This window comes from Polaromonas sp. YR568 (genome assembly GCF_943371715.1).
Classification (GTDB): domain Bacteria; phylum Pseudomonadota; class Gammaproteobacteria; order Burkholderiales; family Burkholderiaceae_C; genus Polaromonas.
The window spans coordinates 56,571-113,323 of record NZ_CALRVW010000011.1 but is presented as its reverse complement, the minus strand read 5'-3'; the positions used below and the strand labels follow the sequence as shown (position 1 = coordinate 113,323).

At 63.6% G+C, this 56,753-nt stretch carries 53 protein-coding genes and 1 tRNA gene (2 of these 54 cut by a window edge); 21 read left to right on the top strand and 33 right to left on the bottom strand.

Annotated elements, in window-relative coordinates:
- Positions 1–1,427 carry the 3' portion of a PhoH family protein gene (locus AAG813_RS10380; RefSeq protein WP_341914587.1) on the top strand. It extends 262 nt beyond the left edge of the window, so the window shows 1,427 of its 1,689 coding nt (coding positions 263–1,689); the start codon falls outside the window, past its left edge; the stop codon is at positions 1,425–1,427.
- A gap of 38 nt (positions 1,428–1,465) precedes the next feature.
- Here AAG813_RS10380 and AAG813_RS10375 read toward each other — a convergent pair whose 3' ends face one another.
- From AAG813_RS10375 to phaC, 5 genes are all read right to left on the bottom strand, one after another.
- Positions 1,466–1,909, bottom strand: a complete 444-nt coding sequence (locus tag AAG813_RS10375; protein ID WP_341914585.1) for a ribonuclease HI family protein — start codon at positions 1,907–1,909, stop codon at positions 1,466–1,468.
- On the bottom strand, positions 1,906–3,606 hold the full coding sequence (ybaL, locus tag AAG813_RS10370) for a YbaL family putative K(+) efflux transporter (RefSeq protein WP_341914583.1): 1,701 nt from the start codon (positions 3,604–3,606) through the stop codon (positions 1,906–1,908). Before ybaL ends, AAG813_RS10375 begins: the two co-directional genes overlap by 4 nt.
- Positions 3,607–3,781: 175 nt before the next feature.
- On the bottom strand, positions 3,782–4,519 hold the full coding sequence (phbB, locus tag AAG813_RS10365) for an acetoacetyl-CoA reductase (protein WP_341914581.1): 738 nt from the start codon (positions 4,517–4,519) through the stop codon (positions 3,782–3,784).
- 135 nt (positions 4,520–4,654) lie between these two features.
- A complete protein-coding gene (locus AAG813_RS10360) occupies positions 4,655–5,833 on the bottom strand; it encodes an acetyl-CoA C-acetyltransferase (RefSeq protein WP_341914579.1) in 1,179 nt (392 codons plus the stop codon).
- A gap of 123 nt (positions 5,834–5,956) precedes the next feature.
- On the bottom strand, positions 5,957–7,705 hold the full coding sequence (phaC, locus tag AAG813_RS10355) for a class I poly(R)-hydroxyalkanoic acid synthase (protein ID WP_341914577.1): 1,749 nt from the start codon (positions 7,703–7,705) through the stop codon (positions 5,957–5,959).
- Between the two features lie 125 nt (positions 7,706–7,830).
- Between phaC and AAG813_RS10350 the strand changes: the two genes are divergently transcribed.
- The gene (locus AAG813_RS10350) at positions 7,831–8,154 is read left to right on the top strand and encodes a hypothetical protein (protein WP_341914575.1); all 324 of its coding nucleotides are present in this window, start codon (positions 7,831–7,833) and stop codon (positions 8,152–8,154) included.
- Here AAG813_RS10350 and pgeF read toward each other — a convergent pair.
- A complete protein-coding gene (gene pgeF / locus AAG813_RS10345; protein ID WP_341914573.1) occupies positions 8,062–8,865 on the bottom strand; it encodes a peptidoglycan editing factor PgeF in 804 nt (267 codons plus the stop codon). The two genes, AAG813_RS10350 and pgeF, sit on opposite strands and share 93 nt — an antisense overlap.
- Positions 8,866–8,877: 12 nt before the next feature.
- A complete protein-coding gene (maiA, locus tag AAG813_RS10340) occupies positions 8,878–9,516 on the bottom strand; it encodes a maleylacetoacetate isomerase (protein ID WP_341914571.1) in 639 nt (212 codons plus the stop codon).
- A 142-nt stretch (positions 9,517–9,658) separates the two neighbouring features.
- Here maiA and AAG813_RS10335 point away from each other — a divergent pair, with 142 nt between their 5' ends.
- Positions 9,659–10,693 (top strand): NADP-dependent oxidoreductase, encoded by a 1,035-nt coding sequence (locus AAG813_RS10335; RefSeq protein WP_341914569.1) that lies wholly within the window; start codon positions 9,659–9,661, stop codon positions 10,691–10,693.
- Between the two features lie 128 nt (positions 10,694–10,821).
- Here AAG813_RS10335 and AAG813_RS10330 read toward each other — a convergent pair whose 3' ends face one another.
- The 3 genes from AAG813_RS10330 to AAG813_RS10320 are packed head-to-tail and all read right to left on the bottom strand — an operon-like array spanning position 10,822 to position 12,531.
- Positions 10,822–11,127: an AzlD domain-containing protein gene (locus AAG813_RS10330; protein ID WP_341914567.1), complete on the bottom strand. Its 306-nt coding sequence runs from the start codon at positions 11,125–11,127 to the stop codon at positions 10,822–10,824.
- Positions 11,117–11,812, bottom strand: coding sequence for an AzlC family ABC transporter permease (locus AAG813_RS10325; protein ID WP_341914565.1), 696 nt, complete (start codon positions 11,810–11,812; stop codon positions 11,117–11,119). The genes AAG813_RS10330 and AAG813_RS10325 overlap by 11 nt, the downstream gene beginning before the upstream one ends.
- On the bottom strand, positions 11,809–12,531 hold the full coding sequence (locus AAG813_RS10320) for a GntR family transcriptional regulator (RefSeq protein ID WP_341914563.1): 723 nt from the start codon (positions 12,529–12,531) through the stop codon (positions 11,809–11,811). The genes AAG813_RS10325 and AAG813_RS10320 overlap by 4 nt, the downstream gene beginning before the upstream one ends.
- A 58-nt stretch (positions 12,532–12,589) precedes the next feature.
- Between AAG813_RS10320 and AAG813_RS10315 the strand changes: the two genes are divergently transcribed.
- From AAG813_RS10315 to AAG813_RS10300, 4 genes are read left to right on the top strand one after another with little or no spacing between them, the layout of a single operon-like run.
- Complete coding sequence (locus tag AAG813_RS10315; protein ID WP_341914561.1) at positions 12,590–13,981, top strand: Rieske 2Fe-2S domain-containing protein; 1,392 nt, start codon at positions 12,590–12,592, stop codon at positions 13,979–13,981.
- Positions 13,978–15,462, top strand: a complete 1,485-nt coding sequence (locus AAG813_RS10310) for a glutamine synthetase family protein (RefSeq protein ID WP_341914558.1) — start codon at positions 13,978–13,980, stop codon at positions 15,460–15,462. The genes AAG813_RS10315 and AAG813_RS10310 overlap by 4 nt, the downstream gene beginning before the upstream one ends.
- Positions 15,462–15,800, top strand: a complete 339-nt coding sequence (locus AAG813_RS10305) for a 2Fe-2S iron-sulfur cluster-binding protein (protein ID WP_341914556.1) — start codon at positions 15,462–15,464, stop codon at positions 15,798–15,800. Before AAG813_RS10310 ends, AAG813_RS10305 begins: the two co-directional genes overlap by 1 nt.
- A gap of 19 nt (positions 15,801–15,819) precedes the next feature.
- Positions 15,820–16,122 (top strand): antibiotic biosynthesis monooxygenase, encoded by a 303-nt coding sequence (locus AAG813_RS10300; RefSeq protein WP_341914554.1) that lies wholly within the window; start codon positions 15,820–15,822, stop codon positions 16,120–16,122.
- Positions 16,123–16,149: 27 nt separating this feature from the next.
- Here AAG813_RS10300 and AAG813_RS10295 read toward each other — a convergent pair whose 3' ends face one another.
- Positions 16,150–16,590, bottom strand: coding sequence for a MarR family winged helix-turn-helix transcriptional regulator (locus tag AAG813_RS10295; protein WP_341914553.1), 441 nt, complete (start codon positions 16,588–16,590; stop codon positions 16,150–16,152).
- A 109-nt stretch (positions 16,591–16,699) separates the two neighbouring features.
- On the opposite strand from AAG813_RS10295, the gene AAG813_RS10290 reads away from it, so the two are divergent.
- The 9 genes from AAG813_RS10290 to AAG813_RS10250 all read left to right on the top strand — a co-directional run bounded on the left by AAG813_RS10290 (position 16,700) and on the right by AAG813_RS10250 (position 26,073).
- Positions 16,700–17,893: a 3-hydroxybenzoate 6-monooxygenase gene (locus tag AAG813_RS10290; RefSeq protein WP_341914551.1), complete on the top strand. Its 1,194-nt coding sequence runs from the start codon at positions 16,700–16,702 to the stop codon at positions 17,891–17,893.
- A 158-nt stretch (positions 17,894–18,051) separates the two neighbouring features.
- Positions 18,052–19,407, top strand: a complete 1,356-nt coding sequence (locus AAG813_RS10285; RefSeq protein ID WP_341914549.1) for an FAD-dependent oxidoreductase — start codon at positions 18,052–18,054, stop codon at positions 19,405–19,407.
- A gap of 22 nt (positions 19,408–19,429) precedes the next feature.
- Positions 19,430–20,503: a gentisate 1,2-dioxygenase gene (gene gtdA, locus AAG813_RS10280; RefSeq protein WP_341914546.1), complete on the top strand. Its 1,074-nt coding sequence runs from the start codon at positions 19,430–19,432 to the stop codon at positions 20,501–20,503.
- A complete protein-coding gene (locus AAG813_RS10275) occupies positions 20,500–21,195 on the top strand; it encodes a fumarylacetoacetate hydrolase family protein (protein ID WP_341914544.1) in 696 nt (231 codons plus the stop codon). The genes gtdA and AAG813_RS10275 overlap by 4 nt, the downstream gene beginning before the upstream one ends.
- 183 nt (positions 21,196–21,378) lie before the next feature.
- Positions 21,379–21,861, top strand: a complete 483-nt coding sequence (locus AAG813_RS10270; RefSeq protein ID WP_341914542.1) for a TRAP transporter small permease subunit — start codon at positions 21,379–21,381, stop codon at positions 21,859–21,861.
- Positions 21,858–23,177, top strand: coding sequence for a TRAP transporter large permease (locus AAG813_RS10265; RefSeq protein ID WP_341914540.1), 1,320 nt, complete (start codon positions 21,858–21,860; stop codon positions 23,175–23,177). The genes AAG813_RS10270 and AAG813_RS10265 overlap by 4 nt, the downstream gene beginning before the upstream one ends.
- A gap of 79 nt (positions 23,178–23,256) precedes the next feature.
- Positions 23,257–24,309 carry a TRAP transporter substrate-binding protein gene (locus AAG813_RS10260; protein ID WP_341914538.1) on the top strand — a complete coding sequence of 351 codons (1,053 nt, stop codon included), beginning with the start codon at positions 23,257–23,259 and terminating at the stop codon, positions 24,307–24,309.
- Positions 24,310–24,375: 66 nt separating this feature from the next.
- The gene (locus tag AAG813_RS10255) at positions 24,376–24,921 is read left to right on the top strand and encodes an NUDIX hydrolase (protein WP_341914536.1); all 546 of its coding nucleotides are present in this window, start codon (positions 24,376–24,378) and stop codon (positions 24,919–24,921) included.
- Between the two features lie 159 nt (positions 24,922–25,080).
- A complete protein-coding gene (locus tag AAG813_RS10250; protein ID WP_341914534.1) occupies positions 25,081–26,073 on the top strand; it encodes a recombination-associated protein RdgC in 993 nt (330 codons plus the stop codon).
- A 57-nt stretch (positions 26,074–26,130) separates the two neighbouring features.
- On the opposite strand, the gene AAG813_RS10245 is transcribed toward AAG813_RS10250, so the two are convergent.
- From AAG813_RS10245 to AAG813_RS10190, 12 genes are all read right to left on the bottom strand, one after another.
- A complete protein-coding gene (locus tag AAG813_RS10245) occupies positions 26,131–28,362 on the bottom strand; it encodes a PAS domain S-box protein (RefSeq protein ID WP_341914532.1) in 2,232 nt (743 codons plus the stop codon).
- Positions 28,363–28,722: 360 nt separating this feature from the next.
- Positions 28,723–28,799: transfer RNA gene (locus AAG813_RS10240), tRNA-Pro, on the bottom strand.
- A 37-nt stretch (positions 28,800–28,836) separates the two neighbouring features.
- Positions 28,837–29,316 (bottom strand): MerR family transcriptional regulator, encoded by a 480-nt coding sequence (locus AAG813_RS10235; protein ID WP_341914530.1) that lies wholly within the window; start codon positions 29,314–29,316, stop codon positions 28,837–28,839.
- A gap of 294 nt (positions 29,317–29,610) precedes the next feature.
- Positions 29,611–29,937: an integration host factor subunit alpha gene (locus tag AAG813_RS10230; protein WP_341914528.1), complete on the bottom strand. Its 327-nt coding sequence runs from the start codon at positions 29,935–29,937 to the stop codon at positions 29,611–29,613.
- A 41-nt stretch (positions 29,938–29,978) separates the two neighbouring features.
- The gene (gene pheT, locus AAG813_RS10225; RefSeq protein WP_341914526.1) at positions 29,979–32,405 is read right to left on the bottom strand and encodes a phenylalanine--tRNA ligase subunit beta; all 2,427 of its coding nucleotides are present in this window, start codon (positions 32,403–32,405) and stop codon (positions 29,979–29,981) included.
- 20 nt (positions 32,406–32,425) lie between these two features.
- Positions 32,426–33,478: a phenylalanine--tRNA ligase subunit alpha gene (gene pheS / locus AAG813_RS10220; RefSeq protein ID WP_341914524.1), complete on the bottom strand. Its 1,053-nt coding sequence runs from the start codon at positions 33,476–33,478 to the stop codon at positions 32,426–32,428.
- Between the two features lie 147 nt (positions 33,479–33,625).
- Positions 33,626–33,985: a 50S ribosomal protein L20 gene (gene rplT, locus AAG813_RS10215; protein ID WP_096668383.1), complete on the bottom strand. Its 360-nt coding sequence runs from the start codon at positions 33,983–33,985 to the stop codon at positions 33,626–33,628.
- A gap of 25 nt (positions 33,986–34,010) precedes the next feature.
- Positions 34,011–34,214 carry a 50S ribosomal protein L35 gene (gene rpmI, locus AAG813_RS10210; protein ID WP_077595745.1) on the bottom strand — a complete coding sequence of 68 codons (204 nt, stop codon included), beginning with the start codon at positions 34,212–34,214 and terminating at the stop codon, positions 34,011–34,013.
- Between the two features lie 239 nt (positions 34,215–34,453).
- Positions 34,454–35,071, bottom strand: a complete 618-nt coding sequence (gene infC, locus AAG813_RS10205) for a translation initiation factor IF-3 (protein ID WP_096668385.1) — start codon at positions 35,069–35,071, stop codon at positions 34,454–34,456.
- Positions 35,072–35,158: 87 nt separating this feature from the next.
- Positions 35,159–37,066: a threonine--tRNA ligase gene (gene thrS, locus AAG813_RS10200; protein WP_341914518.1), complete on the bottom strand. Its 1,908-nt coding sequence runs from the start codon at positions 37,064–37,066 to the stop codon at positions 35,159–35,161.
- Positions 37,067–37,456: 390 nt separating this feature from the next.
- Positions 37,457–38,776, bottom strand: a complete 1,320-nt coding sequence (aceA, locus tag AAG813_RS10195; RefSeq protein WP_341914516.1) for an isocitrate lyase — start codon at positions 38,774–38,776, stop codon at positions 37,457–37,459.
- A 382-nt stretch (positions 38,777–39,158) separates the two neighbouring features.
- Positions 39,159–39,593: a gamma-glutamylcyclotransferase family protein gene (locus AAG813_RS10190; protein ID WP_341914514.1), complete on the bottom strand. Its 435-nt coding sequence runs from the start codon at positions 39,591–39,593 to the stop codon at positions 39,159–39,161.
- Positions 39,594–39,711: 118 nt separating this feature from the next.
- Between AAG813_RS10190 and AAG813_RS10185 the strand changes: the two genes are divergently transcribed.
- Complete coding sequence (locus AAG813_RS10185; RefSeq protein ID WP_341914512.1) at positions 39,712–40,632, top strand: DMT family transporter; 921 nt, start codon at positions 39,712–39,714, stop codon at positions 40,630–40,632.
- A 40-nt stretch (positions 40,633–40,672) separates the two neighbouring features.
- Here the strand turns inward: AAG813_RS10185 and AAG813_RS10180 are convergent, their stop codons facing one another.
- The 7 genes from AAG813_RS10180 to AAG813_RS10150 all read right to left on the bottom strand — a co-directional run bounded on the left by AAG813_RS10180 (position 40,673) and on the right by AAG813_RS10150 (position 48,320).
- Positions 40,673–42,190, bottom strand: coding sequence for a malonyl-CoA synthase (locus tag AAG813_RS10180; protein ID WP_341914510.1), 1,518 nt, complete (start codon positions 42,188–42,190; stop codon positions 40,673–40,675).
- A 35-nt stretch (positions 42,191–42,225) separates the two neighbouring features.
- Positions 42,226–43,020, bottom strand: a complete 795-nt coding sequence (locus tag AAG813_RS10175) for an enoyl-CoA hydratase-related protein (protein ID WP_341914507.1) — start codon at positions 43,018–43,020, stop codon at positions 42,226–42,228.
- A gap of 13 nt (positions 43,021–43,033) precedes the next feature.
- Complete coding sequence (locus tag AAG813_RS10170) at positions 43,034–44,032, bottom strand: tripartite tricarboxylate transporter substrate binding protein (protein WP_341914505.1); 999 nt, start codon at positions 44,030–44,032, stop codon at positions 43,034–43,036.
- Between the two features lie 49 nt (positions 44,033–44,081).
- Positions 44,082–45,572: a malonyl-CoA decarboxylase gene (locus AAG813_RS10165; protein WP_341914503.1), complete on the bottom strand. Its 1,491-nt coding sequence runs from the start codon at positions 45,570–45,572 to the stop codon at positions 44,082–44,084.
- Complete coding sequence (locus tag AAG813_RS10160) at positions 45,569–46,237, bottom strand: GntR family transcriptional regulator (protein ID WP_341914501.1); 669 nt, start codon at positions 46,235–46,237, stop codon at positions 45,569–45,571. Before AAG813_RS10160 ends, AAG813_RS10165 begins: the two co-directional genes overlap by 4 nt.
- A gap of 313 nt (positions 46,238–46,550) precedes the next feature.
- Entirely contained in the window at positions 46,551–47,357 is an 807-nt protein-coding gene (lgt, locus tag AAG813_RS10155; protein ID WP_341914499.1) for a prolipoprotein diacylglyceryl transferase, read from the bottom strand.
- A gap of 48 nt (positions 47,358–47,405) precedes the next feature.
- Positions 47,406–48,320, bottom strand: coding sequence for a LysR family transcriptional regulator (locus AAG813_RS10150; RefSeq protein WP_341914497.1), 915 nt, complete (start codon positions 48,318–48,320; stop codon positions 47,406–47,408).
- 111 nt (positions 48,321–48,431) lie between these two features.
- On the opposite strand from AAG813_RS10150, the gene ilvD reads away from it, so the two are divergent.
- On the top strand, positions 48,432–50,141 hold the full coding sequence (gene ilvD / locus AAG813_RS10145; RefSeq protein WP_341914495.1) for a dihydroxy-acid dehydratase: 1,710 nt from the start codon (positions 48,432–48,434) through the stop codon (positions 50,139–50,141).
- 145 nt (positions 50,142–50,286) lie between these two features.
- On the opposite strand, the gene AAG813_RS10140 is transcribed toward ilvD, so the two are convergent.
- Positions 50,287–50,526 carry a TIGR04438 family Trp-rich protein gene (locus AAG813_RS10140; protein ID WP_096696419.1) on the bottom strand — a complete coding sequence of 80 codons (240 nt, stop codon included), beginning with the start codon at positions 50,524–50,526 and terminating at the stop codon, positions 50,287–50,289.
- A gap of 114 nt (positions 50,527–50,640) precedes the next feature.
- On the opposite strand from AAG813_RS10140, the gene AAG813_RS10135 reads away from it, so the two are divergent.
- Positions 50,641–50,955 carry a c-type cytochrome gene (locus AAG813_RS10135; RefSeq protein WP_096696420.1) on the top strand — a complete coding sequence of 105 codons (315 nt, stop codon included), beginning with the start codon at positions 50,641–50,643 and terminating at the stop codon, positions 50,953–50,955.
- 207 nt (positions 50,956–51,162) lie between these two features.
- Here the strand turns inward: AAG813_RS10135 and acs are convergent, their stop codons facing one another.
- Positions 51,163–53,160: an acetate--CoA ligase gene (gene acs / locus AAG813_RS10130; protein WP_341914625.1), complete on the bottom strand. Its 1,998-nt coding sequence runs from the start codon at positions 53,158–53,160 to the stop codon at positions 51,163–51,165.
- Between the two features lie 160 nt (positions 53,161–53,320).
- Between acs and AAG813_RS10125 the strand changes: the two genes are divergently transcribed.
- On the top strand, positions 53,321–53,929 hold the full coding sequence (locus AAG813_RS10125; RefSeq protein ID WP_341914491.1) for a YqhA family protein: 609 nt from the start codon (positions 53,321–53,323) through the stop codon (positions 53,927–53,929).
- 112 nt (positions 53,930–54,041) lie between these two features.
- Here AAG813_RS10125 and fumC read toward each other — a convergent pair whose 3' ends face one another.
- On the bottom strand, positions 54,042–55,427 hold the full coding sequence (gene fumC, locus AAG813_RS10120; protein ID WP_341914489.1) for a class II fumarate hydratase: 1,386 nt from the start codon (positions 55,425–55,427) through the stop codon (positions 54,042–54,044).
- A gap of 121 nt (positions 55,428–55,548) precedes the next feature.
- Between fumC and AAG813_RS10115 the strand changes: the two genes are divergently transcribed.
- Positions 55,549–56,753, top strand: partial view of a fumarate hydratase gene (locus tag AAG813_RS10115; RefSeq protein ID WP_341914487.1) — the 5' portion only. The gene runs 349 nt beyond the window's last position; only the first 1,205 of its 1,554 coding nucleotides appear in the window; its start codon is at positions 55,549–55,551; its stop codon lies off the right edge, out of view.

Below are 56,753 nucleotides of genomic sequence, written 5' to 3'. Positions count from 1 at the left end.
CGGAGCCCGCCGCCAAGCCCAGGAAGCCCAAGCACACCGGCCCGGCCAAGCTGTTCGTGCTAGACACCAATGTGCTGATGCACGACCCGATGTGCCTGTTCCGCTTTGAGGAACACGACATCTTTTTGCCCATGATCGTGCTTGAAGAGCTCGACGGCCACAAAAAGGGCATGACCGAAGTGGCGCGCAACGCACGCCAGACCAGCCGCACGCTGGATGCGCTGGCCGGTGCCAACGGTGCAGACATCGCCAAGGGCCTCAAACTCGACACCACCGGGCACAAGGAAGCCGGCGGCTGCCTGTTCTTCCAGACGAAGGTGCTGGACTATTCGCTGCCGATGAGCCTGCCACAGGGCAAGGCCGACAACCAGATCCTCGGCGTGGTGGAAGCCCTGCGCAAGGACTATGCGCCGCGCGAGGTGGTGCTGGTGTCCAAGGACATCAACATGCGCGTCAAGGCCCGGGCCCTGGGCCTGGCCACCGACGACTACCAGAACGACAAGACGCTGGAAGACGGCGACATGCTGTACGCCGGCTCGCTGGCCCTGCCGGCCGACTTCTGGACGCGCCAGAGCAAGACCATCGAAAGCTGGCAGCAAGGCAGCCACACTTTCTACCGCATCACCGGTCCCATCGTCGGCAGCCTGCTGATCAACCAGTTCGTGTTTTTCGAGGCCCCCGGCGAGCCGCCGCTGTACGCCCGCGTCACCGAAATCCGCGCCAAGACCGCGGTGCTGAAAACACTGAAGGACTACACCCACCTGAAGAATGCGGTCTGGGGCATCACCACGCGCAACCGCGAGCAGAACTTCGCGATGAACCTGCTGATGGACCCCGAGGTCGACTTCGTGACCTTGGCCGGCACGGCCGGCACCGGCAAGACGCTGATGGCCCTGGCCAGCGGCCTGACGCAGGTGCTGGACGACCGCCGCTACACCGAGATCATCATGACCCGCGCGACGGTTTCCGTCGGTGAAGACATCGGTTTCCTGCCGGGCACCGAGGAAGAAAAAATGGGCCCCTGGATGGGCGCGCTCGACGACAACCTCGAAGTGCTGGGCAAAAACGACAGCGGCTCCGGCGAATGGGGCCGCGCGGCCACCAACGAACTGATCCGCTCGCGCATCAAGGTCAAGAGCATGAACTTCATGCGCGGCCGCACCTTCCTGAACAAGTACGTGATCATCGACGAGGCGCAAAACCTGACGCCCAAGCAGATGAAAACGCTGATCACCCGCGCCGGACCGGGCACCAAGATCATCTGCATGGGCAACCTCGCACAGATCGACACGCCTTACCTGACCGAAGGGTCGTCCGGCATGACCTACGCCGTGGACCGCTTCAAGGGCTGGCCGCACGGCGGGCACATCACGCTGGCGCGCGGCGAACGTTCACGCCTGGCAGATTTCGCCAGCGAGGTGCTCTGACACCAGCGCATGGGGGCGCTCGGTCTGGGAGTCCGGACCTAACGCCGCCCCTTCTTTTTTAGCGTCGCCAGCGTTTTTGGCAGGAGACCCAGGGCAGCGCGGGCCAGCGCATCGGCCTCGCCGTTGCGGTGCCGCGGTATCCAGTGCAGCGAGGTGTGGCTGAAGGTCGCCAGCAAGGCACCCACCTCTTCATACACCGCAGCCAGCCGGAGCACAGGGGGCACATTCGCCGCGCCCAGTTGCGCCACCAGCAAGCTGCTGTCGCTGTAAATCTGCAGCGCCGTTGCTCCGCGCGCCTGCGCGTCGCGCAGCGCCGCCATCAGCGCCCTCGCCTCCGCCTCGTTGTTGCAGCCGCGCGCATCAGTTACTGTGGAGAGCACATGCCGCGTGCCGTCCGGCGCGACGAGAACCGCACCCAAGCCCATGCGACCCGGGTTGGGTACCGCGCTGCCGTCGCAGTAAATGGTCCAGGACGGGGTCACGTGTGACGTTGCGCGAGAGCCGACTGCTCCAGCACATACCGCATCATCGACTGCGCCAGTTCTTCCTCACCCAGGAAAATCTTGCCTGCGTGTTCGCTCTCCAGCAGTTTCGCCTCGGCCTCGCTGTGCGTGCGCACCACGATTTCGATCTCGGGGTTCAGCGTGCGTGCGGTGTTGACCATCTGCCGCACGTTCAGGGTGTCGGGCGTGGCGATCACCAGCATGCGGGCGTTGGCGATGTGGGCCTGCACCAGCACCACCGGTTCCGCCGCATCGCCCGACACGGCCATCAGGCCTTCTGAGCGCAGTCTTTCGACCACCTCGCGGTTCTGTTCGACCACCACATAGGGAAGCTGGCTGGCCGTCAAGGCCTCTGCGATACGCCGCCCCACCCGGCCGTAACCGACCAGCACCACCTGGCGTGACAGGTATTTTTCTTCGGTACTGGCGGGCAGTTCGGCCGTTGGATCGTCACGCGCCTCAAGTTTCCGGGCCAGTGGCGACTTGGCAAGAATCCATTGCTGCAGCGGCTCGACCGCCTTGAACACCAGCTGGTTCAGCGCGATGGAGATCAACGCGCCGGCCAGCACCAGACTCTGGCCCTCGGGGGGCAGCAAACCCAGCGAGGCCCCCATGGCCACAAGAATGAAGGAAAACTCGCCGATCTGCGCCAGGCTGGCCGAGACCGTGAGCGCGGTGTTGAGCGGATAACGAAAGGCCAGCACCAGCGCCGCGGCGGCCAGGGACTTGCCGACCACGATGATGGCGACCACGGCCAGCACCTGCAGCGGCCGCTCGACGATGACCCAGGGATCGAACAACATGCCGACCGAGACAAAAAACAGCACGGCAAACGCATCACGCAGCGGCAATGATTCTTCCGCGGCGCGGTGGCTGAACTCGGACTCGCGCATCACCATGCCGGCGAAAAAAGCACCGAGTGCAAACGACACACCGAACAGCGCCGTCGCGCCAAAGGCGATACCGACGGCCGCAGACACCACACACAGGGTGAACAGCTCGCGCGAGCCGGTGCGCTGCACCTGCCAGAGTACCCAGGGGAAAAAGCGGCGCCCGACCACCAGCATCAGCGCGACAAAGCCGCCGACCTGCAGCAGCGTGAGGCCCAGCGTCTTCCACAGCGAATCGACGTCGGCTTCACCCCGGCCTGACAGCCACTCCGCCAGCGGCGGCAGCAACACCAGCACCAGCACCATGGCCAGGTCCTCGACCACCAGCCAGCCGACGGCGATGCGGCCGTTGGCCGTGTCCAGCACGCCGCGGGGCTCCAGTGCGCGCAGCAGCACCACGGTGCTCGCGACCGACAGCGACAGGCCGAACACCAGCGCGCCGCCCAGGTTCCAGCCCCACCAGTGCGCCAGGCCCATGCCCAGCGCGGTGGCGACCGTCATCTGCACGACGGCACCGGGCACGGCGATCTTGCGCACCGCCAGCAGGTCATCGAGTGAGAAGTGCAGGCCCACACCGAACATCAGCAGCATCACGCCGATCTCGGCGAGCTGGCTCGCAATCGCGGCATCGGCCACGAAGCCGGGCGTGAAAGGACCGATCACCACCCCGGCCAGCAGATAGCCGACCAGCGAGGGCAGCTTCAGGCGCGCGGCGATAAAACCGAAGATCAAGGCCAGGCCCAGACCGGCGGCGATCGTGCTGATGAGGGAGACGCTGTGCGGCATGCGAGAGGGGTTCCTTCAGAGAGTGACGGTGAGGGACCCTGCGTGGACGCTTGCCGAAACTAGCGCCTGCCGCAGAACGTGATGAAGTAAATGGCTTTCCAGCCCGAATTCATTATAAAAACAGAAAATAAAAAACCCGCCGAGGCGGGTTCTTTGGAACATTGATGCCTGCGCCTCAACCCATGTGCAACCCACCATTGAGCGAGAAGTCCGCGCCGGTGGCGTAGCCGCCTTCGTCGGACGCAATCCACGAAATGATGGAGGCGATTTCTTCCGGGGTGCCCAAGCGCTTGGCGGGCACACCGGCGACGATTTTCTCGAGCACGTCGGGGCGGATGGCCTTGACCATGTCGGTGCCGATGTAGCCCGGGCTCACCGTGTTGACGGTCACGCCCTTGGCCGCCACCTCTTGCGCCAGCGCCATGGTGAAGCCGTGCAGGCCGGCTTTGGCGGTGGAGTAGTTGACCTGGCCGAACTGGCCCTTCTGTCCGTTGACCGACGAGATGTTGATGACGCGGCCGAAACCGGCTTCGATCATGCCTTCGATCACCTGCTTGGTGACATTGAACATGCTGTCGAGGTTGGTGGAGATCACCGCGTCCCAGTCGGCCTTGCTCATCTTGCGGAACTGGCCGTCGCGCGTGATGCCGGCGTTGTTCACCAACACGCTGACCGGACCATGCTCGGCCTTGACCTTGTCGAAGGCCGCGACGGTGGAGTCCCAGTCGCCGACATTGCCGACCGAGGTGTAGAAGGTGTAGCCGAGCGCTTTCTGCTCGTCTATCCATTTGGTGAAGTCACGCGTCGGGCCGCAACCGGCCACCACGGTGAAACCGTCCTTGTGCAGGCGCTGGCAGATGGCGGTTCCGATGCCGCCCATGCCGCCTGTCACGTATGCAATTCTTTTTGCCATGTCTTGCTCCTTTATTTATCAATGTTCAACGTCGTGGGTAAAACCGGATGGCCTGGGCGCCGGCTCTGAACCGCTATCAAATAAATAGCTGACAGCGCACAGGCGGCAAGGGCCACGACCTGTTGTAACCCATATTTAGCGTTCCAGTGTGAGGGCAACCCCCATGCCGCCACCAATACACAGGCTGGCAATGCCTTTTTTGGCATCACGCCTGACCATTTCGTGGATCAGCGTGACCAGAATGCGGCAACCGGATGCACCAATCGGGTGACCGATGGCGATGGCACCGCCGTTGACATTGACCTTGCTGGTGTCCCAGCCCATTTCCTTGTTGACGGCGCAGGCCTGCGCCGCGAAGGCTTCGTTGATCTCCAGCAGGTCCAGGTCCTGCGCCTTCCAGCCAGCGCGCTGCAAGGCCTTGGTCGATGCCGGGACCGGGCCCATGCCCATGAACGCGGGATCGAGCCCGCTGGTGGCGTAGCTGGCGATGCGGGCCAGGGGTTTGAGGCCTAGCGCCGCGGCCTTCTTCGCGGTCATTACCATCACGGCGGCGGCGCCGTCGTTGATGCCCGAGGCATTGCCGGCGGTCACGCCGCCGGCCTTGTCAAACGCGGGTCGCAGGCCAGCCAGGCCTTCGGCGCTGCTCTTGCGGTTGATGAACTCGTCGGCCGCAAAGACGACGGCGTCGCCCTTTTTCTGCGGAATGGAAAACGGCACGATTTCGTCCTTGAACTTGCCGGCGTCCTGCGCGGCCATGGCCTTGGTCTGGCTGGCCAGCGCGAGTTCGTCCTGCATCTCGCGGCTGATGCTGTATTTCTTGGCGACGTTCTCGGCGGTGATGCCCATGTGGTACTGGTTGTAGACGTCCCACAGGCCGTCGACGATCATGGAGTCGATCATCTTCCAGTCGCCCATGCGCTGGCCTTCGCGCGAGCCGTTGAGCACGTGCGGTGCGGCGCTCATGTTCTCCTGGCCGCCGGCAATCACGATCTCGCTGTCGCCGGTAGCCACCGCCTGCGCGGCCAGCATCACGGCCTTCAGGCCGGAGCCGCAGACGGCGTTGATGGTCAGGCCGGGGATGCCGTGCGGAAAGCCCGCTTTCACCACGCTCTGGCGCGCCGGGTTCTGCCCCACGCCGGCCGCCAGCACCTGGCCCAGGATGACTTCGCCGATGAGGTCGGTTGACAGGCCGGCGCGCTCGGCCACCGCCTTGATGACGGCCGCGCCGAGTTCGGTCGCGGGGATTTTGGCCAGGCTACCGCCGAACTTGCCGACGGCGGTGCGGGCCGCTGAAACGATGACGATGTCTTCCATGATGTGTCTTTCCAATTGACCCCAGCGATCCGTCATTGCGGGCTTGACCCGCAATCCATGCCGGTGTGCTGTTTCATCCGGCGCATGGATCCCGGGTCAAGCCCGGGATGACAAGGTTTCCATTCAGGCTTTCACTTTGACATAACGGCCCGGCGCCGGTTCGATGGCCTTGTACTTGCGGCTGCCGTAGGCTTTCGGGGCGGCGATCCGCTTGCCGGCGTGGCCCTGGAGCCAGTCCGACCAGTCGGTCCACCAGCTGCCTGGGTGTTCGGTTGCCCCCTGAAGCCAATCGGCCTGGCGGGCCGGAAATTTGCCTTGCGGCAGTTTGTCGTTGGTCCAGTAGCTGCGTTTTTTCTTGGCAGGCGGGTTGATCACGCCGGCGATGTGGCCCGAGGCGCCCATGACAAAACGCTTCTTGCCCGGCAGCAGCTGCGTTGAGGCATAAGCCCCGCCTATGGGCACGATGTGGTCTTCGCGCGAGCCGTAGATGTAGACCGGCATGTCCAGCTTGCCGAGGTCCACTTTCTGGCCGCACACGGTGAGCTTGCCGGGCTGGGCCAGCTTGTTCTCGAAGTAGGTATTGCGCAAATACCAGGCGTAAAACGGCCCCGGCAGGTTGGTCGAGTCGCTGTTCCAGTAAAGCAGGTCAAACGGCGGCGGAGTCTCGCCCTTGAGGTAGTTACCGACCACGTAGTTCCACACCAGGTCATTCGGGCGAAGAAAGCTGAAGGTGGATGCCAGGTCCTGGCCCTTGAGCAGCCCGCCCTTGCCCATCTGCATCTCGCGGTACTTGACCGACTGCTCGTCGATGAAGATGTCCAGGATGCCGGTGTCGCTGAAGTCCAGCAGCGAGGTCAGAAAGGTGGCGCTGGCCACCGGCTTTTCGCCACGCGCAGCCAGCACCGCCAGCGCCGTGGCCAGAATCGTGCCGCCGACACAAAAGCCCAGCGCATTGATGGTTTTGGCGCCAGTGATGTCCTGCACCACCTCGATCGCCTGGATGGCCGCGTTCTCGATGTAGTCGTCCCAGGTTTTTTCGGCCATGGACTCGTCGGGGTTGCGCCAGCTGACGACAAAGGTGCGGTGACCCTGGGCCACGGCATAACGGATCAGCGAGTTCTCGGGCTGCAGGTCGAGGATGTAGAACTTGTTGATGCAGGGCGGCACCAGCAGAAAGGGCCGCTCGTACACGGTGGCGGTCAGCGGCTTGTACTCGAGCAGCTGGAAAAATTCGTTTTCGAACACCACCGCACCCTCGGTGGTGGCGACGTTTTTGCCGACCTCGAACACGCTCTCGTCGGTCATGGATACATGGCCCTGTTGCATGTCGCTGAGCAGGTTCTGCAGTCCCTGGGCGATGCTGGCGCCTTGGGTGTCGATGGCCTTTTTCTGCGCCTCGGCGTTGAGTGCCAGAAAGTTGCTGGGGGCCGATGCCGCCATCGCCTGCTCGACTGCAAAACGCACCCGGGCACGGGTTTTTTCGTCGCCCTGCACCGCTTCGGCCAGCCCCATCAGGGTGCGGGCATTGAGCAGGTAGGCGGCCGCAGAAAACCGGGCCACGGGGTTGCTGCGCCAGGCTTCCGCCGAGAAGCGCCGGTCGGCCGGCGGGCTGGCATCGGCATCCGATTGCAGGCCGCTGTTCCACAGGGTGCTGATGTCGTTGAGGTAGGTCTGCTGCAGTTCCTGCAGTTTGGCCGGGTCGAACTGCAAGGGCGGCGGCGGCGCCGGCATGTCTGTCATGCCAAGGGGAACAAAGCCGGGCGCAGTCCCCAAGCCGGCGCCGGCCATGGCGCCCATGACCTGCTGCAGTCCGTGGGCAAAGGTCTCTTGCATCTGCTGGGCCGCTTGCGCGAGGTTTGCGTCAGAATTCATGCTTGTCTCACCGATCTGCCGACCGGTTCTTGTTGTGCGCTCTTTACCGAGCTGTTGGGCCCACGGCGGGTCGTCTCTAGTATCGTGGAAAACCTTTCTCTGCTCATGACGCACCACAAAGTTTTATGTATTTAATCGTCATCGCCTGGATCTACGTGGTGCTCATGATGAGCGTTGCTGAAGCCACCCATTCCACCGGCACGCTGCTGGGTGCCCTCGTCACCTTTGTACTCTACGGTGTGGGGCCTGTGGCATTGGTGGTTTACCTGATGCGCGCGCCGGCCAGGCGCAAGGCCATCAAGGCGCGCGAAGCAGCCGAAGCCGCCGCGGTGGCGCCCGATTTGTCAGCAACGGATTCAGTCACGCCAGATGCAGGCAGCCATGCGGCCGGTGGTGTGAAACCCGTTGCCGCCGGGGCCGGCATCGCGCCGGTGCGAAAAGAACCTTGAGGCATTGCCTACCGTGCACCAGGGTGGTGTGCCGTCGTTGCCGTAAATCTGCGTGACGCCCAGAACCTGCAGACGCAGGCGGGCGAGACCGGCCAGATCGGCAAGGTATTTGCCCGCTGCCACGGCCGTGAAGCACGCTGCGGCCCGTGGATCACCTTCGACAAACGCAGCCCTCACCTCCGCACCCACCTCGAACGCGGTCGGGCCAATGCAGGGGCCCAACCACGCTATTGTATTGATAGCTGCTTGCGCCCGCCCTGATTGGGCTAGAGCCCTAAAATCTTCAAAAGTTTGTTCAAGAATACCCTTCCCCTGCTGACCGGCCAGTCCGCGCCAGCCGGCGTGGGCGGCGGCCACCGCCGAACCATCGGAATGGGCAAACAGCACCGGCAGGCAGTCGGCCACCATGACGGTGCACGCGAGACCGCGCTGCGAGCTCATGGCAGCGTCGGCCACCAGACCCTGCGGTGTTTCACCGTCCAGCAGAAGCACCGCTGTGCCATGCACCTGCTGCAGGAACACCGGCTTCGCGCCTATGGCCTGGCCGAGCAGGGCCCGGTTGGCGGCCACCCGCTCCGGTACATCGCCGACGTGGTCGCCAAGGTTCATGCTGTCCCAGGGAGTGACGGACACACCTCCCTGCCGGGTGGTGAAAACCGCGCGCACGCCGGGCGGCGCGGACCAGTCGGGCGTCAGCCAGTCAGGGTGCAAGATAGCTCGCGATCAGGGCTCGTTGTCGGGGCAGGCGGAGGGCTGGGCTTTCTGGAAAGCCGGCAGCGCCATGCAGGCGTCGAACGCCGCCATCGTGCGGCCCAGGCCATCCAGGTTCACGTTGAAGCGTTTCGCGTTGAAGATCTGCGGCACCAGGCAGCAGTCGGCCAGGGTGGGCGTCTCGCCATAACAATAGGTCGAAGCCGGCAAGAGGGCCAGCTGGCGCTCGAAAGCTTCCAGCCCTTCGCGGCACCAGTGGCGGTACCAGGCGTTTTTGGCCTCTTCATCGACCTTGAGCTCGCGCACCAGGTACTTGAGCACACGCAGGTTGTTGATCGGGTGGATCTCGCAGGCAATCGACTGCGCCAGCGCGCGCACCTTCGCGCGGCCCAATGCATCGGCCGGCAGCAGCGCCGGCGCCGGGTGTTTTTCATCGAGGTATTCGATGATGGCCATGGACTGCGAGAGTTTTTCGCCATCCACTTCCAGCAGCGGCACCAGGGTGTCGGCCGACAGCGCGGCGTAGGCCTCTTTTTTGTGGTCGCCCCGGGCAATGTGGACGGGAATGTATTCGTAGCGCAAACCCTTGAGTTCAAGCGCAATACGCACGCGGAAGGACGCGGAAGAGCGGAAGTAGTTGTGGAGTTTCATGGCTGAAAGCATAACCCCAGAAGGGGAACGGAGCAGAGCCGACGCCGCATGGCCCACGGCGCGAATCGCCTGCGCGACTGACGCGCGGGCGAGCCGCCACTACCATCGCCTTTTTCCTGCCCGCCACTTCCCGGAGACACCCATGAGCGCCATCACTTCCCTGACCAACCACCAGGTCCGCCTGGCCAGTCGACCGGTCGGCCTGCCGACCCGTGACAACTGGAGTTTCACCACCGAGCCGGTCGCCGAGCCCGGTCCCGGCGGCGTTCTCGTCAAAACCCTGTACCTGTCGCTGGACCCGGCCATGCGCGGCTGGATGAACGAGGGCAAAAGCTACATCCCGCCGGTGGAAATCGGTGCGGTCATGCGTGCCGGCGGCGTCGGCAAGGTGATCGCCTCGAACAACCCGGCCTTTGCCGTGGGCGACTATGTCAATGCCGGGCTGGACGTGCAGGAGTACTGCCTGATTCCCGAAGCGCAGATCAAGCGCAGCGGCATGTTCAAGATCGACCCGCGCCTGGGCCTGACCTCCTGGCTCAACGTGCTGGGCATGCCCGGCATGACCGGCTACTTCGGCCTGATGGACGTGGGCCAGCCGAAAGCCGGCGAAACCGTGGTGGTGTCGGGTGCGGCCGGTGCCGTCGGCCAGACCGTTGGCCAGATCGCCAAGCTCAAGGGCTGCCGCGTGGTCGGCATTGCCGGCGGCAAGGCCAAGTGCGACTGGGTGGTCAAGGAACTCGGCTTCGACGCCTGCATCGACTACAAGGCCGGCGATGTGAAAGCCGGGCTGAAGGAACATTGCCCGAAAGGCGTGGATATCTATTTCGACAATGTCGGCGGCGACATTCTGGACGCGGTGCTGACGCGCATCACGCGCGGCGCCCGCATCATCATCTGCGGCGCCATCAGCCAGTACAACAACACCACGCCAGTCAAAGGGCCGGCCAATTACCTGTCGCTGCTGGTCAACCGTGCGCGCATGGAAGGCATTGTGGTGTTCGACTACGCCGATCGCTATCCGCAGGCGATCGCAGAGATGGCCGGCTACCTGAAGGACGGCACCATGAAAAGCAAGGAAGACGTGGTGGACGGGCTGGAGAACTTCCCCGAGACCCTGCTCAAGCTCTTCAACGGCGAGAACTTCGGCAAGCTGGTGCTGCAGGTCGCGAAGGAATAGCGCTGCCTCGGGTTAGCTTTTGGATGTCATCCCGGACTTGATCCGGGATCCAAGCCACAAACACCGGCGCAGGTCCACCCGCATGGATTGCGGCTCAAGGCCGCAATGACAAGTCAGTGCGGCCTGATTCAGCCCAAAGCCCAGCGCGCGATGGCCACCGTGGCAGCCCCCGCCACCGCGGCGGCCAGGTCGTTGCGCACCAGTTTCATCACCAGCCCCACCGCCAGCAGCGCCAGCAATTCAGGCAGCTTGCCCGAGGTGGCGGCCGGCGTCACGATGCCGACCATCACCGACAGCGGGATCGCCTTGAGGGCGGCCTCCACGCGCGGCGTGATGCGCACGTAACCCATGAGCAGGAAGCCGCTGATGCGGCAGGCAAAGGACGCGAGCGCCATGCCCAGCAGCGCCAGCAAAAAGGTCGATTCAACGGCCATGGCGCCACGCTCCCATCAGGCCGCCCGCGACACCTGCGCCGACGATGTACCAGGCGCCCGGCAGCAGGCGGTGGAGCAGCAGCGCCACCAGCCCGGCAGCCGCCACCGGCCACAGGTCGGACCTGCCGCGCCACAGCACCATGCCGATGGCAGCGGCAAACGCCACCAGCATGAAGTCCAGTCCGAACGCCGCCGGATTCGGCACATTGCCGGCCAGCAGGTGACCCACCAGCGTGCCACCCAGCCAGGGCACAAACATCGCCACGCCGGAGCCGAACACATACCCCGCATCGCGGTAGCCCGATTCGTACTCGCGCATGGCGATCGCCCAGCTGCCGTCACCGAGGAAAAACAGCGAGCCCCAGCTCTGGTGGCGCGGCAGCCCGGCCAGCCACGGCTGGATGGCCGCGCCGTACAACACATAACGCGCATTCATGACCAGGATGGTGACGATGACCGGCGTGACCGCGGCCGTCGCCGTCCAGCCCTGCAGCGCCGCCAGCTGCGCACTGCCTGAATAGACGGCGGCGCTCATCAGCATGGCCTGCAGCCAGCTCATGCCCCGCTCGCTGGCGAGCACGCCGAAAACCATGGCGTACAGCGTCACGCCCGGCGCCAACACCTGGGCGGCGAAGAAGCCGCGGCGTACACCAGCCGCGGTGAAACTGACAGCGTCCCTGGTCAACGCCCCACCACCAGACGGATGGCGGGCAACACGCGCTCGGTCTCGGCCCGGCGCTCCAGCGCCATGCGCAAATTCATCTGCGCCACTTCCGTGTGTTCGACCGCCAGCGCCTGCGCGCGCGCACCCTCGCCTGCCTTGAGCGCAGCGAACAACATGTGGTGCTGGCGATGGGCGTACAGCATCCAGTCGCGATCCAGCGTGACCGTGCCCTGCATGGGCAGCATGGCGGAGGCCGGCGCAAACGGCAGCTTGTTATTGAGTGCGACGGCTCGCTGCAGTGCCCGGTTGCCGCAGGCGTCAAGAATCAGCGCATGGAAGCGGTCGTTCATGGCCGCGTAGTCGGCATAACTTTCATACGTCAGCGGGTTGGCCGCCAGCGCGCTGTCCCCGTCGTCCAGGCAGGCCTGCAGGTCCAGCTGCAACTGGCGCGACACGCCGTGTTCGGCCACCAGGCGGGCCGCCATGCCTTCGAGGTGCCCGCGCACGGCAATCGCGTCGGCCACCTCGCGCGGCGTGAACTGGCGCACCAGGAATTTGCCGGTCTCGTTGGCTTCGACCAGTCCCTCCTGCTCCAGCGTCACCAGCGCGGCGCGCACCGGCGTGCGCGAGGCGCCCAGGCGTTCGGCGAGCTGCTGCTCGGCCAGGCGCTGGCCGGGCTCGAATTCGCCGCGCAAAATCAGGTCGCGCAACTGGATCAACACGGTCTCTTGCAAGTTCATGAACCAGAATGTACACTGAAATTTAATTTCGGTATACCGTTTCAGGCAAAGGCTTTCCATGAATGCAGAACAGAACGATTTGATCACCCGGGTCGGTCCCGGCACCCCCTGCGGCGCCTTGCTGCGCAGCTACTGGCAACCGGCGGCGCTGGTCGATGAATTCAACCCGGCGCTGGACCCGCGCATGGAAAAACGTCCGGTCAAGGCGGTGCGCCTGATGGGCCAGGATCTGGTGCTGTTCCGCGACGACCAAGGCAACTACGGTCTGCTGGACCGCGACTGTCCGCACCGCGGTGCCGACCTGTCGTTTGGCCGCGCCGAAGGCGACGGCCTGCGCTGCCCTTTCCACGGCTGGAAGTTCGACGTGAAGGGCCAGTGCCTGGAGACTCCGGCGGAACCCACCGGCAGCAAGCTGTGCGAGCGCGTGAAGCAGCGCAGCTACCCGGTGCGCGAACAAAGCGGTGTGTTATTTGCCTGGATGGGACCGGAAGGCTCGACCCCGCCACCATTGCCGGCCTTCGACTGCTTCACCGCCCCGTCCACCCACAGCTTTGCCTTCAAGGGCCTGTGGAATGCCAACTGGCTACAGGCTTTTGAAGTCGGCATCGACCCGGCGCATCCTTCCTTTCTGCACCGCTTCCTGCAGGACGAGGCGCTGGAGGACATCGGCAACAACGCGGCAGGCAAGCAGTTCCGCAGCGCGAGCGCCGGCGCCATCGACGGCGAGCAGTGGCCGATGACACGCATCATGCGAGAGTTCGCCCAGCCCGAGATCAGTGTGGAAAACAAACCCTGGGGCATGCAGCTCACGGCCCTGCGGCCCATGAACGACAAGCTCACGCATGTGCGCGTGACCAATGCCATCTTCCCCGCCACTTTCGTGATCCCGCTGTCGGAAACCATGACCATCACGCAGATGCATGTGCCGGTGGACGACACCCACACCTACTGGTACTCCTTCTTCACGAGTTTTGCCGGCCCGCTGGACAAGGAGAGCATGCGTGCGCAGCGCCAGCAGTTCATCTCGCTGCCCGACTACATCCCGAACGCGGGGCGGCACAACAACTGGGGCTTCAATGCCGAGGAACAGCGCACCCAGACCTACCTCGGCATGGGCGAGGAAGACATCAATGTGCACGACCAGTGGGCGGTGGAAAGCATGGGCGCCATCCAGGACCGCACGCGCGAACACCTGGGCACGTCGGACAAGGTGATCATGGCGAACCGGCGCGCCCTGCTCAAGGCGATCGCCACCGTGCAGGAAGGCGGCGTGGCGCCGGGCATCGCCGATGCAACGCAGGCTGAACTGATGCGCGGACCGGACACGGTCGACGGCATTGCGCCAGCCGGTGAATGGTCGGCCTGGTGGCAAGAACAGGCCCGCGCCAAGCAGGCCCATGCACCCTGGACTTCTTCCGTTCGGGCGGAGCCTGCCGAAGCCGCCCCATGAGCCGCTTTGCCGAGCAATGCGGCATCCACGATGCCGCGCGGCAAGACGCGCTGGCGCACACCGCGCAGCTGATTGACGCCAGCGGTGTCGAGCTGGTGCGTTTTGCCTGGTGCGACATACACGGCATGCTGCGCGGCAAGACCCTGGTGGCCGGCGCTGCCGCCGGGGCCATGCAGGACGGCGTGGGCATGGTCAGCACCCTGCTGCTCAAGGACACATCGGATCGCACCGCCTTCAAGGTCTTCGAGGCCGGCGGCACGGCCGGCTTGCCGGGCTTCGAGTTCGCCAGCAACCTGCTGCTGCTGGCCGACCCCGCGAGCTTTCGGCAACTGCCCTGGGCGCAGGCCACCGGCTGGGTCCAGGCCCAGCCCTGGATGCAGGACGGCACGGCCGTCGAACTGGACACGCGGCGCATTCTCCAGCGCGCCCTGGGGCAGCTGGCCGAAGCCGGTTACGGCATGAAATGCGGGCTGGAAATCGAGTTTCACATCTACCGCATCACCGACGACGGGGCCGGGGACCAGTTGGACCCAGAGCAAGCCGCCTGGCCCGGCCTGCCGCCCCGGGTCGCGATGATCCACCCCGGCTACAACCTGCTGGCCGAGAACTGCGTGGACATGGCTGACGAGCCGCTGCGCATCGTGCAGCGCACGGCGCAGGCGCTGGGCCTGCCCCTGCATTCGCTGGAAATCGAACTCGGCCCCAGCCAGGTCGAAGCGGTGTTCGAGGCCACCGACGCCTTGACCGCCGCCGACAACATGGTGCTGTTTCGCAGCGCCGTGAAGCAGGCGCTGCGCCGCGCCGGTTACCACGCCACCTTCATGTGCCGTCCGCCGTTTCCGAACATCATGTCCAGCGGCTGGCATTTGCACCAGTCGCTGGTGGACCTGCAAACCGGCGTCAACCTGTTCCAGCGCGAGGCACCGGCCGAGGGAACGCAGCCGACCGACGCCCAGTACACGCTCTCCCAGCTCGGGGAGCATTACCTCGCCGGCCTGCTGGAGCATGCCCGCGGCATGACAGTGTTCTGCACACCGACCATCAACGGTTTTGGCCGCTTCCGGCCGAATGCGCTGGCGCCGCAGTCGGTGCTGTGGGGCCGCGACAACCGCGGCGCCATGCTGCGTGTGGTGGGCCAGTGCCAGGACAAGGCCACCCGCATCGAAAACCGCATCGGCGAACCGGCCGCCAACCCTTATCTGTACCTGGCCTCGCAGATTCACGCCGGGCTGGACGGCATCCGGCGCGGGCTCCGGGCGCCGGTGGCCACCAACGCACCTTATGGCGACGCCGGCACCCGCATCCCGACCAGCCTGGGCGAGGCACTGGACGCCCTGCAGGCCGACCCGGCGCTGGTGCAGGCCTTTGGCGAGAGCTTCATCCACTATTTCACGCGCATCAAGCAGTCTGAAATCGCGCGCCATGAACAGGCCGAGGACAAGGACGACTGGCAGCGGCGCGAATACTTCAGCCGCATCTGATGTTCAAATCACCCATGATCACTATTAATTTCATAGCTGCTGACGCACACTCCACGGCGGTCCGGGCCAAAATCGGCCAAAGCCTGATGGAAGCGGCCGTGGCCGGCGGCATCACCGGCATCGCGGCCGACTGCGGCGGCACCCTGACCTGCGCGACCTGCCATGTGATGGTGCACGAACCGTTTGCCAGCCAGTTGCCGCCGGCCGACGGCGAGGAGCGGGCCATGCTGGCTTTCACGGCGGTACCGGCCACACCCGCCAGCCGGCTCAGTTGCCAGATCCGCCTGAGCCCCGCACTCGACGGTTTGACGGTAGAGTTACCGGCCAGCCAATACTGACCCACACACAGGACACGCCATGATTCTCGAACTCGCCGACATCCGCATCCAGCCCGGCCAACAGGCTGCTTTTGACGAAGCCATCCAGCGCGGCCTGCGCACCGTCATCGCCGGCGCCAAAGGCTTCCAGGGTTTCAAGGTCAACAAGGGCATTGAAAGCCCCGAGCGTTACGTGTTGCAGATTTTCTGGGACACGCTGGAAGACCATACCGTGGGTTTCCGCGAATCCCCGGCTTTCGCCGAGTGGCGTGCCATCGTCGGACCGTTTTTTGCAGGACCGCCGGTGGTGGAGCACTTCACCTTGCTGGCCAAATCGGACTGAAGGCCCTCAACCCGGGACCAGCCAGGCTCAGGCCATGTCCTCATGGCCGGCGATCAGCTTGCCGAGCAGCGCGCCGAACTGCTTGCGCTCGGTGGCGTTCAGGGGGCCCAGCAGGCGCGACTGAACCCGGCTGACGGCCCGCTTCATCTGCAGCGCGACTTTTTCGCCTTCCGGCGTGACCCACAGCAGCTTGCGCCGCTTGTCCGACGGATCGGCCTCGCGCCGCACCCAGCCCTTGGCCTCGAGCCGGCCGATCACCGAACCCGAGGTGGCGGCATCAAAAGCCACCCGCCCCGCCAGCGTGACCTGGTCTTCGCCGGGGTCGTCCATCAGGGCGTTGAGAATCGCGAACTGCACCGGCGTCACGTCAAAGCCGGCCGTCTCGTCCATGAACAGGGCGATCGACAGCTGGTGGGCGCGCCGGATCTGGTGACCCGGGGCTTCGCCGAAATTAAAGCTTTTTGACATGGCGCGAGTTTAAGGGAGCGCGGAACAGGCTCAGGGTAATCACTGTACGGATTAATAGTAAGTATACTTATCATATCGTCAACCCTCCCGTACAGACACTGGATTCACCGTGACATCTCCTCACCCCATCCTCATCGCCGGCGGCGGCATAGGCGGCCTGGCGACGGCCCTGGTTCTGGCGCGCGACGGCCACGCCGTGACGGTTCTGGAACAGGCCGCCAGCTTCGGTGAAATCGGTGCTGGCATCCAGCTTGGTCCGAACATTTTCAAGATGTTTGCCTGGCTCGGGCTGACCGATGTGGTCAGCAAGGTCTCGTTTTTCCCGCCTGGCCTGGGCATGAACGATGTGCGCACCGGAGAGAAAGTGGTGCGGGTGCCGCTGGGTGACGTTTCCCGCGCCACCTACGGTTTCCCCTACGGCGTGATCTACCGCGCCGACCTGCACCAGGTGTTTCTCGACGCCTGCCGGGAACTGCCCAACATCACGCTGCGCACCGACGCCAAACTCGAGTCCTTCGAGCAGACCGCGGACAGCGTGCGTGTCCGCCTTGCCAACGGAGAAACCCTGCCCGGCGTCGCGCTGATCGGGGCTGACGGCCTGTGGAGCAAGGTGCGAGAAGCAGTGGTCGGCGACGGCAAGCCCCGGGTGTCCGGCCACATTGCCTACCGCGCGGTGCTCAAGCGCGAGGACGTTCCCGCCCATTTGTGGAGCGACGACGTGTTGCTCTGGGGCGGCGAAAAAACGCACCTGGTGCACTACCCGCTGCGCCGCGGCGAACTGTTCAATCTGGTCGCGGTGTTCCACAGCAGCAAGTACGACGAAGGCTGGAACACCTTCGGCGACCCGGCAGAACTCACAGAACGTTTCCAGGGCGCCTGCCCGCAGGTCCGGGAGCTGCTCGGCAAGATCGAAACCTGGAAAATGTGGGTGCTGTGCGACCGCGAGCCGGTGAAGAACTGGACCGACCGGCGCGTGACGCTGCTCGGCGATGCGGCCCACCCGATGCTGCAGTACCTGGCCCAGGGCGCGGGGCAGGCGATCGAAGACGCCGTGGTGTTGCGCGAAGCCCTGCGTTTTGCACGCAACGATGTGCCGCTGGCTTTCCAGAAATACCAGCAGGCCCGCTACCTGCGCACCGGCAGGGTGCAGTTGACCGCGCGTTTTTATGGCGACATTTACCACGCCGCCGGCGTGCAGCGCGAACTGCGCAACCAGCTGTTCCAGGGCGGCCAGGAAAGCGCGGGATTTGCAGGACTGAAGTGGATGTACGACGGCATCGAGCCGTCAAAACTGTTCCAATAGCTCTTGTCCGACCCTGTGTGAACCTGTGAAGGCAACTGAAATCGCTCTTTTTTTGATAGCTGACGCCGCATTATCCATGCCGACCACAGCCCAAAAACACCTTCAATCCTGCGGCCGCCCCGGCGGCACGGCCGGCGTCGGCGCTGGATAACGCGGCCATGCCCTCCCCCTCCTTTGTGACCGAGCCCGCCCGCACCTTGCCGGTGTATGGCGAGTTTGATGTGGTTGTGATCGGCGGCGGACCGGCCGGCCTGGCGGCCAGCGTCAGCGCCGCGAAACACGGCGCGCGCACGCTGCTGGTCGAGCGTTACGGCTTCCTCGGCGGCATGGGCACGGCCGGCGGTGTCACCAATTTCGCGGGGCTGTACGGCCGCAAAAACGGCGAGATGCAGCAACTGGTGCATGGCGTGGTGGACGACCTGCTCGCGCGCATGGACGCGCTGGGCGGCCTGAACCAGCCGCAGGACGGCATGGCCGGCCGTATCCGCGTGCGCTCCTACGATGTCTCGGCCTACAAGTGCGCGGCCGACCAGATGCTGGTGGCCAGCGGGGTGCAGCTCCTGTTTCACGCGTGGGCGGCCGCCGTGCTGATGGACGGCCAGGCCATCACGGCCCTGGTGGTCGAAACCAAATCCGGCCGCCAGGCGATCCGGGCGCGCCGCTTCATCGACTGCTCCGGCGACGCCGACGTGGCGCATTTTGCCGGCGTGCCTTTCGAGCTCGGCGACGGCCGCGGCAGCGCCCTGTTTCCCTCCACCATGTTCCGGGTCGGCCATGTCGATGCCGGACCGGCGCTGGCGGCCGTCGGCGAGTTCAAGGCCATCAACGACCTGATGGCGCAAAGCGAAGCCCGCCAGCCGGGACGCTACCGGTTTCCGCGCAAGGGCGCGATCCTGCGTCCGCAGAAAAATCCCGCCGAGTGGCGCGCCAATGTCACGCAGATCCGCAACGCCGCCGGCACCGCAATGGACGCCACCGATGCGCGCCAGCTCAGCGAGGGCGAGCTCGAAGGACGGCGGCAGATCACCGAATATTTCCGCTTTCTCAAAAACGAGGTGCCCGGGTTTGCAGACTCGGCCATCATCGACATCGCGCCCCAGGTCGGCATCCGCGAGACGCGCCGCATCTGCGGAGCCTACATGCTGACCGGCGAGGACATCCTGTCCTCGGCGCGTTTTGCCGACGTGATCGGCATCAACGCCTGGCCCATGGAAATGCATGTGGACGGCGCCATCAGTTGGGGCTTTCCGCGCGATGAAAACCGGGCCTACAACGACCTGCCCTGGCGCATGCTGCTCACGCGCGAGGTGGACAACCTGCTGGTCGCCGGCCGCTGTGCATCCATGGCCCACGAAGGCCAGTCGGCAGCGCGCGCCAGTGGCGGCTGTTTTGTGATGGGCCAGGCGGCCGGCACCGCCGCCGCGCAGCTCGAAGAGGGGGCGGCCTTTGCCGCCACCGATGTAGCCCGCCTGCAGCAGGTGCTGCTGGACGACGGCGTTTATTTTGACCGCTGAAACCGCGAAACGGAACCCGACCATGGACATGACGCCCCCCGCCGCCTCCGGCAATTCACGCCAGACCTTTTATGAAGCGATACGCGCACAGAACATGACGCCCCTGTGGGAGGTGCTGCATGCGCTGGTGCCCCAGCAGCCGGCCACCCCCTGCGTGCCGGCCTTCTGGGCCTGGGACAAGGTGCATCCCTGGCTGATGCAGTCCGGCGAACTGATCACTGCCGAAGAAGCCGTGCGCCGCGTGCTGATCCTGGAAAACCCCGCGCTGCCGGGCCAGTCGTGCATCACGCAGTCGCTGTATGCCGGCCTGCAGCTGATCCTGCCCGGCGAAATCGCGCCCAGCCACCGCCATACCCAGAGTGCGCTGCGTTTTGTGGTCGAAGGACGTGGTGCCTATACCGCGGTGGACGGCGAACGCACCACCATGGCGCCCGGTGATTTCATCATCACGCCCAGCTGGACCTGGCATGACCACGGCAACCAGGGCGCGCAGGAAGGCGGCGAGCCGGTGGTCTGGCTCGACGGGCTGGACATTCCCATGCTGCGTTTTTTCGACGCCGGCTTTGCCGAGAACCACTCCGAGCGCGTGCAGACCGTCACCCGCGCCGAAGGCACCAGCTACCAGCGTTACGGCGCCAACATGCTGCCGGTGCGTTACGACGCCCCGTTCGGCCAGACCTCGCCGATCTTCAGCTATCCTTATGAACGTACGCGCGAGGCCCTGCACACGCTGGAACAACAGGCACCGATCGACGCCTGGGACGGCGTGAAGCTGCGTTACGTGAACCCTGCGACCGGCGGCTCGCCGATGCCGACCATGGGCACCTTCATGCAGCGCCTGCCGGCTGGTTTTTCAGGGCTGCCCTGGCGGCAAACCGACGGCGCGGTGTTCAGCGTGGTCGAAGGCCACGGCTCGGTGCTGATTGGCCCGGCCGGCCAGGAGCAGGCCTTCGAGTTCGGTCCGCGCGACCATTTTGTGATCCCGTCGTGGCACACCGCCCGGCTGCGCTCGGCGCAGGGCTGTGTGTTGTTCAGTTTTTCAGACCGTCCGGTGCATCAGGCACTGGGCATACACAGAGAAGAGAGGTTGTCATGAGCTTTGTATTTACCCCGCCACCGGTGGTGTCCGTCCCCGTCGTCGGCACCACCGAGCGCTTTCCGGTGCACCGCATCTATTGCGTGGGCCGCAACTACGAAGAGCATGCCAAGGAGATGGGTTTCACCGGGCGTGAGCCGCCGTTTTTCTTCCTGAAACCGGCCGACGCGGTGGTCGTGGTGGATGCCGGCCAGACCGGCACCATTCCCTACCCCAGCCTGACCCACAACCTGCACCATGAAATCGAACTCGTGGTGGCCATCGGCACCGGCGGCAAGAACATCAAGGCCGCCGATGCACACAAGCACATCTTCGGTTATGCCGTGGGCCTGGACATGACCCGCCGCGACCTGCAGGGCGACATGAAGAAGCAGGGGCGTCCCTGGTGCATCGGCAAGGCCTACGACCATTCCGCACCGATCGGCCCGATCACGCCGGCCGCCCAGGCCGGCGACGTCGCCCATGCCGAGTTGTACGTGCAGGTCAACGGCAAGGACCGCCAGCGCAGCAATGTGTCCAAGCTCATCTGGAACATTGCCGAAACCATTGAACACCTGTCCGCCGCCTGGGAGCTTCAGTCTGGTGACCTGATCTACACGGGAACGCCCGAAGGTGTGGGTGCCGTGGTGTCGGGCGACACCATGGTCGGCGAAGTCAAGGGACTGGGCACCTTGACCGTCAAGGTCGCCTGAGGCCCTGCCGGCGTTTGCGCGTTTTTCGCGCAAGCGCTCCGATCATCGCGCAAATACCCGGCTCGCTGCGGGTATCCCGCCTGACCCGTCCGGCCTGGCCCCCGGATAATCTCGACCATTGAGGCGCCGGGCCTTCCGGTGCACCCTCCGTTCCCGCCAGCCCGACCCCCTGGAGATCCCCGTTTGAAAATCCTGCAGAACCTTGCAAAGCTTTGCGCCATCCTGGCGGGCCTGCTGCTGACCGGCATCACCCTGATGACCTGCATCAGCCTGATAGGCCGCAACACCACCGGTGCCACGCTGGTGGGTGATTTCGAGCTCACCGGCGTCGCCACCGGGGCCGCCATTGCCCTGTTCATGCCTTATTGCCAGATCCAGCGCGGCAACATCATCGTGGACTTCTTCACCACCCGGCTCAGCCACGAGACCAACGCCAGGCTGGACCGCCTGGGCGCCTTGTTGCTGGCCCTGGTGTTCGCGGTGCTGGCCTGGCGCACCACCCTCGGCGGCCTGAACTCCTACGAGACCCATTCCGAGACGCAGATCCTGGGCTTTCCCGTGTGGACCGTTTATGTGGCCATGGTGCCGGCCTTTGTCCTCACGTCGGTGATCGGGCTCTACCAGAGCCTCTTCGGCCTCGGTGGTGATGTGGGAGCACACGCGTGAACGCCATCACACTGACCCTGCTCATCTTTGGCGTCATGCTGGGCTTGATGGCGTTGCGGGTGCCGATTTCGATCGCCATGTTTGCCGCAGGCGGCATCGGCTACGTGATGCAAACCGGCTGGGCGCCTTTCTCCAGCTTTCTCAACACTCAGGCCTTTGCCCGCTTTGCCAGTTACGACCTGTCGGTGATTCCGCTGTTCATCCTGATGGGGCATTTTGCGACCCAGGGGGGGATCAGCAAGGCACTGTTCCAGTTTGCCGCCAGCCTCATGCGTCACTTCAAGGGCGGGCTGGCCATGGCCTCGGTGCTGGCCAGCGCGGCCTTTGGCGCGATCTGCGGCTCCTCGGTGGCCACCGCGGCCACCATCACCAGCGTGGCGCTGCCCGAGATGAAACGCCACGGCTACTCGGGGCGCCTGTCCACGGCAACACTGGCCGCCGGCGGGACGCTGGGCATCCTGATTCCACCCTCGGTCCCGCTGGTGATCTACGCCATCCTGACGGAACAGAACATTGCCAAGCTGTTTGCCGCGGCCATGGTGCCGGGCCTGATCGCCATGCTGGGCTACATCACGGCAATCGCCATCTATGTGCGTGTCGTCCCCGGCCAGGCGCCGGAGGTGGATACCGACAGCGAAGGAGTCACGCTGCGCGCCGCGTTGGCCGTCATGCCCATCATCATCATTTTCCTGCTGGTGTTCGGCGGCATTTATGGCGGCTACTTCACGCCGACCGAGGGTGCCGCGGTCGGCGCGGCAGCCACTTTCGTCGCGGCATTGTTCAAGCGGGAACTGACCTGGGCCAAATTCCTCCGCTGCTTTTATGCCACGGCAGAAAGTTCGGCCATGATTTTCCTGATCTTCATCGGTGCCGACCTCATGAACTCGGCGCTCGCGCTGACCCAGGTGCCCAACCAGCTGGCTGAAGTGGTAGGCAGCTGGGGCCTGCAGCCGCTGATGGTGGTCACCGCCATCCTGCTGTTTTATGTGGTGCTGGGCGCCGTCATGGACGAGCTGTCCATGCTGCTGCTGACCATTCCGATCTTCTTTCCGATGGTCATGGCGCTCGATTTCGGCATGCCCAGGGAATCCGTTGCCATCTGGTTCGGCATCATGGTGCTGATGACCGTCGGCTTCGGACTGCTGGCGCCACCGGTGGGCCTGAACGTCTACGTCGTCAACAGCATGGCCAAGGACGTGCCCATCGGCGAGAGTTATCGCGGCGTCGTTCCCTTCCTGATCAGCGATGCCCTGCGGACCGCGCTGCTACTGTTCTTCCCCGGCATCTCGCTGTGGCTTGTAAAGTACATCAGCTAGCCGCCCCATCAGGGCAATCACGGGTTCACAAACGCTTCTTCCTGCATTAATTTACAACCACCCTTACCGGAGACAACACATGATTCAGCGACGCACTCTTCTCAAAACCGGCGCAGCCGCCGCGCTGGGCGCACCCGCCCTGTCGGGCCTGGCCCAGCAGGTGGTCACCCTGAAGTTCCACACCTTCATGTCCCCGGCCTCCAATGTCTGGCTGGGCATGCACAAGCCCTGGATGGCGAAGGTCGAGAAGGAGTCGGGGGGCCGCATCAAGTTCGAGGCCTATCCCGCCATGCAGCTGGGCGGCACGCCGGTGCAGCTTTACGACCAGGCCAAGGACGGCGTCGTGGACGTGGTGTGGACACTGCCGGGCAACACCGCCGGCCGCTTCCCCCGCATCGAAGCCTTCGAGCTTCCGTTCATGATGTCCAACGCCGAAGCCACATCCAAGGCCTATTGGGAATACGTGCAGACCATGGCCCCGGATGAATTCAAGGACACCCAGGTCCTGGCACTGCATGTGCACGGCCCGGGGGTGATCCACACCGTCGACAAACCCGTCCGGTCCATCGCCGACATGCGCGGCCTCAAAATGCGCGCGCCTACCCGCCAGGTCACCAAGCTGATGGGTATGCTGGGCGCCATTCCGGTCGGCATGCCCCTGCCGGCCATCACCGATGCGCTGAGCAAAGGCACCATCAATGGCTGCGTGATTCCTTGGGAAGTCGTGCCCTCGGTCAAGGTCAACGAGCTCACCAAATTCCATGCCGAGTTCGATCCGGCCGGAGGCAGCCTGTACACCACCACCTTCGTGATGGCCATGAACAAGGCCAAGTACAACTCGCTGGCTCCTGACCTGAAAAAAGTCATCGACAACAACTCCGGCATGGCCACCTCCGCCTGGCTGGGCAAGGTCCAGCAGGGCAACGACGTCCCGGGCCGCAAGACCGCCAGCGACCGTGGCAACACGATCTACACGGTCAGCCCGGCAGAAGCTCAGGAATTCCGCCGCAAGTCCCGCACCGTGGAAGTCGAGTGGGTCGAGGACATGAACAAGAAAGGTTTCGACGGCAAGAAATTGCTGGACACGGCCCGCAGCCTGATCGAGAAGCACACCAAAACCACCAAAGCCTGAGCTCCGGCAGGTGGAACAAAGGGCTCCCTCGGGAGCCCTTTTTGATTTCAAACTAAACTGGCTGTCATGTACCGCAGCCCCATCAAACATTGCAGAAACTGCGGCGCCGCGGTGGCTTACCGCGTCCCGGATGACGGGGACACCCGCGAGCGAGCCGTCTGCCCGGCCTGCGGCACCATCCACTACGAAAACCCGCTCAATGTTGTCGGCACCGTGCCGCACTGGGGCGACAGGGTGCTGCTGTGCAAACGCAACATCGAGCCGCGCTGGGGCAAATGGACACTGCCTGCGGGCTTCATGGAGCTCAACGAGACCACGTCCCAGGGCGCTGCACGCGAAACCGACGAGGAAGCCGGCGCACAGTTTGAAATGGAAGACCTTTTCAGCGTGATGAATGTGGAACGCGTCGGCCAGGTCCATCTCTACTACCGCGCGCGGCTGCTCAGCGAGCAGTTCCATCCCGGACACGAAACGATCGAAGCCAGGCTGTTCACAGAAGCTGAAATTCCGTGGGACGAGCTGGCCTTCAAAACCGTGAAAGAAACGCTGGCCTGCTATTTTGCGGACCGCCGCAAGGGCGTCTATGGCATTCACGTGATCGACATCGCGTGAGTCGCCACCGGCGGACATCCGGCCCCCACCCTCAAGGTAAGCAAGTGCCTCATTCAGTCTGGGTGTGACTTAGAATTTCCGCAGCCTGGCGCGTTCACCGCCGCACTTCTTGCCCGGCCCGCTGGCCGCCCTCCCCTGACACCCCACCTCCGGAATTTCATGTTCAAAGCCGCTTCTTTTTTCCGCATTGCCGACGACTTCGCCCTGCCCCCTCTTGAGGCGCTGGAAGAAGCGCTTCAGGCTGCCCGGTTCATGCCCTGCGGCGCCACCCAGGCCGAGTCCAGCGGCTGGGTGCCCCCGCGCGGCAACAAGAGCACGGTGCTGGCCGAAAGCGTCGGTCCGCAGCTCATCCTGCGCCTGTGCACCGAGCGCCGGCCGCTGCCCGCCTCCGCCATCAAGGACGCCGTTGAGCAGCGTATCGAAAAATACAAGCAGGAAACCGGTCACGAGCGCGTCGGCGCCAGGATCAAGAAAGAGTTCAAGGAAGAAGCCATCCTCGACCTGCTACCGCGCGCCTTCACCAAACGTTCGTCCACCACCCTGTGGGTGGACCCGGTCAACAAGTTCCTGGTGGTGGACTCCGGCAGCCTCAGCGGTGCCGACAAGGTGGTGAGCCAGCTGCTGGAGGCGCTCAGCGGGATACCGGGGTCCGGCGCAGGCCTGATGGCAAGGCCGGTGCAGACCACGCTGGCGGCAGCGATCGCCATGGCGCACTGGCTTGCCAGCCGGGAGGCTCCCGTCGGCTTCACCGTCGACCGGGACTGCGAACTCAAGATGCCGGACGACCAGAAATCAACCGTCCGTTATTCGCGCCACACACTGGAAATCGACGAGGTCGCCGAACACATCGCCGCCGGCAAGGTGCCGACACAGCTGGCCATGACCTGGAACGACCGCGTGTCCTTCGTGCTCACCGACATGGCCCAGATCAGAAAACTCAAGCTGCTCGACGTGGTGCTGGAGGGCATGCAGGACAAGGGCAAGGACGACGACGGGTTCGATGCCGATGCTGCCATCGTGACGGGTGAGCTGTCGGCCCTGATTCCCGACCTGCTGGAAGCGCTGGGCGGCGAGCTGGATCACGATGCGGCCACCGCCCCACCCGGCGCGGCGCAGGTGCCACAAGCAACGTCCGATCCCGCCATCGCCTGAAGATTCCCGCCGGGATGGGACAGCCCACGCCCGCCCTCGGCCCTGCGACGGCGGAAATCAGTTCGATCGGCCCAGCGTGAAAAAGAAGGTGGCGCCGACGTTCGGTTTGCCTTCGGCCCAGACGCGGCCGCCATGACGCTCAATGACCCGCTTCACCGTGGCCAGCCCGATGCCGGTGCCGGGAAAGTCCCCCGGCGAATGAAGGCGTTCGAAGGTGCCGAAAAGTTTGTGGGTGAATGCCATGTCAAACCCCGCACCGTTGTCCCGCACAAAGAAGATGGTGTCATCCTCGGCACCCTGCTCGCTGCCCACCTCGATGTGCGCCTGCGGCTGCTTGGAACTGAATTTCCAGGCGTTGGCCAGCAGGTTCTGCAGCACGGCTGACAGCAGGCGGGGGTCCCCCTGCGCGATCAGACCGTCCTGGACAGTCACCTGGACCTGGCGCTCGGGCTCGCGCTCCCGGCAGTCGTTTTCGATCCGCCGCGCAAGAACCGACAAGTCGACACGTTCCGACTTCAGCTGCTCGCGCGACAGGTGGGCGAGGGTCAGCAGGCCCTCGATCAACTCGCCCATCTGCGTGACCCCGACGCCGATCCGGTTCAGGTAGTGCTTGCCCTTGTCGCTGATGTGTTCTGCGTCTATTTTCGCCAGCAACTGGCTGAACCCGTGGATGGTATTGAGGGGCGAACGCAGGTCATGGGAGACGGAGTAGGCAAAGGATTCCAGTTCCTTGTTCGCTGTTGCCAGCTGGGCTGTGCGCAGCAGCACCCTGTCCTCGAGTTCGCCGTTGAGACTGAGAATTTCCTGCTGTTGCTGCCTGCGCTCGGTGACGTCGCGCTCCACGGCCACCCAATGGGTGTGCCTTCCCGTCTCGTCGGCGATGGGCGTGAGATCGATTTCCAGCCAGAGCTCCCTGCCGGCCTTGGTATAGACGACAACCTCGGAACGCACATGCGCCCACTTTTCCATGGCGGCGCGAATCCGGTCCAGCTCGGCATGCTGGGTCTTGGGTCCCCATAGAAGCCGGGAGGTATTGCCGATCACTTCGCGGCGGCTGTAACCGGTATGACGCTCAAAGGCGTCGTTGACAAAAACAATCCGCGGACCCGCTTCGTCAAAGGCCTCGGCCTCCGTGATGACCACCATGTCGTTCAGGCGGGACACCGCCGTTTCAAGCAGCCGCAGCTGCGCATGCTCCATGCGTCTCTGTGTGATGTCCTGAAAGTAGACAGCGATGCCCGTTTCCGTGGGATAGACGTGGATATCGAACCAGGTTTCAAGCGGCTGGTAGAAGGTTTCAAAGCGGGTCGTGCGCTGCTCATCAACGGCGAGCCTGGCTTCACGCTCTATCGCCCCCCCCATGGTCTTGGGGAACTCCTGCCAGAGGATCTTGCCCAGGAGGTCTTCCCGACGGCGCTGGAGCATGCGTTCCGCCTGTCCATTGAGGAAGGTGAACGTCCATTCCTTGTCGATCAGGCAAAAGCCGTCCGTGATGCTCTCCAGCGTGGTGGCGAGCTGTGTCTCCAGGTCGCGGGTGTGTGCTTCCGCGGCCTTCTGCTCCGAGATGTCCTGGAACGCCCCCTGAATGCGGACAATCTTTCCGGAAGCATCCCGCACCGCCTCGCCGAGCGAACGCACCCAGATCAGCCGGCCCTTGGCGGTCATCTTGGGAAGCACAAATTCATAAGGCGTGCCGTGCTGCGCGCAAGCCTCCACATGCTGGATGACGACAGGCCGGTGCTCCGGAAGAAAGTAGCCAATCCCTTCTTCCAGCGTCGGCGTGTAACCTGGTGGCACGTCGTGGATCAGGCAGTTTTCCACCGACCAGGTCAGCACGCGCTCTGGCAGGTCAATCGTCCATCCACCAAGACGCGCGACCCGGCCGGCGATGCGGGTCATGAAGATATCCTTCTCCAGAAGTTCCGCCGCCTTTTTCAGCTCGTCGATGTCGGTCAGGGTGCCCAGCCATTGGACCGTCTGGCCCGTGGCATCACGCTGCGGGAGTGCGCGGCACAACATCCAGCGGTAAACACCATCTGCACGGCGCAGCCGGTATTCAATCTCGCAGGGGTCGCCGCTTGCGAGAGCCTGCTCCAGAAGCCGGGCTGCACGCATCTCGTCATCGGGATGAACCAGACCGGTCAAGCCACTGCCGAGGCTCTCCTCCAGGGACAAGCCGGTGTAGTCCAGCCAGCGTTGGTTGAACCAGGTGTAGGCGCCATCGGCCCGCATCACCCAGACGATCTGGGACATCGCGTCCGTGAGCAGGCGAAACTGGGTCTCGCTCACGCGCTGAACCTCTTCCGAACACTGGCCCGCTGAAAGTCCACGGTGATCTCCCAGCCCGAGCCTTCAACCATGGTGGCCCAGGATGTAGCCCGGGAAATTCTCTGATCGATCGCCTTCATAAGCCAGCTCTTTCATGGGTCGCCTTCTGCGCTGCGGAGAGGATCTCCATCCAAGCCGGACACCGTCCCGGTACGGTCCGTCCGCTGGGTTCAACGCAATACTTTCGATCAGTTTAGCGCCTGAAGTGCCAAGACCTGACTGCCGCTGTCGGACTGTCTGCGTCCCGTCAGAACAAGCGATGGATTTACCCATGAAAAAGGCCTCTAAGAATTACTCCTTAGAGGCCTCTGTACTGTCTATTGGTCGGTGTGAAAGGATTCGAACCTTCGACCCCTTGCACCCCATGCAAGTGCGCTACCAGGCTGCGCCACACACCGTCAAGTTTCAAATTATAGCTTGCTTGACCGGGCTGTTTCAGTAAGTGGCACTGAGCAGATCGCGAATTTCGAACAATTCGCGACGCAGCAGCTGCAGCCTTTGTTGCGCAGCACTGCCATCAGGCAAAGGCGCCATGTCGGACACGCTGTCTTCAAAGTCCATCGAGTCGCCAAAGTCATCAAGAATCGAGTCGCCGGCTTCCACCACATCCACACCCTCGAGCATGACTTCGCCGTTGCGGCGCTTGTCGCGTTCGGTCTGCACGATCTCCTGCAGCTTGTTGCGTGCGCCGCTGATGGTGAAACCCTGGTCGTAAAGCAGATCACGGATGCGCCGGATCATCAGCACTTCGTGGTGCTGGTAGTAGCGGCGGTTCCCGCGCCTTTTCATCGGACGCAACTGCGTGAACTCTTGCTCCCAATAACGGAGCACATGAGGTTTGACGCCGCATAAATCGCTGACTTCACCGATCGTGAAGTAACGTTTGGCGGGAATGGGGGGGAGAGGTTTCTCCAATTAAATCAATACGCTATGAGGTGAAGCTGCAAATCTACTCTAACAGGAAACTTAGTGCAAATAGTTACAAACCACAAAATCGGATGTGTTGTTTAAGCCACAAGCGGTAATGAGACGGCCCAACCCTGAAAAGTCACCGAACAGGCGCCCACGGCGTAAGTTTGCGCACCGGCCAGATCGGGAAAATCAGCCCCTCCAATCCCAAGCCCGGCAACACGCCCGCTTGCCGGGAAGGCGGGTGAACAGCCTGGCTCCGGGAATGGGCTGACGCCTGAGCCGTCTGCGCTGCCGCCTTCAGCCGGGACCAGTCTGCCCCTGGATCTGCTCTTTGAGCTTGTGGCTGGCGTGAAAAGTCACCACGCGGCGTGCCTGAATGGGGATGGATTCGCCGGTCCGCGGGTTGCGACCCGGACGCGGCGCCTTGGTGCGGATCTGGAAATTGCCGAAGCCGGAAATCTTCACATCGTTGCCCTCGACCAGGCTGTCCGACACCAGGTCAAAAAACGCGTCGATCATGTCCTTGGATTCACGCTTGTTCAGGCCAATCTGCTCAAACAGCAACTCCGCGAGGTGGGCTTTGGTCAGCGCCGGGCTCTCAAGACTTTGAACGGAAAATTCCACGACGCGCTCCTCGCTGTTCACTGTTATTGTGGTCCCGCTGCCTAGGCACGCAAACGCGCTTGCAGGCTGCTGCCGAGATTGTCGAGCACGGCCTTGATCGCCGCCTCAATCTGCTCGTCGGTCAGTGTAGCGTCGTCGCTCCCAAGCACCAAGCGCACGGCCAGGCTTTTCTCACCAAGTTGCAGCGCGGCATTGGCCTGTTGCGGCCGGTAGATGTCGAACAGCGTGGCCGACTTGAGCAGGCCGCGCGTGTCAGCGCCGTGGATGGCCGCCATCAGTGCTGCATGCGTTACGGCTTCGGCAACAATCACCGCGATGTCACGCTCGACCGGCTGGCGTTTGCTCACCGGCTGGAAGCCGGGCACGGGACGTCGCAGCACGGCATCGAGCGCCAGTTCGAAAACAATCGGCGCCTGCGCCAGCTCATAGCCCTGACGCCACTGCGGATGCAGCTCGCCGACAAAGCCGACCGCCACGCCATCGATGACAACGCTGGCGCAACGGCCCGGATGCATGGCCGGATGGGCCACGGGGGCAAACACCGGCTGCATCGGCGCCAGCAGGGCCTGCACATCTCCCTTGACGTCGAAGAAATCGACACCCTTGTCGGACGTGCTCCACTGCAGGGTCTCGCGCGGCCCGTAGGCCAGGCCCGCCACCCGCATCGGCTGGTCAAAACCGGCGACGGTGGTGTCGGTGTTCTGGCTGCTGGCGTCGCGCAGGAAGACTCGTCCGAGTTCAAACACGTTGACGCGCCCGGCTTTCCGATCCAGGTTGAACTTGAGTACCTGCAACAGGGAGCCGATCAGCGACGAGCGCATCACGCTCATCTGGCTGGCGATCGGGTTCAGCAGCTTGATGGGATTCGGGTTGCCGGCGAGCTCATGCTCCCAGCGCTCTTCGACAAAGCTGAAGTTGATGGTTTCCTGGTAGCCCAGGGCCGCCAGCGCGCGGCGCACGGCAAAGGCACTGCGCCGCGCCTCCGGACGGATACGCGCGGTGATCGGAGCCAGCGGAGGCGTGGCCGGCAGCTGCTGGTAGCCGACCATGCGCACCACCTCTTCGATCAGGTCTTCCTCGATCTGCAGGTCAAAGCGGTAGCTGGGGGGTGTCACCGTCAGCGTGCCCTCGCCTTCCGTCACGGGCAAGCCCAGGCGCCTGAGCGCATCGGCGCATTGCGCCTGCGTCAAAGGCATGCCGATGACCTTGGCGGCCCGCGCCACACGCAGAGTCACCGGCGTCGCAACCGGCAACTGGGCCTGGATATCGTCCACCGGGCCGCATGCCGTGTCCGGCGTGCCGCAGATATCCAGGATCAGCTGCGTGATGCGTTCGATGTGTTCCACCGTCTGTCCGGGATCAACGCCGCGTTCAAAACGGTGGCCGGCATCGGTCGAAAAGTTGTAGCGGCGCGAACGCCCGGCAATCGCCTTGGGCCACCAGAACGCGGCCTCGACATACACATGGTGGGTCACGTCGGACACGGCGGTTGCATCGCCGCCCATGATGCCGGCCAACGACTCCACCTGGCTGTCGTCGGCAATCACGCCGACTTTCTCGTCCACTGTCACGGTGCTGCCGTTGAGCAACTTGAGCGTCTCGCCGGCCTGGCCCCAGCGCACATCGAGTCCGCCATGGATCTTGTCCAGGTCGAAAATATGCGAAGGCCGGCCCAGCTCGAACATCACGTAGTTCGAGATATCCACCAGCGCCGTCACACTGCGCTGGCCGCAGCGCGCCAAGCGGTCCACCATCCACGGCGGGGTGACGGCTTTTGTATTGACGTTGCGCACGATGCGGCCGGAAAAGCGGCCGCACAGATCGGGTGCACTGATGCGGACCGGCAGCTTGTCCACGCCGGCCACAGCGACCGCCGGAAAGGACGGGCTCACCAAGGGCGCACCCGTCAGCGCGGCCACTTCACGGGCAATGCCGTACACGCTCAGGCAATGCGCGAGATTCGGCGTGAGCTTGAGGGTGAACAGGGTGTCGTCGAGTTTCAGGTGTTCGCGGATGTCCTGGCCCACGGGCGCGTCCGGCGCCAGCTCGAGCAGCCCGCCATGGTCGTCGGACAGCTTGAGTTCGCGGGCCGAGCACAACATGCCCTGGCTCTCCACGCCGCGCAGCTTGCCAACCTTGATCAAAAACGGTTTGCCATCGTCGCCGGGCGGCAGTTCGGCACCGACCAGCGCACAGGGCACCTTGATGCCGACACGGGCATTGGGCGCGCCGCAGACGATGTTGAGCAGGGCACCCTGCCCCACATCGACCTGGCAGACACGCAGGCGGTCGGCGTCGGGATGCTGCACCGCTTCCCTGATTTCGCCGACGACTATTTTTGTGAAAGGCGGCGCGACCGGCTTGAGGTCTTCCACCTCCAGGCCGGCCATGGTCAGGGTCTCGGCCAGCTGTTCGGTGCTCAGGGGCGGATTGCAGAATTCGCGCAACCAGGATTCGGGAAATTGCATTTTTTATAAAACCTGATGGGTTACTGGAATTGCGACAGAAAGCGCAGGTCACCGTCGAAGAACAGTCGCAAGTCGTTGACGCCGTAACGCAGCATGGTCAGCCGGTCCGGCCCCATGCCGAAAGCAAAACCAATGTAGTGCTCGGGGTCCAGTCCCATGTTGCGCACCACGTTCGGATGCACCTGGCCGGACCCGGCCACTTCCAGCCAGCGACCCGCCAGCGGACCGGTCTGGAACTGGATGTCGATCTCGGCGCTCGGCTCCGTGAAGGGGAAAAAGCTGGGGCGAAAACGCAGCACCAGGTCGTCACTCTCGAAGAAGGTGCGGCAGAAATCGGTGAAAACGAATTTCAGGTCCTTGAAGCTGACGTTCTGGCCTATCCACAGGCCTTCGCACTGGTGGAACATCGGCGAGTGCGTGGCATCGCTATCCACCCGGTAGGTGCGGCCCGGCGCGATCACGCGGATCTCGGGCATCACGCCGCCGGCGTCGATCAGCGCGCGGTGTTTCTTGACATGCTGCACCGCGTAACGGATCTGCATCGGGCTGGTGTGTGTGCGCAGCAGGTTGGGCGCGGCCTCGGTGCCGCCTTCCACATAAAACGTGTCGTGCATGGAGCGCGCCGGATGGTCTTCGGGCGTGTTCAGTGCGGTGAAATTGAACCAATCGGTCTCGATCTCGGGGCCCTCGGCCACATCGAAACCCATGGAGCCGAAAATCGCCTCGATCCGCTCCAGCGTGAGCGACACCGGATGCAGGCCGCCCGCCGGCCGCTGGCGGCCCGGCAACGAGACGTCCAGCGCCTCGGCCTTGAGCTGCACCTGCAGTTCGGCGTCCGCCAGCGCCTGGCGGCGCGCAGTCAGCGCGGCTTCGATCGCCTGCTTGGCCAGGTTGATGGCGGCGCCGCGGGATTTTTTCTCTTCCACGGGCAGTGCGGCCAGGCCCTTCATCAGCTCCGTGACGCGGCCGGACTTGCCGAGGAACTGCGCCTTGGCATTTTCCAGGTCGGCAGGCGTGACGGCCTGCGCAAAGCTGGTTTGGGCCGAATCCACCAGAACATCGAGTTCGTTCATATATTTCTTGTCATTAACAAACCAGTCCGGACGCCGCCTTCGCCTGCTGCCCGGACAAAGAAAAAGGGCCAGAGCCTTTTCAAGCTCTGGCCCCCGTCTTTTGTGCGCAATCAGCTATCAATTCAATAGCTGGGTGCCCCTCAAAAATCAAGCAGCAAGCTTGGCCTTGACCTGCTCCACGATGGCGCCAAAAGCAGCGCTGTCGTGAATCGCCATGTCGGAAAGAACCTTGCGGTCGATCTCGATACCGGCTTTTTTCAGGCCGTTGGCAAACTGGCTATAGGTCATGCCGAATGAGCGGCTGGCAGCGTTGATACGCGCAATCCACAACTGGCGGAACACACGTTTCTTGTTACGGCGGTCACGGTAGGCATATTGCCCAGCCTTCATCACCGCTTCTTTGGCGATGCGATAGACATTGCCGCGGCGGCCGCGGAAACCTTTTGCAAGGGCTAAAACTTTTTTGTGGCGGGCGCGAGCCGTTACACCACGTTTGACGCGAGGCATGTGAGTACTCCTTGTTCGTCGTTAATTAAATGCCCATGCCGGGCAGCATCTGTGCCATGTGACCCATATTGGTCTCATGGACAGCAACTGCACCACGCAGGTGGCGTTTGTTCTTGGTGGTCTTCTTGGTCAGGATGTGACGTTTGAAGGCTTGGCCGCGCTTGACGGTACCACCTGGACGAACGCGAAAACGTTTCTTCGCGCTGCTCTTGGTCTTCATTTTGGGCATAAAAATGCTCCTTTTCATTTGTGCTCGTGAGGCGCTGCGAACCTGACGCAGACTTGATGGCCCCGAGCCACTTGTAGTGGCGAGTGTTTAGTTCACCACTTGTGGGTGGCGGGCTTTGACACCTGCCACCTTCGCAAAGACAGGATTTTCCTGCCCTCACCGGACATGCTTTCGCATCCCCGAAAAAACCTGCCGGTGAAACCACCCGCAGGTTGAACTCCTTGTCGCGCCAGCCGCCCTCAGGCGCCTGTCGGTGCAGCCGGTGCCGCTTCCGCGGGCGCCGCTGCAGGCTTGGCAGCCACCTTCTTCTTGCCCGGCGCGATCATCATGACCATCTGCCGGCCTTCGAGTTTGGGGAACTGCTCCACCAGAATCAAATCAGCCAACTCATCGCGGATACGCGCCAGCAGGGCCAAGCCCAGTTCCTGGTGCGTGATTTCGCGACCGCGAAAGCGCAGGGTAATCTTGCACTTGTCGCCCTCTTCCAAAAAGCGCTTGATATTGCGCAGTTTGATGTTGTAGTCACCATCGTCGGTACCGGGCCGGAACTTGATTTCCTTGACCTCGATCACCTTCTGCTTGGATTTCGCGTCCGCGGCCTTCTTCTGCTCGGCGTACTTGAATTTGCCGTAGTCCATCAATCTGCACACCGGCGGCACTGCCGTGGGAGAGATTTCAACCAGATCCACGTCATATTCACCAGCGAGGCGCAAGGCTTCCGTGATGTTGACAACACCCAGAGGTTCGTTGTCTGGCCCGGTCAGACGTACTTCGGGGGCCATGATTTCACGGTTCAAGCGATGCTTGCGTTCTTCGCGGTGGCGGCGGTCACGAAATTCAGTAGCGATGGTTCTAATCCTTTAACATTTGCTATAAAAGCTATAGCTGCTTGCACCCACCCAGCAAGGGCGACAGACCGAAATCATCCACAAATGTGTCAGACATCAGGCTTTTTGGGTAATGTCAGAAGCAATTGTTTGGGCAAAGGCTTCGAGTGACATGACGCCAAGGTCTTTGTTACCCCGGGCGCGCACGGCAACTGCGCCGGCTTCCTTCTCCTTGTCACCTACGACCAGGATGTAAGGCAGCTTTTGCATCGAGTGCTCCCGTATTTTATACGTAATTTTCTCGTTGCGCAGGTCAAGATTGACCCTAAGCCCTTGATTTTGAAGCCTTTTAGCTATTTCACGACAGTAATCGGCCTGCGCATCGGTGATATTGAGCACCGAAACCTGCACCGGCGCCAGCCAGGTGGGCAGTGCGCCGGCATGTTCCTCGATCAGAATCCCGATGAATCGCTCCAGGCTGCCGACGATGGCGCGGTGCAGCATCACCGGCCGGTGCCGGGCGCCGTCTTCACCCACATATTCGGCATCGAGGCGCTCCGGCATCGAGAAATCGACCTGCATGGTGCCGCACTGCCATTGCCGGCCAATCGCATCTTTCAGCGTGTATTCGATCTTGGGGCCATAAAACGCCCCGTCGCCGGGCGCGATTTCGAACTCGCAACCGGAGGCGCGCAGGCTTTCCATCAGCGCTTGTTCGGCCTTGTCCCAGCTTTCGTCGGAGCCAATGCGCGCTTCGGGCCGGGTGGCCACCTTGTAGATGATGTTCTTGAAACCGAAGTCGGTGTAGACCTTCTGCAGCAGCGTCGTGTAGTCGACACATTCCTTGAGGATCTGCTCTTCGGTGCAGAAGATGTGACCATCGTCCTGCGTGAAGCCGCGCACGCGCATGATGCCGTGCAGGCCACCCGAAGGTTCGTTGCGGTGGCACTGGCCGAACTCGCCGTAACGCAGCGGCAGGTCGCGGTAGCTCTTGATACCCTGCTTGAAGATCAGGATGTGACCGGGACAGTTCATCGGCTTGAGTGCGTACTCGCGCTTCTCCGACTCCGTCGTGAACATGTTGTCGCGGTACTTGTCCCAGTGGCCGGTTTTTTCCCACAACGTCTTGTCGATGACCTGCGGGCCCTTGACCTCCTGGTAGCCGTTGTCCTGGTAAACCTTGCGCATGTACTGCTCGACCCCCTGCCACACGGTCCAGCCCTTGGGGTGCCAAAACACCAGGCCGGGCGCATGGTCGTCGATGTGGAACAGGTCGAGCTCACGGCCCAGCTTGCGGTGGTCGCGTTTTTCCGCTTCCTCCAGCATCAGCAGGTGCTGCTGCAGCTCGTCCTTGGTGGCCCAGGCCGTACCGTAGATGCGCTGCAGCATCTCGTTGCGGTGGTCGCCGCGCCAGTAGGCGCCGGCCAGCTTCATGAGCTTGAAAAACTTCAGCTTGCCGGTGCTGGGCACGTGCGGGCCGCGGCACAGGTCTTCGAACTTGCCTTCGCGGTAGAGCGACACGTCTTCGTTGGCCGGGATGCTGGCGATGATCTCCGCCTTGTAGTGCTCGCCCTGCTCCTTGAAATAGGCCACGGCCTCGTCGCGCGGCAGCACGCGGCGTGTCACCGGCTCGTCCTTGGCCGCCAGCTCGGTCATCTTCTTTTCGATGGCCGTCAGGTCTTCCGGTGTGAACGGGCGTTTGTAGGAAAAGTCGTAGAAAAAACCGTTCTCGATCACCGGGCCGATGGTGACCTGGGCATCGGGAAACAGCTCCTTGACCGCGTAGGCCAGCAGGTGGGCGGTGGAGTGACGAATCACATCCAGGCCTTCCGGGTCCTTGGCGGTGATGATGGACAACGGGCTGTCGGCAGAAATCAGGTAGCTGGTGTCTACCACCTTGCCGTTCACCTTGCCGGCCAGCGCGGCCTTGGCCAGGCCGGTGCCGATGGAAGCGGCGACCTGGGCCACCGTCACGGGTTCGGGGAATTCGCGGATCGAGGCGTCTGGCAGCGTAATCTTGATCATGATGGGTAGGCCCTGAAAATAAAAAAAGCGCGGTAACTGCCGCGCTTTGACTGGACTGGGTTGGAGGTGCTATGAATTCAGTAGCTACAAATCACACAGGGATGCGGCTAGCGCCCGGAGTGTCTCCAAACTGGAGGCGTGGTCGTCGTTCGCGGTGTCATAACCCGCGCGATCCTTCCTGTTTCCAGCTTGATTGATTGCATGGCGCCATTTTACGGCAGCTTTGGCCGGCCGCCTCAAGCAACGCCGAACGTGACGTTTTCACGCAAATCCTTCCTGACCCAGCCACGCCCCGCGCCGACCACCGCGAGCCCGAAAAAAAGCCCGGACTGCGCCTGAAGCGCGGGCCGGGCCGCCGCTGCCCGCAGGCAGCGGTCAGGTCGCGTCAGTTCAGTGGAACTGCTCTTCTTCGGTGGAGCCGGTCAGCGCGGTCACGCTGGACTTGCCGCCCTGGATCACCGTGGTGACTTCGTCGAAGTAACCGGTGCCCACTTCCTGCTGGTGCGACACAAAGGTGTAGCCGCGGTCGCGCGCTGCGAACTCGGGCTCCTGCACCTTCTCGACATAGGCCGACATGCCGCGCTTGACGTAGTCCTGAGCCAGATCGAACATGTTGTACCACATGGAGTGGATGCCGGCGAGCGTGATGAACTGGTACTTGTACCCCATGGCGCCCAGCTCTTTCTGGAACTTGGCGATGGTCGCATCGTCGAGGTTTTTCTTCCAGTTGAATGATGGCGAGCAGTTGTAGGCCAGCATCTTGCCGGGGTGCACCTTGTGCACGGCATCGGCAAACTTCTTGGCAAACGCCAGGTCCGGCGTGCCGGTTTCGCACCACACCAGATCGGCGTAATGGGCGTAGGCAATCGCGCGGCTGATGGCCTGGTCGATGCCCTTTTTGGTCTTGTAGAAACCTTCCGAGGTGCGCTCGCCGGTCAGGAAAGGCTTGTCGTTCTCGTCATAGTCGCTGGTCAGCAGGTCTGCGGCTTCCGCATCGGTGCGGGCAATCACCAGGGTGGGCACGCCGCAGACGTCGGCAGCCATGCGCGCAGCGATCAGCTTCTGGTTGGCTTCCACCGTCGGCACCAGCACCTTGCCGCCCATGTGGCCACATTTCTTGACCGATGCCAGCTGGTCTTCCCAGTGCACGCCGGCCGCGCCGGACTTGATCATGGCCTTCATCAGTTCGAAGGCGTTGAGCACGCCGCCGAAACCGGCTTCCGCATCGGCCACGATGGGCGCGAAGTTGTCGATGTAGCCCTTGTCGCCGGCATCGATGCCCTTGGCGTGCTGGATTTCGTCGGCACGGCGGAAGGTGTTGTTGATGCGCTCAACCACCTGCGGCACGGAGTCGACCGGGTACAGCGACTGGTCGGGGTACATGGACGAGTAGCTGTTGTTGTCGGCGGCGACTTGCCAGCCCGACAGGTAGATGGCTTTTACGCCGGCTTTCACCTGCTGCATGGCCTGGCCACCGGTCAGCGCGCCCAGGCAGTTGACGTAGGGCTCGGTGTTGACCAGGTCCCAGAGCTTTTCGGCACCGCGGCGGGCCAGCGTGTACTCGATCGGGAAGGATCCGCGCAGGCGGATCACGTCGGCCGCGCTGTAACCGCGCTTGATGCCCTTCCAGCGGGGGTTGGTCGCCCAGTCTTTTTCGAGGGCGGCAATCTGCTGTTCGCGGCTCAGTTGTTCGGTGAGGGTCTGTGGCATGAGGTCACTCCGGAAGTTGAAAAAATGGGTGGACAAACAGCGTTGCACTATCCATGCCTTTGCCGTTTGCTCTGGGATCCACTTTAAGTCTTCTACAAGACTTTGTGAAGCTCTTATGTCTTATATAAGATAAAATTTATTCCCAATGAAATCAACAGCATTTTCATAATTTTTTACAATAAGAAAAGTTATTTCTTGTATTGAGAAATATTACTGCGCTGCAGCATTTTGAAATTTCGTAATGCGGAAGACTTTTACCGGATCATGAAATTAAGGATTCGGACATTCCGACCATTTCTTCGCTGTCGCGAAGTCTCCGGTCGGACCCGCAGAAACACCCGCTGATGGCCACCCTCTCGCGCCTTACCCATCCCCCAATCACTCAGGACCGCTGACTAAGGTGGTCGAGCCAATCGCCACCGGTGATCACCGGTTGGCCCGCCGCTCGGTCCGGGTTGATTTCATAAACGAGGCAGTCCAGTTCCACCGCGCCCGAAGACGCCGGCGCCTGGCCCAGCCGTACCCTCACCGCCTGCTTGCTGTATTCGCCAGTCTGCTGTGGCCAGACCTCCTCGATGACGTCAAGCTGGCGCTCGAGCTCGGCGCTGATGGCATAGACCTCGCCGGTCACCCGAGCCGGGCCGCCCAGCACCACGCCCGGGTAAGGCCCCAGGTCGTAGAGCACGCCGGCCACGCTGGCCATGCCGACAAACTGCGGTGCCGGACGCAGCCGCGTGATGTCGCGCACATCGCCGCGGCGCAGCGTCCCATACACGAAGACATGGCGGCTGGTGGAAGGTGTCGTCGGTTCAGGCATGAAAGTAAGGCATGATTTCGGGCAAGTAGAAAAACCCTCCCGGCCTCCGCAGCGCCTGACAGCCCACAGCGCTGCCGGCAGCACAGCGGGCCTCAACCCTCAACGGAAACCCGGTGGAATGAACCGCATTGTGGCCTACGCCTGCCTGGCGCTCAGCATGTCCCTGGTCGGCAGTTATGTCGCGCTGTCCAAACCGCTGGTCGCGGTCTTCCCGGTCTTTCTGCTGGCCTGGCTGCGTTTTGGCATCGGCGGGGCGGCCATGCTGCACTGGCTCAAAAAGCCGGCCGGCGAAGCCCCGATGACGCGGCAAACCCGGCAACTGGTGTTCCTGGAGTCCTTTCTCGGCAATTTCCTGTTCTCGATCTGCATGCTGTTCGGTGTGAGCCTGAGCAGCGCGGTGGCTGCCGGCGTCATCATGGCCGCCATCCCGGCCGCGGTGGCGGTGCTGAGCCGGCTCTTTCTCGGCGAACGCATCCGCCCCCGGGTCGCGCTGGCCATTGCCTGCGCGGTCTTCGGCATCATGCTGGTTTCACTATCAAAAACAGAGCTGCCAGCGCAAGCAGGGAAAGGGCTGGAGGCCGATTTGGCATCAAACCGCGCCTGGCTGGGCAACCTGCTGCTGGTCGGCGCCGTGCTCTGCGAAGCCGCTTATGCGGTGATCGGCAAAAAACTCACCGGCGCGCTCGGCCCCAAACGCATCACCGCGCTGATCAACCTCTGGGGTTTTGCGCTGGTGACACCGCTGGGCCTGTGGATGGCCTGGGGGTTTGACTTTGGCGCCGTGGCCCCCGGCAGCTGGTTGTTGCTGCTGTTTTATGCGCTGGCCGCCAGCGTCTGGACCGTGTGGCTGTGGATGACGGGCCTCAAAGGTGTGCCCGCCAGCCAGGCCGGCGTGTTCACCGTGATGCTGCCGGTCAGCGCGGCGCTGGTCGGCGTGGGCGTGCTCGGAGAGTCCGTGGGTGCGGCGCAGCTGGCCGCTTTTGCACTGGCGCTGGCAGGCGTGGCGCTGGCCACGCTGCCGGACAAAACGCGCCCCTGAGCGCAGCCCGGGGAAGCGACAGACCTCAGGTTTTTAGTCGTCAGGCAAACAGGGCCTTGTGCTGCTCGCGCAGCACGTTTTTCTGGACCTTGCCCATGGTGTTGCGCGGCAATTCGCCGACGATGAAGCAGCGCTTGGGAATCTTGAAGTTGGCCAGCTGCGCCTTGAGCCGCGCGATGATCTGCTCGGCGTCCAGCGTCGCGCCGGGCTTGGCGATCACGATGGCCACCCCGACCTCGCCGAAGTCCGGATGCGGCACGCCGACCACCGCGCTTTCGGCCACGCCCGGCATGTCGTTGATGTAACCCTCGATCTCGGCCGGGTAGACGTTGTAGCCGCCGCTGATGATCAGGTCCTTGCTGCGCCCGACGATGGTGATGTAGCCGCGTTCGTCGATCTTGCCGACATCGCCGGTCTTGAAGTAGCCGTCGGCGGTGAATTCTTCCTTCGTTTTCTCCGGCATGCGCCAATAGCCCTTGAAGACGTTCGGCCCCTTGACCTGGATGCTGCCGATCTCGCCCGTGGGCACCGGCTGGCCGGCATCGTCCTGCACACGCAGGCTGACGCCGGGCAAGGCAAAACCGACGGTGCCGCCGCGCCGCTCGCCGTCGTAGGGGTTGGAAGTCAGCATGGCGGTCTCGCTCATGCCGTAACGCTCGAGGATGGTGTGGCCGGTGCGCTCCTGCCATTCGGTGAAGGTTTCGATCAGCAGCGGCGCCGAGCCGGCGACGAACAGGCGCATGTGGCGGCAGGCTTCGCGGGTGAGGCCCGGCTCGGCCAGCAGGCGCACATACAGCGTGGGCACACCCATGAACACCGTGGCCTCGGGCAGCTTCTGCACCACCAGTTTGGGATCGAACTTCGCCAGCCAGATCATCTTGCTGCCGTTGATGAGCGCGCCGTGCAGGGCCACGAACAGACCATGCACGTGGAAGATCGGCAGCGCATGGATCAGCACGTCACCGGGTTGCCAGGCCCAGTAGTCCTTGAGCACCAGCGCATTGCTCAGCATGTTGCCGTGCGAGAGCATGGCGCCCTTGCTGCGGCCCGTGGTGCCGCTGGTGTACAAAATGGCCGCCAGGTCGTCCGCGCTGCGCTGCACCACCTCGTGCCGGTCGCTGCAATGTGCGGCGCGCTCGAGCAGCGAGCCGCTGCGGTCGTCGTCGAGCGTGAAGACGTTTTTCGTGCCGGCCTTGAAGGCGATCTTGCTGACCCAGCCGAAGTTCTTTGCGCTGCACACCACCACCGAGGGTTCGGCGTTGCCGATGAAATACTCGATCTCGGCGCTCTGGTAGGCGGTGTTGAGCGGCAGGAACACATAGCCGGCCCGCAGCGTGGCGAGGTAAAGCATCATCGCCTCGACCGATTTTTCGACCTGCACGGCGATGCGCGCGCCCTGCGGCAGGTCCAGCGACTGCAGCAGGTTGGCCATCATGGCGGTGGACCGCTCGAGGTCGCGCCAGGAGTAGTTCAGGCCGGTGTCGGTTTCCACCGCCACCGCATCAAGGTCTTTCGGAAAGGCTGCGCGCAGGGCGGCAAACAGGTTGTTGTTTTTCATCACGTGGTTACCTGGAAATCTGGAAATCGAAAGAATCAGAGATCGCCGCACGCCGGAAAATGCGGCGGACGTTTTTCAACAAAGGCCGACACACCTTCGCGGTGTTCGGCGGAGTTCGCGTAGGCATACGCCGTTGCTATCAGTTCAGTAGCTGGCTGCGCCCGCCCTTCCTGGGCCAGAGCCCGAAAAGTCTGTTTATTCATGCGCGCCGCTGCGGGTGCCAGCCTGGCCACACGGCCAGCCGTCGCCAGGGCCTGCGCCCCCACCTCGCCGTCCGGCCACACGCGGTTCAGAAAGCCGCGCTGCAGCAAGGTGGCCGCGTCGAGCACCGCCGCGGCCAGCAGCATCTCGCTCGCCGTCAGCTCGCCCGCGGCGCGCATCACGAGTGCGGCCTCGCGCGGCGCCATCGGAAAACCGAGCTTGCCGATCGGCGCGCCAAAGGTGGCCGACGCGCCGGCCAGCCGCATGTCGCAGCAGCTGGCGATCTCCATGCCCGCGCCCATGCAGGCGCCCTCGATCTGCGCCACGATGGGCAGGTCGCAGTCGAGCATGGCCTGCAGGCCGCCCCAGACCTCGTTTTCATGGAAGCCGCGCAGGGCGGCTTCGTCGAAGCGGAAGTCCGGGTACTCGGCGATGTCGCCCCCCGCACAGAAACTGGCGCCCGCCCCGCGCAGCAGCACGCAGCGCAGATCGCCGCGCTGCTGCAGGCCGGTGAACACCTCGCGCAACTGCTGCCACATGGCACGCGACATGGCGTTGAGCTTGCCCGGATGGGACAGGGTGACCATGGCGATGGGGCCGTCCGTGGCCAGCAGAACCTGTCCTGTCATGCAAGTCTTGCGTTCAGTCCAGCTTGGCGCCGGACGCCTTCACCACCTGCGTCCACTTCTTGACTTCGGCGCTGATGAAGCTGCCGAACTGCGGGCCGCTCAGACCGGCAAACTCCGCGCCCTGACGCGCCCAGACGGCCTTGGCTTCGTCGGTGGTGCAGGCCTTGCGGATTTCCTCGATTGCGCGCGCCTGGGCATCGGCCGGCATGCCCTTGGGGCCCCAGACGCCGTACCAGGTCGTCACGTTGTAGTCGGGTAGGCCCATCTCGGTGGCGCTCGGCACGTCCGGAATGGCCGGATTGCGCTTGTTGCCCGACACCATCAGCGCCTTGATGCGGCCGCCGGCAATGTGGCTGGCCGACGAGCCCAGGCCGTCGAACATCATTTCGACGTCGCCGGCAATCAGGCCCTGCAGGGCTGGCCCGGCACCGCGGTAGGGAATATGGGTGATGAAGGTTTTGGTCTGCTGCTTGAACAGCTCGCCGGCCAGGTGGTGGGAGGTACCGGCGCCGGCCGAGCCGTAGTTGAGCTTGGCCGGATTTTTGCGGGCGTACTCGAGGAACTCCTTGAAGCCCGCCACCGGAAGTTTTTGCGGGTTGACCACGACGACCTGCGGCACGCTGGCCACCAGGATCAGCGGCACCAGGTCTTTCTCGATGTCGTAATCGAGCTTGGGGTACATGCTGGGCGCGATGGTGTGGTGCACCGCCCCCATGAACAGGGTGTAGCCATCGGGCGATGCCTTGGCCGCAATGCTGGCGCCCAGGGTGCCGCCGGCGCCGCCGCGGTTGTCGATGATCAGTTGTTTGCCGGTCAGGCGCGCGAACTGCGCCGACATGGGACGCGCAAACGCATCGGTGCCACCGCCTGCGGGAAAGGGAACAATCATGGTCACCGGCTTGGCAGGCCAGCCCGATTGCGCATGGCTGCCCAGTGAAAACGCGGCAACGCCGGCGGCCGCTGCACGCAGCACATCGCGTCGGGACGCGTTGATGTCAAAGCTCGATGTCATGTCTGTCTCCTGTCATTGTTGAACCAAAAAAATGAAGAGTGCGTCTCGATCAAATGTACAAATCTTCGATGTCACCCGATACGGGGATTTTCCCCTGTGACAGCAGCGCCCGGTGCTTGTCCAGGCGCTTGAGGTCATAGAGGTAGTTGACCATCAGGCCGCAGGACTGCTTGAGTCCCTTGGCCGACGGATCACCCATCCAGTTGAGCCGCTCGATGCGTGCACCGTTGCCGAGGTGAAAACGCGCCACCGCATCGAGCGGTTTGCCGTCGTCGAGTTCGCGTCCCAGGTAATGCGCCGCGCAACGCAGCAGCATGCGGCGCACCGGCGACTTGTCGTCCAGGGACGGCGCATTGTCGGCGGCGGTGAGGAAATGCTGCGCGGTGGGAGGTTCGAACCCGATGGCCCGGCCCAGCGCGGTGCGTTCCTTGTCGTCGAGGAGCGCCAGCATCGCGCCGGCATTTTTTCCCAGCCAGTGGCGAAAGCCGGGAATCGGCGAAAGGGTCGCAAAGTGTTTGAGGCGCGGAAATTCGGCGCGCAGGGTTTCCACCACACGCTTGATCAGCGAGTCGCCAAAACTCACGCCGCGCAGGCCGGCCTGTGTGTTGCTGATGGAGTAGAAAATCGCGGTGGTGGCCTTCGCCAGATCCGCCGGCGCAGCCGACTCGTCCAGCAGCGGCGTGATGCCGGCGGCCATCTCGTCCATCAGGGCCACCTCGACAAAAATCAGCGGTTCGTCGGGCATGCGTGGATGGAAAAAGCCATAACAGCGCCGGTCGCTGTCGAGCCGGTTTTTCACATCGGCCCAGCTCTTGATGTCGTGCACGGCTTCGTACTTGATCAGCTTTTCGATCAGCGATGCCGGTGAGTCCCAGCTGATGCGACGCAGGTCGAGAAAACCCACGTCGAACCAGGTCGAGAACATGTATTCCATCTCGACGTCGAGCGCCTGCAGCCGCCTGTCCGCCTTGAGGTAAGGCAGCATGTCGGCGCGCATGTCGACCAGAAAGCGGATGCCTTCCGGAAACGCGCTGAAGCGCTGCAACAAACGCCTGCGCGGCGACACGGTGGCGCGGCGGTAGCGCACCTCGGCCACCGCTTCGTCGGGCGTGCCCACCGCGGCGGCAAACTGCGCCTGCGCCAGCTTGACCTTCTGCGCATCGGCAACGAACTGCTCGCTCATCAGCAGCCACATGTCGCGCCGCTCATTGAGTGCGGCGCCGGCATACCAGCCGGCCACACCCTTGGCGCGGCGCCCGCCCTCCACTTCGCTGACCTGCGGATCGACGATGGCCTTGAGCTCCTCCAGCGTGCGGCGCAGCACGCGCGGCGACAGCGCCTCCTCCTTTTGCCGCAAGGTGGCCTTCAGGCGTTCGCGGGTGGAGCGGGCTGGCACCGGCACCTCGAGCGAAGCGCCGGACGCTCCTTTTTTGGGTGCATCGGACGCAGCTACCACGACGGTTTCAGCCGGTTTGGAGGTCGCCTTTTTGTCGCCCGAGAAGCGCGACACGCTGCGATTGAGCCAGTCAGCGGCGGTCATGAAGCCACCCGCGTGCGCTGATGGCGGGCCAGTTCGCGCAGGGCTTCGCGCTGGCGCGTCAGGTGGGTGCGCATGGCCGCGTCGGCGCCTTCGCTGTCGCGGGCCTTGAGCGCGGCAAATACCGCCATGTGTTCCGACAGACTTTGCGCCAGCCGGCCAGGCGCATGCAGTTGCTGCGCACGCGCCAGTTTGAGGATCTTGCGCAGGTCGGCAATCGCCGTGGCGAGCCAGCGGTTGTCGGCCAGCGTGATGATGGCTTCGTGGATCGCGAAATTGGTGTCGTAATACTCGTTGATGCGGCCGGCCCTGGCGTGGCCGGCCAGCCGCTCGTGCAGCGTGGTCAGCGCCGCCAGGTCCGCATCGCTCGCATTGCGCGCAGCCTCGTAGGCGCAGCGCCCTTCCAGCAAGGCAATCACCGGAAAGATATCGTCCAGGTCCTTCTCGGTGACTTCGCTGATGAAGCAGCCCCGCCGCGGTTCGTGGCGCAGCAGCCCTTCCGCCGTCAGTACCTTGAGCGCCTCGCGCAGCGGCGTGCGGGAAATCTGCAGCCGTTCGCACAGGACCAGCTCGTCCAGAAATGTGCCGGGCGGATAGGTGCCGGCAAAAATCTGCTCACGCAGCGTGGCAGCCACTTCCTGGTGCAATGAGTTCTGGACGAGTCGCATGGTGGGTATCCGTTGGTCGTCGTGTGGCGGCAAAGTGCCCGGTTGGCCTGGCGGTTGGCAGGCCCCGCTGCTGCCGGTCCGCCGCCCCCCCCCTTGTTGGGCTATCTATTCTGTAATTTCCTGTAATTACGCATAATTATGATGAGCAAACCTGCAGGGCGCAAGCTGCTTCAGCGACAAACCAACAGGTGAAAACCCGCAGTCTCCGGAGCCTCAAAAAAAGGAGGCAACTGCGGCTGCAGGTGGGCCGCGCCGGAGGTCAGCTACCGAAAAGATAGCTGCTGGCGACCGACCAGCAAGGGCTGATGCCGTTTCAGGCTCTTTTGTCAGCCCACAACCAGAGCCAGACACCGGCCGCGATCATCGGCAGGCACAGCCACTGGCCCATACTCATGCCCAGCGCCAGCACGCCGAGGAAGTCATCCGGCTCGCGGAAAAACTCGGCGATGAAGCGGAACACGCCATAACCCACGAGGAAGGCCGCCGACACCTGGCCGGTCTTGCGCGGCTTGCGCGCATACAGCCACAGCAGCACAAAAAGCAGCAGGCCTTCCAGCAGGAACTGGTACACCTGCGACGGGTGGCGCGGCAGCATGGAGCCGCTGTGTTTGAACACCATGCCCCAGGGCAGGTCGGGGCTGCTGAAACGGCCCCACAACTCGCCGTTGATGAAGTTGCCGACCCGTCCGGCCGCCAGCCCGGTGGGCACGCAGGGCGCAACCAGGTCCATTACCTGCAACCAGGGTTTTTTCCGCGTGCGCGCGAACCAGACCTGCGAAAGCAACACGCCAATCAGGCCGCCATGAAAACTCATGCCGCCCTGCCAGACGTAAAAAATCTCCAGCGGATGGGCCAGGTAATAACCGGGCTTGTAAAACAGGCAGTAGCCGATGCGCCCGCCCACCACCACGCCCATCACCCCCAGGAACAGGATGTCCTCGATGTCCTTGCGGCCCCAGGCGGCCGCGCCCGTCATTGATGCATAGGGCTCGTGCCGCAGGCGGCGCAGCCCCAGAAACAGGAACAGGCCGAAGGCCGCCAGGTAGGTCAGGCCATACCAGTGGATGGCCAGCGGCCCCAACTGCAGGGCGACAGGATCGATGGTGGGATGAATCAGCATGCGGCTTATTGTGCCAGCGTGCGCCAGCGGCAAGCGATGCGCGGGCCCTCAGTCCGGCAGCGCCGGGGCGAAGGCCACAAACCGCTGAAGGCAGGGATTGGCAACATCTGCAGGCCAGAACAGGCTGGTTTCGCAGACCGGCACGCGGCGACCCTGTTTGCCTGCCACGCTGCGGTACACCACGCCAGGCCGCTGGAACTGCCGCACGCTGTCGGGCACCCAGGCCACGCCCAGGCCGGCCGACACGAGGTTCACGATGGTCTGCATCTGGATGGCCTCCTGCGCCACCTGCGGCGGCTGCGCGGCGGCATGGTACATGCCGAAGATCGCGTCGTACAGCGAGGGCAGGATGCGGCGCGGAAAAATCACCAGTGGCTGCGCCAGCACCTCGTCGAGCGCCAGGGAGGCCTTCGCAGCCAGCGGATGCTGTTCGGCCAGCGCCAGCACCAGCGGCTCCCGGGCGACCAGCCGCCGCGTCAGGCCAGGCGGCGCAAAACCCGGGGAATGCAGCATGATCCCGGCGTCGATGTCGTGGCGTTCAAACGCCTGCAACTGCATGTCGCCGGTGGCCTCGAGCAGCTCCAGTTGCACCTGCGGCGAATGGTCGCGGTAAGTCCGCACCCAGGCAGGCAGCAGCGAGAAGCCCGCGGTGGAAACAAACGCCAGCCGCAGTCGGCCGACTTCACCGGCCGCCGCCGCCCGCGCCTGTCCGGGCAAGGCCTGCGCCCGCGCCAGCAGGTCCAGCACCTGCGGCAGCAGCGCCGTGGCCACCGCCGTCATCTGCACGCTGCGCTTGGTGCGCTCGAACAGCCGCACGCCCAGCTGTTTTTCCAGATGGGCAATCGCCTGGGTCAGCGGCGGCTGCGTCATGTGCAGGCGCGCCGCGGCGCGGCCGAAATGCAGTTCTTCGGCCACAGCCACAAACTGGCGCCAGAGCCGGAGTTCGATGGTCGGGGTAGTCATACGCCAAGCATATTAATACAGCCTGAGAAATATATTGGAACCGCTGGATGAGGCGGCGCATACTCTAGCTTTTTCCCTCCGACCCCAAATTTTCCACCGCAGAGACACCCCATGACACAACAGGACAAGGACAGCGTCGGCGACGCCATCAACCGCCGCAGCAGAAACATCACCGAAGGCACCTCGCGCGCCCCGAACCGCTCGATGTATTACGCGATGGGTTACGAGGCCGATGACTTCAAGAAACCCATGGTCGGCGTCGCCAACGGCCACAGCACCATCACACCCTGCAACAGCGGCCTGCAACGGCTTGCCGATGCAGCAATCGCCGGCATCGAGGAGGCCGGCGGCAACGCGCAGGTGTTCGGCACGCCGACCATCTCCGACGGCATGGCCATGGGCACGGAGGGCATGAAGTACTCGCTGGTCTCCAGGGAAGTAATTTCCGACTGCATCGAGACCTGCGTGCAGGGCCAGTGGATGGACGGCGTGCTGGTGGTCGGCGGCTGCGACAAGAACATGCCGGGCGGCCTGATGGGCATGCTGCGCGCCAATGTGCCGTCCATCTATGTGTACGGCGGCACCATCTTGCCGGGCCACTACAAGGGCAAGGACCTGAACATCGTGAGTGTGTTCGAAGCCGTGGGTGAACACGCGGCCGGTCGCATGAGCGACGAGGACCTGCTGCAGATCGAACGCCGTGCCATTCCCGGCACCGGCAGCTGCGGCGGCATGTACACGGCCAACACCATGTCGTCCGCCTTTGAGGCGCTGGGCATCTCGCTGCCCTACTCCTCGACCATGGCCAATCCGCACGACGAAAAGGCCAACTCAGCGAAGGAGTCGGCCAAGGTGCTGGTCGAGGCGATCCGAAAGAACATCAAGCCGCGCGACATCGTGACGAAGAAGTCGATTGAAAACGCCGTGGCCGTCATCATGGCCACCGGCGGCTCCACCAACGCCGTGCTGCACTTCCTGGCGATCGCACATGCGGCCGGCGTGGACTGGACGATTGACGACTTCGAGCGCGTGCGCGTCAAGACACCGGTGCTGTGCGACCTCAAGCCCTCGGGCAAATACCTGGCGGTGGACCTGCACCAGGCCGGCGGCATCCCGCAGGTCATGAAGATGCTGCTCAAGGCGGGCCTGCTGCACGGCGACTGCCTGACCATCGAAGGAAAGACGATTGCCGAGGTGCTCAAGGATGTCCCGGACGCGCCGCGTGCCGACCAGGACGTGATCCGCCCGATCGACAAACCCATGTATGCGCAGGGCCACCTGGCCATTCTCAAGGGCAACCTTTCTCCGGAAGGCTGCGTCGCCAAGATCACCGGCCTGAAGAACCCGGTGATGACCGGCCCGGCCCGCGTGTTTGACGACGAACAGTCCGCGCTCGAGGCCATTCTGGCCGGCAAGATTGTCGCGGGCGACGTGATGGTGCTGCGTTACCTGGGCCCCAAGGGCGGCCCCGGCATGCCGGAAATGCTGGCACCGACCGGTGCGCTGATCGGCGCCGGCCTGGGCGAAAGCGTGGGCCTGATCACCGACGGCCGTTTTTCAGGCGGCACCTGGGGCATGGTGGTCGGCCACGTCGCCCCGGAAGCGGCGGCGGGCGGCAACATTGCCTTCATCCACGAAGGCGATTCCATCACCATCGACGCCAAACAATTGCTGCTGCAACTGAACATCGACGACGCCGAACTGGCCAAACGCAAGGAGGGCTGGAAAGCGCCATTGCCGCGTTACATGCGCGGCGTGCAGGCCAAGTTCGCCTTCAACGCCTCGAGCGCCAGCAAGGGCGCGGTGCTTGACGACTATTGAGATCCCCAACAGCCGAGCATCAAAAAAGCCCCTGCAGGCAACTGCAGGGGCTTTTTTAATCGCGTGAACGACGCCGGAGCGCAGCGAGCGGCGGCCTGCAAGGCCAGCGAAGCTACACGCTAGTAGAGCGAACGTGGGGCTCTATCTACTTCCTTCGTTTGAGCATCCCCATGGCATCACGTTGCCGGTCGATCCGCTCTTTCTTGCGTTTTTCCATTTTTTCCATGGCATTCTTTTCGGTGAGGCCGGACTTGTCCGCCCACCACCACCACAGCACGGCCAGCCCGAACGGCGCCAGCACCACCCACCAGGGCCAGCCCGCCACTGGCGCGACCTCGAGGTACTTTAAGGCAATGCCGACGATGCCCAACAACAGAAAAAACATGGCTGACTCCTGAAAAGCCCGGGGTAACCCTTTGAAAGCGAGGTCAACCCGGACCACTACAATGACGTTGAACGACTGTAACCGAATCCATAACTCCCCCCACGAGGTTTAACGATGAAACGTCTCTGCTTAGTGATTGCTTCCCTGGCCGCAGGTTTTGCCGTGTCCACCCCGGCGTTGGCTGACCTGCAACTGGCTACCGCCAAAAACTGCATGGCCTGCCATGCAGTGGCAACCAAACTGGTCGGCCCATCCTACAAGGACGTGGCGGCCAAATACGCGGGTCAGAAGGACGCCGTTGACAAGCTCGCCGCAAAAATCGTCAAGGGCGGTGCCGGCGTGTGGGGCCCTGTGCCCATGCCCGCCAATGCCCAGGTCAATGCCGATGAAGCCAAGAAGCTGGCGGCTTGGGTCATGACGCAAAAATAAGCCCGGCCTTCCGGCACAAAAAAAGCCCGTTGATCCAACGGGCTTTTTTCATGGGCGCGGCCTTCCTGGCGCCGCCCCCGATCACAGGTTCTCGGAGAGTTGATCGAGGATGGCCGGGTTTTGTGGCCACATCACATCGCTTCGCGATATGAGTGTCCTCCACCCCCCGCCACAGCTTCGCTGATGCGGCCTTTCGGCCGCCCTTGATCAAAGATTCTCGGAGAGTTGATCAAGGATGGCGGGGTTTTCAAGCGTCGAGGTGTCCTGGGTGATGGCTTCGCCCTTGGCGATGCCGCGCAGCAGGCGGCGCATGATTTTTCCGCTGCGGGTTTTCGGCAGGTTGTCGCCAAAACGGATGTCCTTGGGTTTGGCGATCGGCCCGATCTCCTTGCCGACCCAGTCGCGCAGCTCTTTCGCAATCGCCTTGGCCTCGTCGCCGGTTGGCCGTGAGCGCTTGAGCACCACGAAAGCCACAATCGCCTCGCCGGTCAGGTCGTCAGGCCGGCCCACCACCGCGGCCTCGGCCACCAGTGCCGAATGCGAGACCAGCGCCGACTCGATTTCCATCGTGCCCATGCGGTGGCCCGACACGTTGAGCACGTCGTCGATGCGGCCGGTGATGCGGAAGTAACCGCGGTCGGTGCTGCGCACTGCGCCGTCGCCGGCGAGGTAGTACGTGCCGCCCATCTCTTCGGGGAAATAACTCTTCTTGAAACGCTCGGGATCGTTCCAGATGGTGCGGATCATCGACGGCCAGGGGCGCTTGACCACCAGCATGCCGCCGGAGCCGTTGGGCACGTCCTTGCCGAGTTCATCGACGATGGCCGCCATGATGCCGGGCAGCGGCAAGGTGCAGCTGCCGGGGACCAGCGGCGTCGCACCCGGCAGCGGCGTGATCATGTGGCCGCCGGTTTCGGTTTGCCAGAAGGTGTCGACCACCGGGCAGCGCTCGCCACCGACGTTTTTGTAGTACCACATCCAGGCTTCGGGGTTGATGGGCTCGCCCACCGTGCCGAGAATGCGCAGGCTGCTCAGGTCGGAGCGCGCCGGATGGATTTTTTCGTCGGCTTCGGCCGCCTTGATCAGCGAGCGGATCGCGGTCGGCGCGGTGTAGAAAATGCTGACCTTGTGTTTTTCGATCATCTGCCAGAAGCGGCCGGCGTTCGGGTAAGTGGGAATGCCTTCAAAAATCACCTGCGTCGCGCCAGCGGCCAGCGGGCCGTAAGCCACGTAGGTGTGGCCGGTGATCCAGCCGATATCGGCAGTGCACCAGAACACATCGGACGGCTGGATGTCGAAGGTCCAGTCCATGGTCAGCTTGGCCCACAGCAGATAACCGCCGGTGCTGTGCTGCACGCCTTTGGGTTTGCCGGTGGAACCGGAGGTGTAGAGGATGAACAGCGGATGTTCCGCACCGACGAATTCCGGCTCGCAGGTGGCCGCTTGTTTTGCCGTGACCTCGTGCATCAGGCTGTCGCGCCCGGCGACCATGTTGCAGGCCGTGGCCGTGCGCTGGTAGACGATCACGTTCCTGATCGACTCGCAGCCGCCCATGGCGATGCCCTCGTCCACGATGGCCTTGAGCGGCAGTTCCTTGCCGCCGCGCAACTGGTAATTGGCCGTGATGACGGCCACCGCGCCAGCGTCCTGGATGCGTTCCTGCAGGCTCTTGGCGGAAAAGCCCCCGAACACCACCGAGTGGGTCGCGCCTATGCGCGCGCAGGCCTGCATGGCGACCACGCCTTCCACCGTCATCGGCATGTAGATGATGACGCGATCGCCCTTCTTGATGCCCATGGCCTTGAGCGCGTTGGCGAACTGGCAGACCTTGCCGTGCAATTCCTTGTAGGTGACGTTGGTCACCTTGCCGTCGTCGCTTTCGAAGATGATGGCCTTCTTGTTCTCGGTGGCGGTGCCGAGGTGGCGGTCCAGGCAGTTGTAGGAAGCGTTGAGCTCGCCGTCGGCAAACCATTTGTAGAACGGCGCATTCGACTCGTCCAGCGTCTGGGTGAAAGGTTTCTTCCAGCTCAGGTTCTCGCGCGCCAGCCGGGCCCAGAATCCCTCGAAGTCTTTTTCGGCTTCGGCGCACAGCGCCTGGTAGGCGTCCATGCCGGAGATGCGGGCGGATTTGGCCAGCTCGGGATTCGGGAAAAAGACCCGGTTTTCAACCAGGGTGGACTCGTGGGCAGATGACGGCGCGTTCATGATGGCTTGTCTCCTCAGGTTGTCGTTGATAGGTGCTAATGTCATATTTGGCACTTACAGTCCACTGACTGGCGGGAAGCTTACAGATTTAACCCCAATTCAGGCAAAACGGGCAGCACGCCTACAATCCGCACAGTCCGTACAAACCCCCATAAAAATCATGTCAGACCCCAAGCCCGTCATCACCAAAGTTTCCCCGCTGCGCCCGATTCCCAACTTCATTTTTGCCAGCCGCTGGCTGCAGTTGCCCCTGTATGTCGGCCTGATCGCCGCGCAGGGCGTCTATGTCTTCCACTTCCTGGTCGAGCTGCTGCACCTGATCGAGGCCGTCTTCGGTAGCCAGACCGCGCTGCAGGCCCTGGTCACCAGCATCGGTTACAAGACCGAGGTCCCCATCACGACGCTCAACGAAACCGTGATCATGCTGGTGGTGCTGGCGCTGATCGACGTGGTCATGATCTCCAACCTGCTGATCATGGTGATCGTCGGCGGCTACGAGACCTTTGTCAGCCGCATGAACCTTGAAGGCCACCGCGACCAGCCCGAGTGGCTGAGCCACGTCAACGCCTCGGTGCTCAAGGTCAAGCTGGCCACCGCCATCATCGGCATCAGCTCCATCCACCTGCTGAAAACCTTCATCAATGCCGACAACTACACCGACCGGGTGCTGATCGCGCAGACCGTCATCCACATCACCTTCCTGCTGTCAGCGCTGGCGATTGCCTACACCGACAAGATCATGTCGGGCATTGCCTCGCAAAAACACTGACCGCGTGCAAGCATTCCAAAAAATGGGCCTGATGGCCCTTTTTTTATGCCCAAAATAGGCCTCCAACCCATACCAGACAAGCGCAGAAAGCTATTGATTCAATAGCAACCGGCTAACGCCCGGTCATGTTTGCCGGCACCACCCAGGCGTCAAACTGCTCGCCGGTTACATGACCCGAGGCCAGCGCCGCCTCGCGCAGGCTGCTGCCTTCCTTGTGCGCCTTCTTGGCGATGAAGGCCGCCTTGTCGTAACCGATGTGCGGGTTGAGCGCCGTCACCAGCATCAGCGAACGGTCCACCAGCTCGGCGATGCGCGCGCGGTTGGGGGTGATGCCCACCGCGCAATGGTCGTTGAAACTGGTGATGCCGTCGGCCAGCAGGCGCACGCTCTGCAGGAAGTTGTGCGCGATCATGGGTCGGAACACATTGAGCTCGAAATTGCCCGACGCACCGCCCAGGTTGATGGCCACGTCGTTGCCGAAGACCTGGCAGCACAGCATGGTCACGGCTTCGCTCTGGGTCGGGTTGACCTTGCCCGGCATGATGGACGAGCCCGGCTCGTTTTCGGGAATCGACAACTCGCCGATGCCGCTGCGCGGCCCGCTGGCCAGCCAGCGCACGTCGTTGGCGATTTTCATCATGCTGGCGGCCAGGGTTTTCAGCGCGCCGTGCGCATGCACCAGCGCGTCGCAGGACGCCAGGGCCTCGAACTTGTTGGGCGCGGTCACAAACGGCAGCCCGGTCAGGCGCGCCAGTTCGGCCGCCGCCTGCTCGGCATACCCCCGGGGCGCGTTCAGGCCGGTGCCGACGGCCGTGCCGCCCAGCGCCAGCTCGCACAGGTGCGGCAGGGCCGCGTTCAGATGCCGCTGCCCGTGCGCGAGCTGGGCCACATAGCCCGAAAACTCCTGACCCAGCGTCAAGGGCGTGGCGTCCTGCAGATGGGTGCGGCCAATCTTGACGATGCTGTCGAAATCGCGCGCCTTCTGCGCCAGCGTGGCGTGCAGCTTATCCAAGGCCGGCAGCAGCCGGTGCGTGATGGCGTCCACCGCCGCCACATGCATGGCGGTCGGAAACACATCGTTGGACGACTGGCTGCGGTTGACCTCGTCGTTCGGATGCACCAGCCGGTTCTCGCCGCGTTCGCCGCCCAGCAGCACGCTGGCGCGGTTGGCCAGCACCTCGTTGACGTTCATGTTGCTCTGCGTGCCCGAGCCGGTCTGCCAGACCACCAGCGGAAACTCGCTGGCGTGCTGGCCGGCGATCACCTCGTCGGCCGCCGCCATGATGGCCAGCGCCTTCTTGCCGTCGAGCAGGCCCAGCGCCAGGTTGACGCTGGCCGAAGCCCGCTTGACCTGCGCCAGCGCCCGGATGATCTCGCGCGGCTGCAACTCGCCGGAGATGTCGAAGTTCTGCAGCGAGCGCTGGGTCTGCGCGCCCCAGAGCCGGTCGGCCGGTACGGCGATGGGGCCAAAGGTGTCGTGTTCGGTGCGGGTTGTCATGCTCATTCCTCGATGTGAAAAGGTGGCTTTTCGCACCCTGTCAAAATACGGGGTTGCGCTTACCGTATCACACGGGCGGCCCCGTGAAAAGTCAGCCTCCCACGAACCCTTGACCCTGATCATGACCACCACCATCCAACAAGCCGACCTCATCGAATCCGTTGCCGCCGCCCTGCAGTACATCAGCTACTACCACCCGGCCGACTACATCGCCCACCTGGCGCGCGCCTACGAACGCGAGCAGAGCCCGGCGGCCAAGGACGCGATTGCGCAGATCCTGACCAACAGCAAGATGAGCGCGACCGGGCATCGCCCGATCTGCCAGGACACCGGCATCGTCAACGTGTTCCTGAAAGTCGGCATGGACGTGCGCTGGGGCGGTTTCACCGGCAGCCTGGACGACGCCATCAACGAAGGAGTCCGGCAAGGCTACAACCACCCCGACAACACCCTGCGTGCCTCGGTCGTGGCCGACCCGCAGTTCGACCGCAAGAACACCAAGGACAACACCCCGGCGGTGATCTTCACCGAGATCGTTCCCGGCAACACGCTGGAAGTCACCGTGGCGGCCAAGGGCGGCGGCAGCGAAAACAAAAGCAAGCTGGCCATGCTCAACCCCGGCGACTCCATCGTCGACTGGGTGCTCAAGACGGTGCCGACCATGGGCGCCGGCTGGTGCCCGCCCGGCATGCTGGGCATAGGCATTGGCGGCACCGCCGAAAAAGCCGTGCTGATGGCCAAGGAAAGCCTGATGGACGACCTTGACATGTACGAGCTGCAGGCCAAGGCCGCCTCGGGCGCGGCCCTGACCAAGGTCGAGGCGCTGCGCCTGGAGCTGTTCGAGAAGGTCAACGCGCTGGGCATAGGCGCGCAGGGCCTGGGTGGCCTGACCACCGTGCTCGACGTCAAGATCCAGATGTACCCGACCCACGCGGCCAGCAAGCCGGTCGCCATGATCCCCAACTGCGCCGCCACGCGCCATGCGCACTTCGTGCTCGACGGCAGCGGCCCGGTCTACCTCACTCCGCCGAGCCTGGACCTGTGGCCCAACGTCAACTGGACGCCCGACTACGTGAAGAGCCAGAAGGTCAACCTCGACACGCTGACCCCCGCCGAGGTGGCCAGCTGGAAGCCCGGCCAGACCCTGCTGCTGTCGGGCAAGATGCTGACCGGCCGCGACGCTGCGCACAAGCGGATTGCCGACATGCTGGCCAGGGGCGAGAAGCTGCCGGTGGACTTCAGCAACCGCGTGATTTATTACGTGGGCCCGGTGGACCCGGTCGCCGGCGAGGCGGTCGGCCCGGCCGGCCCGACCACGGCCACCCG

Bases quoted from the DNA above. Each gene is read 5' to 3' on its own strand.
- ybaL (WP_341914583.1), bottom strand. From the start codon at position 3,606: ATGCCGCACAGCGTCTCCCTCATCAGCACGATCGCCGCCGGTCTGGGC.
- phbB (WP_341914581.1), bottom strand. From the start codon at position 4,519: ATGGCAAAAAGAATTGCATACGTGACAGGCGGCATGGGCGGCATCGGA.
- AAG813_RS10360 (WP_341914579.1), bottom strand. From the start codon at position 5,833: ATGGAAGACATCGTCATCGTTTCAGCGGCCCGCACCGCCGTCGGCAAG.
- phaC (WP_341914577.1), bottom strand. From the start codon at position 7,705: ATGAATTCTGACGCAAACCTCGCGCAAGCGGCCCAGCAGATGCAAGAG.
- AAG813_RS10350 (WP_341914575.1), top strand. From the start codon at position 7,831: ATGTATTTAATCGTCATCGCCTGGATCTACGTGGTGCTCATGATGAGC.
- maiA (WP_341914571.1), bottom strand. From the start codon at position 9,516: ATGAAACTCCACAACTACTTCCGCTCTTCCGCGTCCTTCCGCGTGCGT.
- AAG813_RS10335 (WP_341914569.1), top strand. From the start codon at position 9,659: ATGAGCGCCATCACTTCCCTGACCAACCACCAGGTCCGCCTGGCCAGT.
- AAG813_RS10330 (WP_341914567.1), bottom strand. From the start codon at position 11,127: ATGGCCGTTGAATCGACCTTTTTGCTGGCGCTGCTGGGCATGGCGCTC.
- AAG813_RS10320 (WP_341914563.1), bottom strand. From the start codon at position 12,531: ATGAACTTGCAAGAGACCGTGTTGATCCAGTTGCGCGACCTGATTTTG.
- AAG813_RS10315 (WP_341914561.1), top strand. From the start codon at position 12,590: ATGAATGCAGAACAGAACGATTTGATCACCCGGGTCGGTCCCGGCACC.
- AAG813_RS10310 (WP_341914558.1), top strand. From the start codon at position 13,978: ATGAGCCGCTTTGCCGAGCAATGCGGCATCCACGATGCCGCGCGGCAA.
- AAG813_RS10305 (WP_341914556.1), top strand. From the start codon at position 15,462: ATGTTCAAATCACCCATGATCACTATTAATTTCATAGCTGCTGACGCA.
- AAG813_RS10300 (WP_341914554.1), top strand. From the start codon at position 15,820: ATGATTCTCGAACTCGCCGACATCCGCATCCAGCCCGGCCAACAGGCT.
- AAG813_RS10295 (WP_341914553.1), bottom strand. From the start codon at position 16,590: ATGTCAAAAAGCTTTAATTTCGGCGAAGCCCCGGGTCACCAGATCCGG.
- AAG813_RS10285 (WP_341914549.1), top strand. From the start codon at position 18,052: ATGCCCTCCCCCTCCTTTGTGACCGAGCCCGCCCGCACCTTGCCGGTG.
- gtdA (WP_341914546.1), top strand. From the start codon at position 19,430: ATGGACATGACGCCCCCCGCCGCCTCCGGCAATTCACGCCAGACCTTT.
- AAG813_RS10275 (WP_341914544.1), top strand. From the start codon at position 20,500: ATGAGCTTTGTATTTACCCCGCCACCGGTGGTGTCCGTCCCCGTCGTC.
- AAG813_RS10260 (WP_341914538.1), top strand. From the start codon at position 23,257: ATGATTCAGCGACGCACTCTTCTCAAAACCGGCGCAGCCGCCGCGCTG.
- AAG813_RS10255 (WP_341914536.1), top strand. From the start codon at position 24,376: ATGTACCGCAGCCCCATCAAACATTGCAGAAACTGCGGCGCCGCGGTG.
- AAG813_RS10250 (WP_341914534.1), top strand. From the start codon at position 25,081: ATGTTCAAAGCCGCTTCTTTTTTCCGCATTGCCGACGACTTCGCCCTG.
- pheT (WP_341914526.1), bottom strand. From the start codon at position 32,405: ATGCAATTTCCCGAATCCTGGTTGCGCGAATTCTGCAATCCGCCCCTG.
- pheS (WP_341914524.1), bottom strand. From the start codon at position 33,478: ATGAACGAACTCGATGTTCTGGTGGATTCGGCCCAAACCAGCTTTGCG.
- rplT (WP_096668383.1), bottom strand. From the start codon at position 33,985: ATGCCTCGCGTCAAACGTGGTGTAACGGCTCGCGCCCGCCACAAAAAA.
- rpmI (WP_077595745.1), bottom strand. From the start codon at position 34,214: ATGCCCAAAATGAAGACCAAGAGCAGCGCGAAGAAACGTTTTCGCGTT.
- thrS (WP_341914518.1), bottom strand. From the start codon at position 37,066: ATGATCAAGATTACGCTGCCAGACGCCTCGATCCGCGAATTCCCCGAA.
- aceA (WP_341914516.1), bottom strand. From the start codon at position 38,776: ATGCCACAGACCCTCACCGAACAACTGAGCCGCGAACAGCAGATTGCC.
- AAG813_RS10190 (WP_341914514.1), bottom strand. From the start codon at position 39,593: ATGCCTGAACCGACGACACCTTCCACCAGCCGCCATGTCTTCGTGTAT.
- AAG813_RS10185 (WP_341914512.1), top strand. From the start codon at position 39,712: ATGAACCGCATTGTGGCCTACGCCTGCCTGGCGCTCAGCATGTCCCTG.
- AAG813_RS10180 (WP_341914510.1), bottom strand. From the start codon at position 42,190: ATGAAAAACAACAACCTGTTTGCCGCCCTGCGCGCAGCCTTTCCGAAA.
- AAG813_RS10175 (WP_341914507.1), bottom strand. From the start codon at position 43,020: ATGACAGGACAGGTTCTGCTGGCCACGGACGGCCCCATCGCCATGGTC.
- AAG813_RS10170 (WP_341914505.1), bottom strand. From the start codon at position 44,032: ATGACATCGAGCTTTGACATCAACGCGTCCCGACGCGATGTGCTGCGT.
- AAG813_RS10165 (WP_341914503.1), bottom strand. From the start codon at position 45,572: ATGACCGCCGCTGACTGGCTCAATCGCAGCGTGTCGCGCTTCTCGGGC.
- AAG813_RS10160 (WP_341914501.1), bottom strand. From the start codon at position 46,237: ATGCGACTCGTCCAGAACTCATTGCACCAGGAAGTGGCTGCCACGCTG.
- lgt (WP_341914499.1), bottom strand. From the start codon at position 47,357: ATGCTGATTCATCCCACCATCGATCCTGTCGCCCTGCAGTTGGGGCCG.
- AAG813_RS10150 (WP_341914497.1), bottom strand. From the start codon at position 48,320: ATGACTACCCCGACCATCGAACTCCGGCTCTGGCGCCAGTTTGTGGCT.
- ilvD (WP_341914495.1), top strand. From the start codon at position 48,432: ATGACACAACAGGACAAGGACAGCGTCGGCGACGCCATCAACCGCCGC.
- AAG813_RS10140 (WP_096696419.1), bottom strand. From the start codon at position 50,526: ATGTTTTTTCTGTTGTTGGGCATCGTCGGCATTGCCTTAAAGTACCTC.
- AAG813_RS10135 (WP_096696420.1), top strand. From the start codon at position 50,641: ATGAAACGTCTCTGCTTAGTGATTGCTTCCCTGGCCGCAGGTTTTGCC.
- acs (WP_341914625.1), bottom strand. From the start codon at position 53,160: ATGAACGCGCCGTCATCTGCCCACGAGTCCACCCTGGTTGAAAACCGG.
- AAG813_RS10125 (WP_341914491.1), top strand. From the start codon at position 53,321: ATGTCAGACCCCAAGCCCGTCATCACCAAAGTTTCCCCGCTGCGCCCG.
- fumC (WP_341914489.1), bottom strand. From the start codon at position 55,427: ATGACAACCCGCACCGAACACGACACCTTTGGCCCCATCGCCGTACCG.